This window comes from Enterobacter sp. CPE_E1241 (genome assembly GCF_045618265.1).
GTDB classification, from domain to species: Bacteria; Pseudomonadota; Gammaproteobacteria; order Enterobacterales; family Enterobacteriaceae; genus Enterobacter; species Enterobacter adelaidei.
Window position 1 is genome coordinate 3,934,433 of the sequence record NZ_JBIWYV010000001.1, and the last position, 55,978, is coordinate 3,990,410.

A 55,978-nucleotide genomic window follows, 5' to 3' on the forward strand; every position below is an offset into this window, starting at 1 on the left:
ATCAATACCCTTGTTGCCACCTTCAGAGAGTGAGTAAGGGGCGACCACTTTACCGCTGGCAGGCCAAATCCAGCAGCGCTGTCCAACCGGTGGCCATGACGATTGCGGCACCTGATAGGATGGCGTCACTTTGGCCGTTTTGCCTTTCGACGAGGATTTTTTACCAGAGGATGATCCACCGCTAACCTTCAACTGCTGACCCACCTCGATGGTGTATGGCGGAGAGAGATTATTTAACCGCGCCAGATCCTTCACGCTGGTTCCCGTTGCGCGCGAAATTCGATACAGGGTGTCACCGCGCTTAACGGTATAGACCGAACCGGAATAGCCACCCATATCCGAAGATTTGCTCCCTGAACAACCTGCCAGCAATAGCGTTAGCATCAGGTAAATAATGGCGGTGATGGGATTTCTCGTCAGGCTTCCTGCAAACAAAACAGATCCTCGGTCAGCGTGAATGGCGCTCTATGATAACAGTCCGGATAGATATGGGTCAGCCCTTTTCCGCTCTGTGGGATAAACCGTTCGTATAAGAATGCCGTATAATGCCCCGGCTGATGGTGCTGAACCACTCGGCATTTTGGCACTGGAGCATGAATGAGTATTCAAGAACACGTTATTTTGGTAAATGACCAGGGAATGGTGATTGGCACTCAGGAAAAGTACGCCGCTCACACCTCGCATACCCCGCTGCATCTGGCTTTCTCCACCTGGCTGTTTAATGCCAAAGGCGAATGTCTGGTGACCCGACGCGCGTTAAGCAAAAAAGCCTGGCCGGGTGTCTGGACTAACTCCGTGTGCGGACATCCGCAATCGGGTGAAGAGACGGAGCAGGCTATTATCCGACGCTGCCGCTATGAGGTAGGCGCCGAAATTACCGATATCATCCCTGTCGCATCAGATTTTCGCTACCGCGAAATCGACCCTTCCGGGATAGTAGAAAACGAAATTTGCCCGGTATTTGCTGCCCGCATCACCAATAAAGTGACGATAAACGAAGGTGAAGTGATGGAGTATCAGTGGGTTGAACTGGACACGTTATTCAGCGCGCTGGACGCGACGCCCTGGGCGTTTAGCCCGTGGATGGTCATGGAAGCGACGACCGCCCGCGAAAAACTCAAAGCCTTCGCGGCGCAATAAAAAAGCCCCTTTCGGGGCTTTTTTTACATCTTAACGCCTTATTTCACCGGGCGCATCGCCGGGAACAGGATTACGTCACGAATGGTGTGGCTGTTAGTGAACAGCATCACCATACGGTCGATACCAATACCCAGACCTGCAGTTGGTGGCAGGCCGTGCTCCAGCGCAGTCACATAGTCTTCGTCGTAGAACATCGCTTCGTCATCGCCTGCCGCTTTCGCGTCAACCTGATCCTGGAAGCGCTGAGCCTGATCTTCCGCATCGTTCAGCTCGCTAAAGCCGTTGCCGATTTCACGGCCACCGATGAAGAATTCGAAACGGTCAGTGATTTCCGGGTTCACGTCATTACGACGCGCCAGCGGAGAAACTTCTGCCGGGTATTCGGTGATGAAGGTCGGCTGAATCAGGTGCGCTTCGGCCACTTCTTCGAAGATCTCGGTCACGATACGGCCCAGACCCCAGCTCTTCTCAACCTTGATACCGATGCTTTCAGCGATCGCTTTCGCAGAGTCGAAGTTATCCAGATCGGCCATGTTGGTTTCCGGACGGTATTTCTTGATCGCTTCGCGCATAGTCAGTTTTTCAAACGGCTTACCGAAGTCGAACACTTCTTCACCGTAAGGGACCTGCGTGGTGCCCAGAATATCCTGTGCCAGGGTACGGAACAGCGATTCAGTCAGCTCGATCAGATCTTTGTAATCCGCATACGCCATATAGAGTTCCATCATGGTGAACTCTGGGTTATGACGAACGGAGATACCTTCGTTACGGAAGTTACGGTTGATTTCAAACACGCGGTCGAAACCACCCACCACCAGACGCTTCAGGTACAGTTCCGGCGCGATACGCAGGTACATGTCCAGGTCCAGGGCGTTGTGATGGGTGATGAACGGACGTGCAGACGCACCGCCAGGGATCACCTGCATCATTGGGGTTTCCACTTCCATAAAGTCGCGGTTAACCATGAACTGGCGGATACCGGCCATGATCCGGGAGCGAATTTTGAAGGTATTGCGGGATTCATCGTTAGAGATGAGATCCAGGTAACGCTGACGATAACGCGCTTCCTGATCCTGCAGGCCGTGGAATTTGTCCGGCAGCGGGCGCAGGGCTTTGGTCAGCAGACGCAGCTCGGTGCAGTGGATCGACAGTTCACCGGTCTTAGTTTTGAACAGTTTACCTTTCGCGCCCAGGATATCGCCCAGATCCCACTTCTTGAACTGCTCGTTGTAGATGCCTTCTGGCAGATCGTCACGGGAAACGTACAACTGAATACGGCCGCCAACGTCCTGCAAGGTCACGAAAGAGGCTTTACCCATGATACGACGGGTCATCATACGGCCTGCCACTGACACTTCTACGTTCAGAGCTTCCAGCTCTTCGTTCTCTTTACCGTCGAAATCAGCGTGCAGTTGGTCTGAGGTATGGTCACGACGAAAATCGTTCGGGAACGGCACGCCCTGCTCACGCAGTGCTGCCAGCTTCTCGCGGCGGGTTTTCAGTTCGTTGTTAAGATCGACTACCGCGTCAGCGCCCTGTGCTTGTTGTTCAGACATGTTGGTTCCTCATAACCCTGCTTTCAAACTTGCTTCGATAAATTGGTCCAGGCTGCCATCCAGCACCGCCTGCGTGTTGCGGGTTTCAACCCCGGTACGCAAGTCTTTGATGCGGGAGTCATCCAGGACATAAGAACGGATCTGGCTGCCCCAACCGATGTCAGACTTGTTATCTTCCATCGCCTGTTTCTCAGCATTTTTCTTTTGCATCTCCAGTTCATAAAGCTTCGCTTTCATCTGCTTCATGGCCTGGTCTTTGTTTTTATGCTGGGAACGGTCATTCTGGCATTGCGTTACCAGCCCGGTTGGAATGTGGGTGATACGCACCGCAGATTCTGTACGGTTAACGTGCTGACCACCCGCACCAGATGCGCGGTAAACGTCAATACGCAGGTCAGCCGGGTTAATTTCGATATCAATATCTTCGTCAACTTCCGGGTAAACGAATGCAGAACTAAAGGAGGTATGACGACGGCCACCGGAGTCGAACGGGCTCTTACGTACCAGGCGGTGAACGCCGGTTTCAGTACGCAACCAGCCGTAGGCGTAATCGCCAATGATTTTGATGGTCACGGATTTCAGACCCGCAACTTCACCTTCAGATTCTTCGATAATTTCGGTTTTGAAGCCGCGCGCTTCTGCCCAACGCAGATACATACGCGTCAGCATACTGGCCCAGTCCTGTGCTTCAGTACCGCCAGAACCTGCCTGAATATCGAGATAGCAGTCAGCGCTGTCATATTCACCGGAGAACATACGACGGAACTCAAGCTGCGCCAGCTTCTCTTCCAGAACGTCGAGTTCTGCCACGGCTTCGTTAAAGGTTTCTTCGTCGTCGGCTTCTACAGCCAGCTCCAGTAAACCGGAAACATCTTCCAGCCCCTGAGCCATTTGATCCAGCGTATCTACGATAGCTTCGAGAGAGGAACGCTCTTTACCCAGCGCCTGTGCGCGCTCAGGTTCGTTCCAGACGTCAGGCTGTTCCAGCTCGGCGTTTACTTCTTCAAGACGCTCTTTCTTGGCATCGTAGTCAAAGATACCCCCTAAGAACGTCAGAGCGCTCCGTGAGGTCCTGAATACGGTTTTTTACCGGATTAATTTCAAACATGGTCTGTTTTCTTTTATGGACTTGTCAAAATGCGGTGATAAGAGCGGGATTGTACCGAATCCACGCCCTTTTTTATAGAGATTACTGCCGCTAAATTGGCCAGATATTGTCGATGATGATCTGGAGGCTGCGGTTACCGCGAAACTCGTTGATGTCCAGTTTGTACGCCAGCTCAACCTCGCGCACGCCGTTGTCCGGCCATATCGCCGTGTCAACGTTGAAGGCAATACCATCCAGCAACGGACCACCGCCCACGGGTTCAACCATCACTTTCAGATGGCGTTCGCCGACAATACGCTGTTGCAACAGACGGAAACGGCCGTCAAACAACGGCTCCGGGAACATCTGCCCCCATGGACCGGCATCGCGGAGCATTTGTGCCACATCCATCGTCATCTCAGCGGGGGCAAGCTCGCCATCAGATACTACTTCCCCTTGCAACAGGGCCGGGTCGATCCAGTCGGTCACCAGCTCGCCAAACAGACGCTGGAACTCATCGAATTTCGCCTCTTCCAGCGACAAGCCTGCTGCCATCGCGTGGCCACCAAACTTGATCATGAGATTCGGGTAAAGCGTATCAAGACGCTCCAGCGCATCGCGCATGTGCAGGCCCTGAATCGAACGACCGGAGCCTTTCAGCGTGCCGTCCCCTGCCGGGGCAAACGCGATCACCGGACGGTGGAAACGCTCTTTAATGCGCGACGCCAGAATCCCGACCACCCCCTGATGCCACTCGGGGTGATACATCGCCAGACCGCCAGGCAGCGTATCGCTACTCCGTTCAAGTTTTTCGCACAAGGTCAGCGCTTCTGCCTGCATTCCCTGCTCAATCTCTTTACGGGTCTGGTTCAGAGCGTCCAGTTCATTGGCAAGAACGCGCGCTTCACCAATATTGTCGCAAAGCAGCAGAGCGACACCAACGGACATATCGTCCAGCCTTCCGGCTGCGTTCAAACGCGGTCCGATGGCAAAGCCCAAATCACTGGCCGCCAGTTTGAGCGGGTCACGGTTGGCAATCTCCAGCAAGGCCTTAATTCCCGGACGGCATTTGCCCGCCCGAATGCGGCTTAAACCCTGCCAGGTCAAAATACGATTATTGGCATCAAGCGGCACCACGTCCGCGACTGTTCCCAGCGCCACCAGGTCGAGATACTCGGCGAGATTGGGTACGGCAATCCCGCGGGAGTCGAACCAGCCTTTATCACGCAACAGCGTACGCAGCGCCAGCATCAGATAAAACGCCACCCCCACACCCGCCAGTGATTTCGACGGAAAATCGCAGTCGCGCAGGTTTGGGTTGATGATCGCTTCCGCCGCAGGGAGTGTGTCACCCGGCAGGTGGTGATCGGTGACCAGTACCGGGATCCCAAGCTTATGGGCATGATCGATGCCCGCATGGGAGGAGATCCCATTGTCCACGGTCATGATCATCTGTGCGCCGCGGGCATGAGCCTGATCGACTACTTCCGGGCTGAGGCCGTAGCCGTCTTCAAACCGGTTCGGCACCAGATAGGTCACGTTATCGCAGCCCAGCGCGCGCAGGCTGAGTACACTTAATGCAGTGCTGGTTGCTCCGTCTGCATCGAAATCCCCCACCACCACGATTCGCGTTCCTTCCAGAAACGCGTTGTAGAGCATTTCCACGGCTTTTTCGATGCCATTCAGCTGTTGCCAGGGCAGCATCCCTTTCACGCTCCGCTCAAGATCTTCAGCGGTACGCACGCCACGGCTGGCGTAGAGCCGTTTCAGCAGTGGTGGAAGATCGTCTGGCAAATCAATCTGCTCGGCCACCTCGCGGCGGCGCAATTTTATTGGGGCTTTCACGCGGATTATTTACCACCAAACTGTTTCTGGTGCGCGTCGAGGAACTCTTTCATCTCTTTTGGTCCCTGATAACCTGGAACAACATAGCCGTTGCTCAGGACAATCGCCGGCGTACCGCTCACGCCAAATTGCACGCCCAGTGCATAGTGGTTGGCAATGTCAATGTCGCAGGATGCAGGTGTAACAGCTTTACCGTTCATCGCATCATCAAACGCTTTGTTGCGGTCTTTTGCACACCAAATAGCTTTCATATCCTGCTCTGGCTGGCTCTGCACGCCTGCACGTGGGAAAGCCAGGTAACGCACGGTAATGCCCAGCGCGTTGTAGTCTTTCATCTCTTCATGCAGTTTGTGGCAGTAGCCACAGGTGATGTCAGTGAAGACGGTAATAACATGTTTTTCCTGCGCCGCTTTGTAGACAATCATCTCTTTTTCGAGCGCGTTCAGGTTTTTCATCAGCAGCTGGTTGGTGACGTTTACCGGCTGCGCGCCGCTCACATCGTACATTGGCCCCTGAATAATGTGTTTGCCGTCTTCGGTGACATACAGCACGCCGCTGCTCGTCAGCACCGTTTTCATGCCAGCAACCGGTGCTGGCTGAATATCGCTACCCGTGACGCCAAGCTTAGCCAGCGACTGTTTGATTGCGGCGTCATCCGCATGGGCGAAACCGGTAAATGAGGCTGCCAGCAGGGTGAACAGCGCAAAAGACTTTTTCATATTTGATCCTGTTACAATTCGTCGGCACTCACGCACGAGGGTGGTGCTGTTGGTGTAGCTGCCGCAGGCGTTCCGTCGCGACATGGGTATAAATTTGCGTCGTGGAAAGGTCGCTATGCCCCAGCAACATCTGCACCACGCGTAAATCAGCGCCGTGGTTTAACAGATGCGTCGCGAAAGCATGACGCAATACGTGCGGCGAAAGCTTTTCACTGTCGATACCCGCCAGTGTGGCGTAATGCTTGATGCGATGCCAGAACGTTTGCCGTGTCATCTGCTGCGCGCGCTGGCTCGGGAACAGAACATCGATAGAAGCACCATTGAGCAACCACGGACGGCCGTGCTCCAGGTACGTTTCCAGCCAGTAAACCGCCTCTTCTCCCAGCGGAACCAGCCTTTCCTTGTTTCCTTTACCGATTACACGAACCACACCCTGACGCAGGCTGATGTCGCTCATCGTCAGACCAACCAGTTCAGAAACGCGCAAGCCGGTAGCATACAATAGCTCAAGCATGGCTTTATCGCGTAACTCCAGCGGCAGGTCAACTGCGGGTGACTGTAATAATCTCTCAACTTGTGCTTCGCTAAGATCTTTCGGCAGCCGCTGCGGAAGTTTCGGGGATGCCAGCAGCGCGCTGGGATCGTCTTCGCGGATCTTCTCACGGTAGAGATGCTGGAACAGCCGACGCATGGCGCTGAGCAAGCGCGCAGAACTGGTCGCTTTATAGCCCCCAGCGATACGTTCCCCAAGCAGTGCCTGAAGGTCGTCACTTTGTGCGCTAGCAAGAGACAGCCCACGGTGTGCCAGCCACTCCACCAGCATGGTGAGATCGCGCCGGTACGCACTGAGCGTATTCTCAGCCAGGTTTTTCTCCAGCCACAGTGCGTCGAGAAACTGTTCGATCAGTGCGAGATCCTTTTCCACATCAGCCCCTTTGATTCTGCAGTCAGGCCATTATGCCTGATTGCTACAGGTTTCTGGTACACTACGCGCAAAGTCAAAGCAAGAATTGAGATAGTTACGCGATGAATATTGGTCTGTTCTATGGTTCCAGCACCTGCTACACCGAAATGGCGGCAGAGAAAATTCGCGACATCATTGGCCCGGAACTGGTGACGTTGCATAACCTGAAAGATGACGCACTCACACTGATGGAGCAGTACGACGTGTTGATCCTCGGTATCCCAACCTGGGATTTCGGTGAGATACAGGAAGACTGGGAAGCTATCTGGGACCAGCTTGATACGCTCAACCTCAGCGGCAAAATTATCGCCATGTACGGCATGGGTGATCAATTAGGTTACGGAGAATGGTTCCTGGATGCACTCGGCATGTTGCACGATAAACTGGTACCGAAAGGCGTTACGTTTATCGGCTACTGGCCAACCGAAGGGTATGAGTTCACCAGTAAAAAGCCGATTATTGCCGATGGCGAGCTGTTTGTTGGACTCGCGCTGGATGAAACCAACCAGTACGATCTCAGCGATGATCGCCTGCAAACCTGGTGCGAGCAGATTCTGGGCGAAATGGCAGAACAGTTTAGCTAACGCACTTTACTCCTGCGTCGACTGTTGCAATAACATCCGGCGCAGGTCTCGCCACTCTGAAGCATCCATACTGTCAGCCGCCAACCACAGATGCTGACAACGCCCACCGTCCACATTGCGTAACCGTAACATCATGCCGGAGTTGAGCATCCAGGGCATCCCGAGAATATCCCACTCTTTACCCTGCCAGCGCAGGCGGGAATCCATCAGGAGTTTAATTTCTCCCTGACGGGCATTAATGCGACGCTGGCTGCGTACGCTGTCAAAAACGACAAATGACAGTAACAGCAGCCACAGAGGCGTATAGCTCAACGGCCATGGCATCAGTAATACAATGGCCGCAACCAGGCCGTGGAGCAATAAAGACATCCACTGAGAACGCCACGAAACGCGAAGATCAGATTGCCACAGGACCACGTTCCCGATTCCGTGTTTGAATTAATTGCACCATCCGTTGCAACTCGGTGTCGGCGGGTTTGCCGTGGTTCATCAGCCAGTTGAATAAATCTGGATCGTCAGACTCAAGCAGGCGAACAAACAGACGCTTATCATCATCGCTTAAGCTGTCATACTCATATTCGAAGAAAGGCATGATGGAAATATCAAGTTCACGCATGCCGCGACGGCATGCCCAGTGAATACGGGCCTTGTTGTTAATATCCATGTTCTGTTTCCTGCATTACGTTTGGCACAGTCGGTACCCCGTTCAGTGTTCTTGATTTCGCTACGGGGACACCAGCTAGTGTAACGTGTTTTTGACCGTTTCTTTACTGGAATCTTGCGATCTACAAGCAGGCTTCCAGAATAAACCCCACGATGACAGCGGATTACACTATTTTGCGTGGCGTTACGCAGAACCGGTTTATGGCACAAATGGTCTGCTGAAAGCGCTTGCATTGCCAGCAGGCTCTTTTACCATTAGGCATTATCAAAGCGTTAAGCAATTCAGGATATCGTTATGGCATTTACACCATTTTCTCCTCGCCAGCCCGCCGCCTCTGCGCGTCTGCCGCTGACGCTTATTTCTCTTGATGACTGGGCGCTGGCAACACTCACCGGTGCCGATGCCGAAAAATACTTGCAGGGTCAGGTGACCGCCGATGTCAGCCAGATGACTGAACACCAGCACCTGCTGGCCGCACATTGCGACCCTAAAGGCAAAATGTGGAGCAACCTGCGTCTCTTCCGCCGTCAGGACGGCTTTGCCTTTATTGAGCGCCGTAGCCTGCAAGACGCCCAACTCAAAGAGCTGAAAAAGTACGCCGTCTTTTCCAAAGTCGCGATTGCCCCGGACGACGAACATATCCTGCTGGGTGTGGCGGGTTTTCAGGCGCGTGCCGCGCTGAAAAATCTGTTCAGCGAATTGCCCGATGCAGAAAAACAGGTAGTCAGCGAAGGTGCTACCTCTATCCTGTGGTTCGAACACCCGGAGGAGCGTTTCCTGTTAGTGACGGATGCCGCCACAGCAGAGCGCGTGACCGAGGCGCTACGCGGTGAGGCTCAGTTCAACAACAGTCAGCAGTGGTTGGCACTGAACATTGAAGCAGGTCTGCCGGTGATTGACGCAGCAAACAGCGCGCAGTTTATTCCTCAGGCAACCAACCTCCAGGCTCTGGGTGGTATCAGCTTTAAGAAAGGCTGTTACACCGGCCAGGAAATGGTGGCTCGTGCAAAATTCCGCGGGGCAAACAAACGTGCGCTGTGGACACTGGCAGGTCATGCCAGCCGTGTACCTGAAGCGGGTGAAGATTTAGAGCTGAAGATGGGTGATAACTGGCGCCGCACCGGCACCGTGTTAGCAGCCGTACAGCTGGAAGATGGCCGTCTTCTTGTTCAGGCCGTTATGAATAATGACATGGAAGCCAATAGCGTGTTTCGCGTGCGTGACGATGCCAATACATTGAGTATTGAGCCGCTACCGTATTCGCTGGAAGAGTAATTCTGTATCGCCCGGTGGCGCTGCTCTTACCGGGCCTACAGATCCCGTAGGTCGGGTAAGGCGCAGTCGCCACCCAACTAAAAACTACACCTGCCCGACGTACAAATAAATCGCCAGGAAATGACACACGCTACCGCCCAGTACAAAACCGTGCCAGATAGCGTGGTTGTAAGGGATACGCTTGCAAACGTAGAAAATCACGCCCAGCGAATAAACCACCCCGCCAACAGCCAGCAATGTTACCCCACCCGCAGCCAGTTTGATTGCCAACTGATAAACCACAATCAGCGACAGCCAGCCCATCGTCAGATAGGTCACCAGTGACAATATCTTAAACCGGTGGGCAATCGTCAGCTTAAACAGAATCCCCAGCAGTGCCAGGCTCCAGATAACAATCATCAGGCCGCGGGCGAGCGGTGAATCGAGCCCCACCAGCAGAAAAGGCGTATAGGTACCGGCAATAAGAAGATAGATGGCACAGTGGTCAAATTTCTTAAGCCACATCTTGGCCCGTTGATGCGGAATTGCGTGATACAGCGTAGAGGCCAGAAACAGCAGGATCATACTCCCGCCATACAGGCTATAGCTGGTAATGGCCATCGCGCTGGCATTGGTGTCTACCGCCTGCACCAGCAATAATACTAAACCGACAATCCCAAACACCAGGCCAATGCCGTGGCTGATGCTGTTGGCTATTTCCTCAGCCAGCGAATATCCCTGTGCGATTAATGGTCTGCTCGCCATACAAAACTCCGGGAAAACAAAAGATGATTATTCATCGCAAGACTATGCTAACTGAGAATGATTCCAGTGAACACCTGTTAGCTAAAATATTTTCATCATGATTTTTTGTATATAAAAATCATATACATAAATAATTTATTCACCTAACATTTGTTCACATAAAAATTTAATCATTATGAATCAATAGCATAAAATTGGATCCTGCAATCTGGCTGCATGTTATGATGGACGGATGAGGTCTGAATGAGAGTTTTGCCATTGTGACTATGTTCACCCACACCGCCATTGCCAGTCTCAATAATCTGGAGATGATGGTCTACAACTATGTCATTAAAAATCGTGACAAAGTCATGTACATGACCATCCGCGAGCTGGCGGACGCGGCTGGTGTCTCAACCACTACGATCCTGCGCTTTTGCCGCAAGCTCAACTGCGAAGGTTATTCTGAATTTCGCGTACGCTTCAAACTCTATCTGGAGCAAAACGAGCCCCAGCAGGCAAACTTCGGTACCAGCGAAATTATCAGCTTCTTTAAAAGCGTGAATAATGAAGAGTTCGATGCGTTATTAGATAACGCGGTAGATATTATTTTGTCTTCTGAGCGAATTATATTTGTCGGCGCGGGTACGTCAGGCTCTCTGGCAAAATATGGTGCACGTTTCTTTTCAAATATTGGTAAATTCAGCAACCATATCGACGATCCTTATTTCCCGGTCACCAATGATATGGCTAAAAATGCGCTGGCGATTGTGCTTTCTGTCTCCGGTGAGACTGAGGAGATCCTGCGTTTCGCCAGCCAGTTCAGCCTGCATCACTGCAAGGTGCTCTCCATTACCAGCCACGAACACTCGCGTCTGGCAAAACTGGCAGACTTTAATCTCTCATGGCATGTCCCCCAGACGCGTATTGGGGGCGTTTATGATATCACCACGCAAATTCCCGTTATCTATATTCTGGAATCTCTCGGCCGCAAACTGGCGAAGAAATTGACAGAATAAAACACCCTGTTTTTTTGATGTGACAAATCACATTTCACACAAATTGTTATATCGTGACATTTAATTTCACTTTGCTAGACTCGAAATCAATAAGCCATATATTGAGAATAGTAATGATGAAAAAATTGACCTTACCAAAAGATTTTTTATGGGGTGGCGCAGTTGCCGCTCACCAGGTTGAAGGCGGCTGGAACAAAGGCGGTAAAGGGCCAAGCATCTGCGACGTATTGACCGGTGGCGCACACGGCGTTCCGCGCGAAATCACCCGGGAAGTGGTGCCGGGTAAATACTACCCAAACCATGAAGCGATTGATTTCCACGGGCACTACAAAGAAGACATCAAGCTGTTTGCGGAAATGGGCTTCAAGTGCTTCCGTACCTCTATCGCCTGGACGCGCATCTTCCCGAAAGGGGATGAGACGCAGCCAAACGAAGAAGGGCTGAAGTTCTACGACGACATGTTCGACGAGCTGCTCAAATACAACATCGAGCCGGTCATCACCCTCTCCCACTTCGAAATGCCGCTGCATCTGGTTCAGGAGTATGGCAGCTGGACTAACCGTAAAGTGGTCGATTTCTTTGTGCGCTTCGCGGAAGTGGTATTTGAGCGCTACAAAAACAAGGTCAAATACTGGATGACCTTTAACGAAATCAACAACCAGCGCAACTGGCGCGCGCCGCTGTTCGGCTACTGCTGCTCTGGGGTGGTCTATACCGAGCACGACAACCCGGAAGAAACCATGTATCAGGTGTTGCACCACCAGTTCGTGGCCAGCGCTCTGGCGGTAAAAGCCGCCCGTCGTATTAACCCAGAGATGAAAGTCGGCTGCATGCTGGCGATGGTTGCACTCTATCCATTCTCCTGCAAACCAGAAGATGTGATGTTTGCTCAGGAATCCATGCGCGAGCGCTATGTCTTTACCGACGTCCAGCTGCGTGGTTACTACCCATCTTATGTGCTGAACGAGTGGGAACGCCGTGGTTTCTCCATCAAAATGGAAGCGGGTGACGAAGAGATCCTGCGTGAAGGAACCTGTGACTATTTAGGTTTCAGCTATTACATGACCAACGCCGTGAAAGCGGAAGGCGGCACCGGTGATGCCATTTCCGGCTTCGAGGGCAGCGTACCAAACCCACATGTGAAAGCGTCTGACTGGGGCTGGCAGATTGATCCGGTTGGCCTGCGTTATTCCCTGTGCGAGCTGTACGAGCGTTATCAGAAACCGCTGTTTATCGTAGAAAACGGTTTTGGCGCATACGACAAAGTAGAAGAAGACGGCAGCATCAACGACGACTATCGCATCGACTATTTGCGTGCTCACGTGGAAGAAATGATGAAGGCAGTCACGCACGATGGCGTGGATCTGATGGGGTATACCCCGTGGGGCTGCATCGACTGCGTGTCGTTCACCACCGGCCAGTACAGCAAGCGCTACGGCTTTATCTATGTGAACAAACACGACGACGGTACTGGCGACATGTCGCGTTCCCGTAAGAAAAGCTTCGAGTGGTATAAAGGCGTGATTGCCAGCAACGGCGAGGCGCTGTAATTTTTTCCGGGTGGCATGACGCTACCCGGCATTTATTTTCCGCCAGCCAGCTCTATAAAACTGCCCGTGACGTACGACGCCTTCTCGCTCAGCAGCCAGACAATCGCCTGCGCCACCTCTTCCGGCTGGCCGCCGCGCTGCATCGGCAGCAACGATTTCACGCGATCCACGCGCCCCGGTTCCCCGCCTGAGGCGTGGATATCGGTATAAATCAGTCCCGGTCGCACGCAGTTTACGCGAATGCCCTGCGCCGCTACCTCGAGCGCTAACCCGGTTGTCAGCGAATCAACCGCCCCCTTGGACGCGGCATAATCCACATATTCACCCGGCGCGCCCAGGCGCGACGCCGCGGAAGAGACATTCACGATCGCCCCACCCTTGCCGCCATGTTTGAAGGACATGCGCTTCACCGCTTCCCGGCAGCAGAGGAAGTAGCCCGTGACGTTGGTCGCCAGGACGCGGTTAATGCGCTCAGCGGAGAGATTCTCGATAGTGGATTGCTCAAACAGAATCCCCGCATTATTGACCAGCGCACAAAGCGGCTCACCGTCACGATCGAGGCTGTCGAACATCGCCATCACCTGAGCTTCATCGCTGATATCTGCGCGGACGGCAAAGGCTTTACCGCCCGCTTCAACGATCTGCCTGATGACGTCCGTCGCGGCTTTAATGTTGTGCTGATAATTCACCGCTACGGTATAGCCTTCGCGTGCCAGCTGCAGCGCGGTGGCTTTCCCGATGCCGCGGCTGGCGCCTGTTACAAGTGCAATGCTCATACGCTTCTCCCAATAAAAAAGCCGGGTGGCGGCTACGCCTTACCCGGCCTGGGTTACTACACCAACAATATTACTGGTATTCGCTCATCGGCACGCAGGAGCAGAACAGGTTGCGGTCGCCGTACACGTCATCAAGACGCTTCACGGTCGGCCAGTATTTGTTTGCCACACCTGCCGGGAAGACCGCCAGTTCGCGGGAATAACCGTGGTTCCACTCTGCCACCATCTCATGCTGGGTGTGCGGTGCGTTAACCAGCGGGTTATCTTCCAGCGTCCACTCGCCGTCCAGCACGCGATCGATCTCCATGCGGATCGCCAGCATCGCATCAATAAAGCGGTCCAGCTCGGCTTTGCTTTCGGACTCCGTTGGCTCCACCATCAGAGTACCCGCTACCGGGAACGACATGGTCGGGGCGTGGAATCCGTAGTCGATCAGACGCTTGGCGATATCCAGTTCGCTGATGCCGCTCTGCTCTTTCAGTGGACGAATATCCAGAATGCACTCGTGCGCCACGCGACCATCACGGCCGGTATAGAGCACCGGGAAAGCAGACTTCAGACGAGTAGCAATATAGTTGGCGTTCAGGATCGCCACCTGGCTTGCCTGCTTCAGCCCTTCTGCACCCATCATGCGGATGTACATCCAGCTGATTGGCAGAATAGAGGCGCTGCCAAACGGTGCCGCAGAGACCGCACCCTGACGGGTGAGCATCCCTTCGATTTGCACTACGCTGTGACCCGGAACAAACGGTGCCAGGTGTGCTTTCACGCCGATTGGCCCCATACCTGGGCCGCCACCGCCGTGTGGAATGCAGAAAGTTTTATGCAGGTTCAGGTGCGACACATCCGCGCCGATAAAGCCCGGAGAAGTAATACCGACCTGGGCGTTCATGTTCGCGCCGTCGAGGTAAACCTGGCCGCCAAACTGATGCACCACTTCGCACACTTCACGGATTGTCTCTTCGTACACGCCGTGAGTCGACGGGTAGGTCACCATGATGCAGGAGAGCTTGTCGCCAGCCTGTTCGGCTTTTGCACGCAGGTCGGCGAGGTCAATGTTACCGTTCTTATCGCAAGCCACCACCACCACTTCCATGCCCGCCATCTGGGCAGAGGCCGGGTTGGTACCGTGTGCGGAGCTTGGGATCAGGCAGATATCACGATGCCCTTCGTTACGGCTTTCGTGATAATGACGAATCGCCAGCAGACCGGCATATTCACCCTGCGCACCGGAGTTTGGCTGCATGCAGAGCGCGTCATACCCCGTCAACTTCACCAGCCAGTCGGAAAGCTGATTGATCATCAGGTGATAACCTTCCGCCTGCTCAGGTGGGCAGAACGGGTGCAGTTCAGAGAACTCAGGCCAGGTGATAGGGATCATCTCAGCAGCGGCGTTCAACTTCATGGTGCAAGAGCCCAGAGGGATCATCGCCTGATTCAGCGCCAGATCTTTGCGCTCCAGAGAGTGCATATAGCGCATCATCTCGGTTTCGCTGTGGTAGCGATTGAAGACCGGATGCGTCAGGATCGCATCATCACGCAGCATGCTTTGCTGGATAGAACGGCTGTCGAGGGCAACCTCTTTATCGAGCGTATCAATGTCCAGGCCGTGTGCATCACCCAGCAACACGTTAAACAGGTTCAGGATATCGTCGCGGGTGGTGCTTTCATCCAGCGTAATGCCGACCGCATTGTGAATGTCGCTGCGCAGGTTGATCTCCGCGGCATCCGCACGCGCCAGCACTGCCGCTTTGTCTGCCACTTCAACACACAGCGTGTCAAAGTAATGGGCATGACGCAGCTTGAGGCCTTTCTGTTGCAGGCCGCAGGCCAGAATATCCGCCAGGCGGTGAATACGGCTGGCAATACGTTTCAGGCCAACCGGACCGTGGAAGACCGCGTACAGGCTGGCGATGTTGGCCAGTAGAACCTGCGAGGTACAAATGTTGGAGTTCGCTTTCTCGCGGCGGATATGCTGCTCACGAGTCTGCATCGCCATGCGCAGCGCAGTGTTACCGGCAGCGTCTTTTGAGACCCCGATAATACGGCCCGGCATGGAGCGTTTGAATTCATCTTTTGCAGCGAAGAACGCCGCGTGTGGGCCACCGTAGCCCATCGGCACACCGAAGCGCTGTGCAGAGCCGAAGACAATATCCGCGCCCTGTTTGCCCGGCGCAGTCAGCAATACCAGCGCCATAAAATCAGCGGCGACGCTGACAACAACTTTGCGGGATTTCAGCTCGGCAATCAGTGCGCTGTAGTCGTGAACTTCACCGGTGGTGCCTACCTGCTGCAGCAGCACGCCGAAGACGTCCTGATGATCCAGCACTTTGTCTGCATCGTCGACAATCACGTCAAAACCGAAGGTTTCCGCACGGGTGCGAACAACGTCCAGGGTTTGCGGATGAACATCGGCGGCCACGAAGAAGCGGTTCGCATTTTTCAGCTTGCTTACGCGTTTGGCCATTGCCATGGCTTCTGCCGCGGCAGTCGCTTCGTCCAACAGAGACGCGGAAGCGATATCCAGGCCAGTCAGATCCAGCGTTACCTGCTGGAAATTCAGCAGCGCTTCCAGACGGCCCTGAGACACTTCTGGCTGATAAGGGGTATAAGCGGTGTACCAGCCTGGATTTTCCAGCATATTGCGCAGGATAACCGGCGGTAACTGCACGTTGGTGTAGCCCATGCCAATGTAAGACTTGTAGCGCTTGTTCAGGCCGGCAATGGCCTTCAGCTCCGCCAGTGCGGCGAACTCCGTAGTGGCTTCCCCCACCTGAGGCGGCGTGGCAAGCTGGATATCTTTTGGCACAATCTGGCCGATCAGTGCGTTTAATGAATCCGCGCCAACTGTCTTTAGCATCTCCTGCTGTTGCTGAGCATCCGGCCCAATGTGACGTTCAATGAAGGCGCCACGGTTTTCAAGCTGGCTTAAAGTCTGTGTCATGAGCGATGGTTCCTGAAACGTGCAGTGAATTTAAGTTCCCTCTCCCACAGGGAGAGGGTTAGGGTGAGGGGAAGATGAGCACCCTCACCCCTGCCCTCTCCCGAAGGGAGAGGGGGATTAACAATTACTCGTCTTCTAGCAGTGCTTCGTACGCGGTCGCATCCAGCAGTGCAGCAACTTCCGCTTCGTCGCAGGCTTTGATCTTAAAGATCCAGCCTTCGCCGTAAGGCTCGCTGTTGACCAACTCCGGGGAGTCGCTCAGCGCGTCGTTGACGGCAACGATTTCGCCGCTCACAGGGGCGTAGATGTCAGATGCCGCTTTTACGGACTCCGCCACAGCGCAGTCATCGCCTGCGCCTACGGTCGTGCCCACTTCTGGCAAATCAACAAACACCATGTCGCCCAGCAGCTCTTGTGCGTGCTCGGTGATCCCTACGGTGTAAGTGCCGTCCGCCTCTTTGCGCAGCCATTCGTGTTCTTTGCTGTATTTCAGTTCTGCTGGCACATTGCTCATTGAATTTCTCCTGATAAAAATGATTAGGCGACCGGCTTACCGGCGCGAACAAAAATCGGTTTGGTCACGTTGACCGGCATTTCACGGTTGCGGATTTGTACTACCGCCGTTTCGCCAATGCCTGCAGGCACGCGTGCCAGTGCAATACTGTAGCCCAGCGTTGGGGAGAAGGTACCGCTGGTGATCACGCCTTCACGCGGATTGCCATCAGCATCGGTAAAACGCACCGGCAGTTCACCACGCAGTACGCCTTTCTCGGTCATCACCAGACCCACCAGTTGTTCAGTGCCCTTCTCACGCTGAATTTCCAGCGCTTCACGGCCAATAAATTCACGGTCAGCAGGTTCCCATGCGATGGTCCAGCCCATATTGGCCGCCAGCGGAGAGACTCCTTCATCCATCTCCTGACCGTAGAGGTTCATACCCGCTTCCAGACGCAACGTATCACGTGCGCCCAGACCCGCTGGCTTCACACCGGCTTCCACCAGCGCACGCCAGAAATCTGCGGCTTTCTCATTTGGCATCGCAATTTCGTAACCCGCTTCACCGGTATAGCCAGTGGTAGCGATAAACAGATCGCCTGCCTGCACGCCGAAGAACGGCTTCATGCCTTCAGTCGCTTTACGCTGCTCGTCGCTGAACAGAGAAGCGGCTTTCGCCTGGGCGTTCGGACCCTGTAAGGCAATCAGCGACAGATCGTCACGAACGGTGATGTCGATGGCATAAGGTTCAGCATGTTGGGTAATCCAGGAGAGGTCTTTTTCGCGGGTAGCGGAGTTAACAACGAGGCGGAAGAAATCTTCTGTGAAGTAATAGACGATGAGGTCGTCAATCACGCCGCCGGAAGCATTTAGCATGCCGGTATAGAGCGCTTTACCCGGTGTCTTGAGTTTGGCGACGTCGTTTGCCAGCAGATAACGCAAAAACTCCCGGGTGCGGCTACCGCGCAGATCGACAATCGTCATGTGGGACACGTCGAACATACCGGCATCGGTGCGCACCGCGTGGTGCTCATCAATCTGCGAGCCGTAGTGCAGCGGCATCATCCAGCCATGGAAGTCCACCATGCGGGCGCCGCATAACACGTGTTGTTCGTACAAAGGAGTCTGTTGAGCCATCTTGTCCTCGTTGAAAAATTCACCGTGAAACCCGGTATCAGCCTCGTTTTCAGGGGCCGACGCAAACGTTCTCTTTTACCTGAACTTACCACCGAAACCGGCGATTAACCATAAGGTAAAATGGGTCATCACATTAGCTTATGACCAAAAAACGCTGAAAAGCCTACAGAGTTATTCACTGGAAAAATGCGATTAACCCCGCACAAAATTAACAATGATCTAACAGGATTTAGCACATGGTGATATTTCCTGCGGAAATATGGGCCAAATTTCCGTAACATAAAATCAGCCAGATTAGATTATCTAATGCGAAAAATGAGGTGAAATTAGAATATTTCAAACGAGGGAATTTCCCCGGCACAGAGGCCGGGAAAATAAAATGTGACGGGGTTCTAAATTAGCGTAGCCAGTCCGGTAGGTCGTTAAGCCCCATCGCCTGACGAAGAAGCTGAGGTTTAACGCCGGGAAGCGTATCAGCGAGCTTGAGGCCGATGTCGCGTAGCAGTTTTTTCGCCGGATTGGCACCGGCAAACAACTCACGGAAACCCTGCATGCCCGCCAGCATCATTGCCGCGCTGTGCTTGCGGCTACGCTCATAGCGACGCAGATACAGATGCTGACCAATGTCTTTCCCTTCACGATGCAGACGACGCAGTTCTTCAACCAGCTCTGCCGCATCCATAAAGCCAAGGTTAACGCCCTGCCCGGCCAGCGGATGAATTGTGTGTGCCGCATCCCCCACCAGCGCCAGACGGTGAGCCGCAAACTGACGCGCGTAGCGTCCGGTTAACGGAAACACCAGACGCTCGCTCTCAAGCGTGCATAACCCAAGACGGTTATCAAACGCCATACACAGTGCCTGGTTGAACGCATCTGGCGTGGCCTCCTGCATCAGCTGCGCTTTTTCTGGTACCAGGGACCAGACAATCGAGCACAGATGCGGATCGCTTAACGGCAGAAAGGCCAGAATGCCGTCATTGTGGAAGATCTGACGAGCGACACCGCCGTGCGGCTCTTCAGTGCGGATTGTCGCCACCAGAGCATGATGACGATAATCCCAGAACGTCAGCGGAATATCGGCTTTATTACGCAGCCAGGAGTTCGCACCATCAGCGCCAACGACCAGACGTGCAGTCAACATGTCGCCGCTTTGCAGGGTGATAAACGCCTCGTTTTCACCCCACGCGACCTGCTGGATTTGTGCAGGTGCCATCAGGGTAACATCGTTACATGACTGCGCTTTTTGCCACAGCGCATGATGGATAACGGCATTCTCGATGATGTGACCGAGATGGCTATAGCCCATACTTTCGTCATCAAAAGCGATATGACCAAAGCTGTCTTTATCCCATACTTCCATGCCGTGATAGCAACTGACACGCTGCGCCACGATATCTGACCAGACACCAAGGCGCGTCAGCAGCTTTTCGCTGGCCGCATTAATTGCCGAGACGCGGAGTTCCGGCGGCGCATCCTGTGCGACACGCTGGGGCTGCTTTTGCTCCAGCACGGCCACGCGCAGGCCGCTGCCCTGTAAACCACAGGCCAGCGCCAGTCCAACCATTCCGCCGCCAACGATGGCGACATCAACATTTTGCACGGTGATAACTCCTTAACGCGCGACCCAACCCAGGGTCCGCTGCGCCAGCACGTCACGTGCCGGAATGAATAATTCCATCGCCATCAGCCCGAGGTTACGGCCCGCAACCAGCGGTGCCCAGCGATTGGCAAAAAGATGAACCAGGCCATCAGTGACACCAATCGTCGCCTCTTTATCCGCCTGACGTCGCTTCTGGTAATGGCTTAGCACTGAGTACGCACCGCAATCTTTTTGCTCACCCCACGCTTGCGAAAGGGTTTCTGCAAGGCTCATGACATCACGTAACCCGAGGTTAAAGCCCTGACCCGCAATCGGATGCAGCGTCTGCGCGGCATTACCCACTAGCACGACACGATGCGAGATGGATTGAGACGCTGTCGTCAGCGACAACGGATATACCGTCCGCTTGCCTGCATGGGTGATACGCCCCAGCCGCCAGCCAAAGGCTTTTTGCAACTCAGTGCAAAAACGTTCGTCGGACCAGGACTGAATCTCTTCAGACTTACTCTGGGGATGGCACCACACCAGCGAGCAGCGTCCGTTCGACATCGGCAGCATCGCCAGCGGACCATGCTGTGTAAAACGTTCAAACGCCCTGCCGCTGTGCGCTCCGGCCGTGGAGACATTCGCGATGACCGCCACCTGCCCATAAGCCTGCTGACGCCACTCGATACCACACTGGGTGCCGAGCGCAGATCGAGAACCATCTGCGGCAACCAGAAGCTGGCCTTCAAGGACGGTGCCATTTTCCAGCGTCACGCTAACCGACGCCTCACTACGACTCACGCTGGCCACACGCGCCGGACAATGCAGCGTGACGCCTGGTGCATCCTGGAGCTGACGGAACAGACGTAATCCGACGTCGTGCAGCTCAACGACCTGCCCCAGGGCATCAATACGATAATCCTGCGCATCCAGCGTGACAAAACCCGCATGACCGCGATCGCTAACATGAACGGTGTTGATCGCCGTCGCACAGTCGGCAATCGACTGCCAGATACCAATTCGTGACAGTTGCTGACATGTCCCCTGCGCCAGCGCAATGGCGCGGGCATCAAAACCGGGGTGGTCTGAAGCCTCTGGAGCAACGGCTTCCACCAGATGCACCGGGAGTTTCCCCTGTGTCATGTGCGAAATAGCGAGTGCCAGCGTGGCCCCCGTCATTCCGCCGCCAACAATAATCACGCTCATTTGTGTGCCGCTGCCATCAGCGCCTCGATATCGTCAGCATTTTTGACCACGCTGGCCGTCAGGTTCTCGTTGCCGCTTTCGGTAATGACGATATCGTCTTCAATGCGGATGCCAATCCCGCGGTACTCTTCAGGCACATCGGCATCAGGTGCGATATACAGCCCAGGCTCTACGGTTAATACCATGCCCGGCTCTAGCACGCGCGAACGCTCTGCGCCATACGCCCCCACATCATGCACATCCAGCCCCAACCAGTGGCTCAGGCCGTGCATAAAATACGGTCGATGTGCATTTTCAGCAATCAGAGTGTCTACGTCCCCTTTCAGAATACCGAGCTTAACCAGGCCGGTAATCATGATGCGCACCACTTCGCCGGTCACTTCCTGAATGGACGTACCCGGACGATACAGTCTGAGCGCCGCCTCAAGGGATTCGAGAACAATGTCGTAAATCGCGCGCTGTGCCGGTGAGAATTTACCGTTCACCGGGAAGGTACGGGTGATGTCCCCCGCGTAGCCCTGATATTCGCAACCGGCGTCAATCAGTACCAGATCGCCGTCGCGCAGCGCGCTTTCGTTTTCGGTATAGTGCAGAATGCAGCCATTCTCCCCGCCACCGACAATGGTGTTGTAAGAGGGATAACGCGCGCCGTGGCGGTTAAATTCGTGGTGAATTTCGCCTTCCAGCTGGAATTCGAACATTCCGGGACGGCATTTCTCCATCGCGCGGGTGTGCGCCAGCGCGCTGATTTCGCCCGCGCGGCGCATCACGTTCAGCTCCTCTTCGGACTTGAACAGGCGCATCTCATGCACGACCGGACGCCAGTCTGTGAGCGTTGCGGGGGCGGACAGGTTCTGCCGCGAGCCTTTGCGCAGCTTATCCAGGGCGGTAAAGACAATTTCATCGGCATACGCATATTCGCCCTGGGCGTGGTAAAGCACATCCAGGCCATTCAGCAACTGATAGAGCTGCTGATTGATTTCGCTAAACGCCAGCGCACGGTCAACGCCCAGCTTCGCCGGCGCGGCCTCCTGGCCTAAGCGGCGGCCAAACCAGATTTCGGCCGTCAGATCGCGTACGCGGTTGAAAATCACGCTGTGGTTGTGGGTGTCATTGCTTTTAATCAGCACCAGTACCGCTTCCGGCTCGTTAAAGCCGGTGAAATACCAGAAATCGCTGCTCTGGCGATAGGGATATTCGCTGTCGGCACTGCGCGTCACTTCGGGCGCGGCAAAAATCAGCGCAGCGCTTCCCGGCTGCATTTTGGCGAGCAGCGCCTGGCGGCGGCGCGAATACTCTTGATTCGAGATAACCATGACACCCTCCTGTGCGTTATTTTTCTTAATGTAAGGTTGGTTTGCGGACTTCCGGCGCGGTCGGCTGTGAGCGCGTAAAGTTGTCGTGGCACAGCAACGCCGCCACGCGCACATACTCGATGATCTCTTCGAGAGACATTTCCAGCTCTTCCTGGTCTTCGTCTTCATCGTAACCAAGCTGGGCGATGTTACGCAGATCGTCGATCGCCTCACCGGCTTCGCCGGTCACTTTATCGAGTTTAGGCTGTGTCACACCCAGCCCCAGCAGATAGTGGTTTACCCAACCTGCCAGCGCATCAGCGCGATCAAACACGCTTACGTCATCGCCCTCAGGCAGATAAAGCTGAAAAAGGAAGCCATCGTCTTCCAGTGAATCACTGATGGCGGCATGCATTTTACGCAGCGCTTCCGCCAGCTCGTGACCAAACGCCAGCCCTTCGTTCGTGAGGTCGTGGATCAGCGGCTGCCATGAGCTGTCGCTGTTTCCGCCGCACAGCATGCCACTGATCAAACCGTGCATTTCGGCAGGGGTTAAACCCACTCCCTGCTGGTTCAGTAACTGGTTTAAATCGTTGTAACCAGGCATTTCGTTCTGTATAGACATGAGCATTCGTCATCAAAGGGGGGAAGTTTCATGATATGCTACCACTTTGGACCCTGGTGATACCAGAAAAGGGCTTGTATCTTCACATCAGGGTAGCTATAGTGTCGCCCCTTCGCGGCCCCCGGGGCAGTAAGCGAAGGCAGCGCAGTCAATCAGCAGGAAGGTGGCATGTCTGCACAACCCGTCGATCTCCAGATTTTTGGCCGTTCACTGCGAGTGAATTGTCCACCTGAACAAAGGGATGCCCTGAATCAGGCTGCGGACGATTTGAATCAGCGGTTGCAAGATCTAAAAGAACGCACTAGAGTCACAAATACTGAGCAGCTGGTTTTCATCGCCGCGTTGAACATCAGCTATGAACTGACTCAGGAAAAAGCGAAGACCCGCGACTACGCGGCAAGTATGGAGCAGCGCATTAAAATGCTCCAGCAGACCATAGAACAGGCATTGCTTGATCAAGGTCGCAATCCCGAAAGACCGGGACCAAAGTTTGAATAACACTTCTCAGTTGACTATGGTAGAGTAACTGTGAAGACAAAATTTCTCTGAGATGTTCGCAAGCGGGCCAGTCCCCTGAGCCGATATTTCATACCACAAGAATGTGGCGCTCCATGGTTGGTGAGCATGCTCGGTCCGTCCGAGAAGCCTTAAAACTATGACGACACATTCACCTTGAACCAAGGGTTCAAGGGTTACAGCCTGCGGCGGCATCTCGGAGATTCCCTCTCTTTTCTTCTACCGACTACCATGACTCAATTCCCTGAAGTTTCTGCTTCACGCCAGGACATTCGTCAGTTAATTCGTCAACGCCGTCGTGCGTTAACCTCCGATCAGCAAGCGCATTTTGCCCAGCAGGCTGCCGCGCGCATGATGGCGTATCCGCCTGTTGTGATGGCGCATACCGTCGCCTTGTTTCTCTCATTTGATGGCGAGCTGGATACCCAACCTCTCATTGAGCAACTCTGGCGAGCCGGGAAGAAGGTTTACCTGCCAGTGCTGCATCCGTTTAGCGAAGGTAATCTACTGTTTCTTCACTACCACCCGCACAGCGAGCTGGTCGTGAATCGTCTGAAAATCACTGAGCCAAAACTGGATGTTCGTGACGTGCTGCCGCTGTCACAGCTGGATGTGCTGATTACGCCTCTGGTGGCGTTTGATGAACAGGGCCAGCGTTTAGGGATGGGCGGCGGCTTTTACGACCGGACGCTGCAAAACTGGCAGCAGTATGGGCTACAGCCGGTGGGTTACGCGCATGATTGTCAGGGCGTTGAGGCATTGCCGGTGGAAAAATGGGATGTGCCGCTGCCGGCGGTGGTGACGCCCAGTAAAACCTGGACCTGGTAGAATAAAGCCGGGTGGCGCAGCCGCCACCCGACACAACACAATCAGTACAGCAGACGCGCGCGAATCGTCCCCGGAAGCGCCTTCATGCTCTGCAGTGCTTTCTCGGCAACATCGTCATCCGCTTCAATATCAATCACCACATAACCCATCTGAGAATTCGTCTGCAGATACTGCGCGGCGATGTTGACGCTCTGCTCGGCAAAGATCTGGTTAATGGCGGTCAGCACACCCGGACGGTTTTCGTGAATGTGCAGCAAGCGACGACCACCGTGCAGCGGCAGAGACACTTCCGGGAAGTTCACCGCAGAGAGCGTAGAACCGTTGTCAGAATATTTGCTCAGTTTACCCGCCACTTCCAGACCGATGTTCTCCTGCGCTTCCTGGGTCGAGCCGCCAATGTGTGGCGTCAGGATCACGTTATCGAACTCGCACAGCGGAGAATTAAACGGATCGCTGTTGGTCGCAGGCTCCGTCGGGAAGACGTCGATGGCCGCACCCGCCAGATGCTTACGCTTCAGCGCATCCGCCAGTGCCGGGATATCGACAACCGTGCCGCGCGCGGCGTTGATCAGCAGTGAGCCCGGCTTCATCAGCGCCAGCTCTTCCGCGCCCATCATGTTTTTGGTGGAGGCATTTTCCGGCACGTGGAGGCTCACCACGTCGCTCATGTTCAGCAGATCAGACAGGTGCTGAACCTGCGTCGCGTTACCCAGAGGCAGCTTGCTTTCAATATCGTAAAAATAGACATGCATCCCGAGAGATTCAGCCAGAATCCCCAGTTGAGTACCAATGTGACCATAACCAATGATACCCAGTTTTTTACCACGGGCTTCATATGACCCCGCTGCCAGTTTATTCCAGACTCCGCGGTGTGCTTTGGCGTTAGCTTCAGGGATACCGCGTAGCAGCAGCAACAACTCGCCAATCACTAACTCCGCCACGGAACGGGTGTTGGAGAACGGGGCGTTGAACACTGGAATACCGCGTTTGGCGGCTGCATTCAGATCGACCTGATTGGTGCCGATACAGAAACAGCCAATGGCAACCAGTTTTTCCGCCGCAGCAATTACATCTTCAGTCAGGTGGGTACGGGATCGCAGACCAATGAAGTGGGCATCACGGATGGCCGCTTTCAGCTCTTCGGTGTCCAGCGCGCCTTTGTGAAATTCGATGTTGGTGTAACCCGCTGCACGAAGGCTATCAAGCGCTTTCTGATGCACGCCTTCTACCAGCAGGAATTTAATCTTGTCTTTCTCCAGTGATACCTTTGCCATTTACCCGACCCTGTATTTTATCTGAACTGATGTTGTGCTGGATTTAAATCCGCTATAGCCAACATATCAAAAAAAACTATTGCAGCAATATGAACGTTTGCGTCGGCACTCTGAAGAAAAGTCATACAGGGTAAAATGACAGAGGAAAATGCTACAGAAATTTGCGAATGCGGCAGGATCGGCAAAAGAGGCGTAAAAACGTGACACAAGTCACCGAATTTAGCTTTTCAAAAATTTTTTAGCGGGGGGAGGACTCCCCCCATCAGATCATTTTACGATGGTTTTCACGCCGTCAGCGGTACCGATCAGCGCCACATCCGCGCCACGGTTGGCGAATAGCCCTACGGTCACTACGCCTGGAATGCCGTTGATGGCATTTTCCAGCGCGATAGCATCAAGGATTTCCAGACCGTGAACGTCGAGGATCACGTTACCGTTATCAGTGACTACGCCCTGACGATATTCCGGACGACCGCCCAGCTTCACCAGTTGACGGGCAACCGCGCTACGGGCCATCGGGATCACTTCCACCGGCAGCGGGAAATTACCCAGGATATCGACCTGCTTGGAGGCGTCCGCGATGCAGATGAACTTGTCCGCAACGGAGGCGATGATTTTTTCACGCGTCAGCGCTGCACCACCGCCTTTGATCATCTGCATATGGCCGTTAATCTCATCTGCGCCATCAACGTAAATCCCCAGACGGTCAACTTCGTTGAGATCGAAAACGGTAATGCCGAGGCTTTTCAGCTTTTCCGTGGAAGCATCGGAGCTGGAAACCGCGCCCTCGATTTGCCCCTTCATCGTGCCCAGCGCATCGATAAAGTGCGCCGCGGTTGATCCCGTACCGACACCGACAATGGTACCCGGCTGTACATACTGGAGAGCGGCCCATCCTACTGCTTTTTTCAGTTCATCCTGCGTCATGATCGTTTTGCCTGTGGTGTGAAAACTTAGGCCGCATTATAGAACACGTGAGGTGGAATTCGTCTGTCACAAAGGGAAAATTGTGTCATAGTGCAGAATAAGCCAAATTAAGGAGTCAGCCAGAACGATGAAACGTCCGGACTACAGAACACTACAGGCACTTGATGCAGTTATTCGTGAACGAGGTTTTGAGCGCGCGGCGCAAAAGCTTTGCATCACGCAGTCCGCCGTATCACAGCGTATCAAACAGCTTGAAAACATGTTCGGCCAGCCGCTGCTGGTACGTACCGTGCCGCCACGTCCAACCGAGCAAGGGCAAAAGCTTCTCGCCCTGCTGCGTCAGGTTGAACTACTGGAAGATGAATGGCTGGGTGACGAACAAACGGGCTCTACGCCACTGCTGCTCTCTCTGGCGGTCAACGCCGACAGTCTGGCAACCTGGCTGCTGCCGGCCCTGGCACCGGTATTAGCAGATTCCCCTATCCGCCTGAATTTGCAGGTTGAAGATGAAACCCGTACCCAGGAGCGCCTGCGTCGTGGTGAAGTGGTTGGTGCGGTCAGTATTCAGCCTCAGGCGCTGCCGAGCTGTCTTGTCGATCAGTTAGGCGCTCTGGATTACCTGTTTGTCGGTTCAAAAGCCTTTGCCGAGCGCTACTTCCCTAATGGTGTAACCCGCGCCGCACTGCTCAAAGCGCCAGCAGTCGCGTTCGACCATCTGGACGATATGCATCAGGCGTTCCTGCAGCAAAACTTTGACCTGCCGCCGGGCAGCGTACCGTGCCATATCGTCAACTCATCCGAAGCGTTTGTGCAGCTTGCGCGACAAGGCACCACCTGTTGCATGATCCCGCATCTGCAGATTGAGAAAGAGTTGAAAAGCGGAGAGCTGATTGACCTAACGCCGGGGCTGTATCAGCGCCGGATGCTCTACTGGCACCGTTTTGCGCCGGAAAGCCGCATGATGCGCAACGTGACCGATGCGCTACTGGCTTACGGGCACAAGGTGTTGAGACAGGATTAAAAAATAAGCCGGGTGGCGGCTTCGCCTTACCCGGCCTGCAGATTACTGAGCTGTTTTCTGCTGTGCTGCAACAGGCTCCAGCTGGAACACCACATCGACCTGATCGTCGAACTGGATCGTCGGCTGCTCGTAAGTTTCCTGAGCAGATACTGGCGCCGCATCGGCTTTCATCATCCGCACCATCGGGCTTGGCTGATAGTTAGAGACGTGGTAACGCACGCTGTAAACCGGGCCGAGCTTGCTGTTAAAGCCAGCGGCCAGCTGTTGCGCCTGATGCATCGCATCATCAATCGCCGCTTTACGCGCTTCGTCTTTGTATTTCTCCGGTTGCGCAACGCCCAGCGACACAGAGCGAATTTCGTTCAGCCCCGCCTTCAGCGCGCCATCCAATAATGCATTCAGCTTGTCCAGTTGACGCACCGTCACTTCGACAGTACGCACAGCACGGTAGCCTTTCAGAATGCTTTTGCCGTTCTGGTAGTCGTAATCGGGTTGAGTACGCAGGTTAGCGGAGTTGATATCTTTTTTACCTACACCGTTCTGCTCAAGAAAAGAGAGATATTGCGCAACACGATCGTCAGCCTGCTTCTTGGCAGATGCCGCATCTTTCGCAGCCACATTGACTTCAATCGCCAGGGTTGCAACATCCGGTACCGCATCCACACTTGCAGTGCCTGAAGTGACGATGTGCGGACCATCTGGCAGTTCACTTGCCTGCACCGACACCGCACCTAAACTCACTAATGCCGCCAGGGCCATCACTTTAAACTTCACTGTCATTCCTCCATGTTGCGAAGAGTGCCCCAACAACAGGGCGCATGCCAGCAAGCTTAGCGGGTCTTGTTCAGTTGTCCATAAGACAATGGCTTAGTTGAACAATTCCTGGACATGGTGAATGCCCTCTTTTGCCAACTGGAAGGCGATAAACCACATCACGAGACCCACCAGCGTGTTGATGATCCGCTGCGCTTTAGCAGTGCGAAGACGAGGGGCCAGCCAAGCCGCAAGTATGGCGAGACCGAAGAACCAGAGGAAAGAGGCGCTGACCGTGCCAAGCGCAAACCAGCGCTTCGGCTCAACATCCAGCTGTCCGCCCAGGCTCCCCAGCACCACAAAAGTATCGAGATAAACGTGCGGGTTAAGCCAGGTGACCGCCAGCATGGTGACGATGATCTTCCAGCGTCCCTGCTTCATAACTTCAGCGCTTGCCAGCTCAAGGTTGCTGCTCATGGCCGTTTTCAGTGCACCAAAACCGTACCACAGCAGGAACGCCACGCCGCCCCAGGTAACCAATGCAAGAAGCCACGGCGACTGCATCAGCAATGCACTACCGCCAAAAATCCCGGCGCAGATCAGCAGCAAATCGCTTACCGCGCACAGCAGGGCAATCATCAGATGATACTGGCGGCGAATGCCCTGGTTCATCACGAACGCATTTTGCGGGCCAAGCGGAAGGATCATGGCCGCACCTAAGGCAAGCCCTTGAAAGTAATAGGATAACATGACGAAACTCTCACAGTGTTGTTCTGGAAGCAGACTATACTGCGCGAATCACATTAGAGGAAATTGATAATATTAATTGGGGATTAGTCGTGCTTATAAAAATAATGCCCGGTGGTGCTAGCGCTTACCGGGCCTGGTGGTGAAGTTATTCTGCTTCTTTGACTTTTTTGACGTTTACGTCCATCTGCGGGTACGGGAAGCTGATGCCGTTAGCATCGAACTCACGTTTGATACGCTCCAGAACATCCCAGTAAACGTTTTGCAGATCGCTGCTTTTGCTCCAGATACGTACCACGAAGTTAATCGAAGAAGCACCCAGTTCGTTCAGGCGTACGGTCTGCTCTTTGTCTTTCAGAATGCGATCGTCTGAAGCAATGATATTGCTAATCAGCGACTTCACCTGATCGATATCGGAATCATATGCCACGCTGATGATCAGCTCATTTCGGCGCACAGGTTCGCGGGAAAAGTTGATGATGTTGCCTGCAATAATTTTCCCGTTTGGCACAACAACAATACGACCATCAACGGTACGCAGGGTGGTAGAGAAAATCTGTACCTGCAGTACCGTTCCGGCAATCCCACCAAGATCCACGTACTCACCAGAACGGAATGGGCGGAAGGTGACCAGCAGTACGCCGGCGGCCAGATTCGAGAGCGAGCCCTGCAATGCAAGGCCAATAGCCAGACCTGCTGCACCAAGCACGGCGATTACCGATGCGGTCTGTACGCCGACGCGTCCCAGCGCCGCAATCAGCGTAAAGGCGATAATGCCGTAGCGCACCAGTGCAGAGAGGAAATCTGCAACCGTGGCATCAATGTTTCGGGCGCGCATCACGCGGTTGACGGTGTTTGATACGATACGTGCCACGATCATCCCGACGATGAGGATGGCAATAGCCGCTACGATGTTTACGGCGTAGCTCAGCAGCAACTCCTGGTTACGCACCAGCCAGGTACCGGCGTTATTGATGCTGTCTACGACATCGAGTTGTTCCATTTATTCTTCCTTTTGTTAAACCAAAACACAAAAATCCATCCCCCATGGAGACAGGCAGGTCAGTAAAGGGTAAACAAAAAGCACCGGTTTTGCCAAACAGATCACAAAAACCTGTATAGCAGGTTCTTGAAAAAGCATAAAAAAAGGCCCGCATTTGCGGGCCTTCAGATGCTGTTAGCAGCTCAAATTACAGAACGTCAACCGCGTTCAGTTCTTTGAAAGCCTGCTCCAGACGGGTCACCATGGAAGTCTGCGCTGCGCGCAGCCATACGCGTGGATCGTAGTATTTCTTGTTCGGCTGGTCTTCGCCTTTCGGGTTGCCCAGCTGGCCCTGCAGGTAAGCTTCGTTAGTTTTGTAGTACTGCAGAATACCGTCCCAGGTAGCCCACTGGGTATCGGTATCAATGTTCATTTTCACTACACCGTAGCTTACGGAATCTTTGATTTCCTGAGCAGAAGAACCGGAACCGCCGTGGAAGACGAAGTTCAGGCTGTTGTGCGGCAGGTTGTGTTTCTTAGACACATATTCCTGAGAATCACGCAGGATAGTTGGGGTCAGAACCACGTTACCTGGTTTGTAAACGCCGTGCACGTTACCGAAGGACGCTGCAATGGTGAAGCGTGGGCTGATTTTGCTCAGCTCGGTGTAAGCGTAATCAACGTCTTCTGGCTGGGTGTACAGTGCAGAAGCGTCCATGTGGCTGTTGTCCACGCCGTCTTCTTCACCACCGGTGCAACCCAGTTCGATTTCCAGGGTCATGTCCATTTTGGCCATGCGCGCCAGGTATTTGGAGCAAATTTCGATGTTTTCGTGCAGTGACTCTTCAGACAGGTCGATCATATGAGAAGAGAACAGTGGCTTACCGGTAGCAGCGAAGTGTTTTTCACCCGCGTCCAGCAGACCGTCGATCCACGGCAGCAGTTTCTTCGCGCAGTGGTCAGTGTGCAGGATAACTGGAACACCGTAGTGTTCAGCCATCTGGTGTACGTGGTGCGCACCAGAGATAGCACCCAGGATTGCAGCACCCTGAGGAACGTCAGTTTTCACGCCTTTACCAGCGATGAACGCAGCACCGCCGTTAGAGAACTGAACGATAACCGGTGCTTTAACTTTTGCAGCGGCTTCCAGTACGGCGTTGATGGAGTCGGTACCTACGCAGTTAACTGCTGGCAGAGCGAAGTTGTTTTCTTTAGCTACCTGGAACACTTTCTGTACGTCATCACCAGTGATAACGCCAGGTTTTACGAAATCAAAAATTTTAGACATGTTGCTTAGTCCTGTATCTTCGGCCGTTAGAAAAGGTGCGAGCTCTTAAAAGCGCGCTGAAAATTGGGCAGGTTTCCCTGCCCTTGAATGGCTTACTTCTTAGCGCGCTCTTCGAGCATTGCTACTGCTGGCAGTACTTTGCCTTCCACGAATTCGAGGAATGCACCGCCACCAGTGGAGATGTAGGAGATCTTGTCAGCGATACCGAACAGGTCGATTGCCGCCAGGGTGTCACCACCACCTGCGATAGAAAACGCTTCGCTGTCTGCAATAGCGTTAGCAACGATTTCAGTCCCTTTGCGGAAGTTCGGGAATTCGAACACGCCAACAGGACCATTCCACAGGATAGTTTTTGCGTTTTTCAGGATTTCAGCCAGTTTCTGTGCAGAAACGTCGCCCAGGTCCAGAATTTGCTCTTCGTCTTTGATGTCGTTTACAGACTTCAGGGTCGCCGTTGCAGTTTCAGAGAACTCAGTAGCAACACGAACATCTGTTGGAACTGGAATATCACAGGTGCTCAGCAGGCGTTTAGCTTCGTCAACCAGGTCTGCTTCGTACAGGGATTTACCCACGTTGTGACCTTGAGCAGCAACGAAGGTGTTCGCGATACCACCGCCAACGATCAGCTGGTCAGCAATTTTAGACAGGGAGTCCAGAACGGTCAGCTTGGTAGAAACTTTAGAACCACCAACGATAGCAACCATTGGACGAGCTGGTTCTTTCAGTGCTTTACCCAGCGCTTCCAGTTCGTCAGCCAGCAGAGGACCTGCACAGGCTACGTCTGCAAATTTACCGATACCGTGGGTAGAAGCCTGCGCACGGTGAGCAGTACCGAAAGCATCCATTACGAATACGTCGCACAGTGCAGCGTATTTTTTGGACAGTGTTTCGTCGTCTTTCTTCTCGCCTTTGTTGAAGCGAACGTTTTCCAGAACAACCAGCTCACCGGCAGCAACTTCAACGCCGTCCAGGTAATCTTTCACCAGGCGAACCGGGTTGGACAGTTTGTCTTTCAGGTAATTAACAACTGGCAGCAGAGAGAACTCTTCGTTGTACTCGCCTTCGGTTGGACGACCCAGGTGGGAGGTTACCATCACTTTAGCGCCCTGCTTCAGAGCCAGTTCGATGGTTGGCAGAGATGCACGGATACGCGCGTCGCTGGTCACTTTACCCTCTTTAACCGGTACGTTCAGATCAGCACGGATGAAAACGCGTTTACCAGCCAGATCCAGATCGGTCATCTTAATTACAGACATGGTGAATCCTCTCGTTGATTCTTAAAGTTTTGCAGACGCACGATGCGTCTTACCTGAAACCTTGAGCGGCCATTGCTAACGTAGTGTCGAGCATTCGGTTAGCAAAGCCCCATTCGTTATCACACCAGACCAGCGTCTTGATAAGGTGTGCGCCACTGACGCGCGTTTGAGTGCCATCAACGATGGCGCTGTGCGGGTCGTGGTTAAAATCTACTGAGACCAACGGCAATTCCGTATAGTCAACTATACCATGAAATGCACCCTGTGCCGCTTTTTGCAGCAACATGTTGACTTCACAGGCTTTTACCGGTTTTTTCACCGTCACACTAAGATCAATTGCAGTGACGTTTATCGTCGGAACGCGCACGGCAATCGCTTCAAAACGGTCATTAAACTGCGGGAAAATACGTGTGATCCCTGCAGCCAGTTTTGTGTCCACCGGAATGATTGACTGGCTCGCCGCGCGAGTGCGTCGTAAATCCGGATGGTAGGCGTCGATCACCTGCTGGTCGTGCATGGCGGAGTGAATCGTGGTCACCGTACCGGATTCAATGCCATATGCATCGTCTAACAGTTTAATGACCGGAATAATGCAGTTAGTGGTACAGGAGGCGTTGGAGACAATGCGATGTTCAGCTTGCAGCTCATGCTGGTTGACGCCAAACACGACGGTCGCGTCGAGATCGTTGCTGCCGGGATGAGAGAACAGGACTTTTTTCGCACCTGCTGCCAGATGGGCTTCGCCATGTCCGCGGTTGCCATACACGCCGGTACAGTCAAGCACCACATCCACACCCAATTCACGCCAGGGTAGCCCGGTAATGCTGTTCTCATGCAGCACACGAATAGCGTCATCACCGACAAAAAGCTGATCTCTTTCCTGGCGCACATCCCAGGCAAAGCGTCCGTGGCTGGTGTCATATTTCAACAAATGCGCCATGCCCGTAGCATCCGCCAGTTCATTGATTGCCACCACGGTTATTTCCGCCCGACGTCCGGATTCATACAAAGCACGAACCACATTACGTCCGATGCGACCGAAGCCATTAATCGCTACGCGTACGGTCATAGATCTCCTGCAAAGCTATCCCTGGGTTTGAGGTGGCTGAAAGAGTAATCCAGCTACGCCCGAAGGGGAATCCTTGCTGTCACAAACTGCGATTGATTGGTCAATTGTCGAACATTTAATCGACTGAAACGCTTCAGCAAGAATAAGCGAATCGGGGAATAAAAGGAATGTCTGTCCAGATGAATAAGCGAGCTATATGACTTGCGTCACATTTTAGGTGGAATAATGACAACAAAAAAGCCGGGTGGCGCGCTAGCGCTTACCCGGCCTACTTTCGAGCCATTTGTAAGCCCGGTTAGCGTAGCGCCACCGGGCAAAACGGCGATTACAGCAGTTCTTTCGCTTTCGCTACAACGTTCTCAACGGTGAAGCCGAACTCTTCGAACAGCAGCTCTGCCGGTGCAGACTCACCGAAGGTGGTCATACCGACGATTGCGCCATTCAGGCCCACATATTTGAACCAGTAGTCAGCAATACCCGCTTCCACCGCCACACGAGCAGTAACCGCTTTAGGCAGTACGGACTCGCGGTATGCAGCATCCTGCTTGTCGAACGCATCGGTAGACGGCATGGAGACCACACGCGCTTTAACGCCTTCGGCAGACAGTTTGTCCCATGCCGCAACAGCCAGCTCAACTTCAGAACCGGTAGCGATGAAGATCAGTTCAGGCTGACCTGCACAATCTTTCAGCACATAACCACCGCGAGCGATATTCGCCAGCTGCTCTGGAGTACGATCCTGCTGTGCCAGGTTCTGGCGGGAGAGGATCAGTGCGGTTGGGCCATCCTGACGCTCAACACCGTATTTCCACGCCACTGCGGATTCAACCTGGTCACATGGACGCCATGTGCTCATGTTCGGAGTCACACGCAGAGAAGCCACCTGCTCTACCGGCTGGTGAGTTGGACCATCTTCGCCCAGACCGATGGAGTCGTGGGTATAGACCATCACCTGACGCTGTTTCATCAGCGCAGCCATACGTACGGCGTTACGTGCGTACTCTACGAACATCAGGAAGGTAGAGGTATACGGCAGGAAACCACCGTGCAGGGAGATACCGTTAGCAATTGCCGTCATACCGAATTCACGTACACCATAATGGATGTAGTTACCGGCAGTATCTTCATTGATCGCTTTAGAACCGGACCACAGGGTCAGGTTAGAAGGCGCCAGGTCAGCAGAACCGCCCAGGAATTCAGGCAACAGTGGGCCAAATGCTTCAATCGCATTTTGAGACGCTTTACGGCTGGCGATTTTAGATGGGTTCGCCTGCAGCTTAGCGATGAACTCGTTCGCTTTCGCATCGAAGTCAGACGGCATATCGCCTTTCATGCGACGGGTGAACTCAGCAGCTTCCTGTGGGAAGGCTTTAGCATACGCCACGAACTTCTCGTTCCATGCGGCTTCTTTCGCCTGACCTGCTTCTTTGGCATCCCACTGAGCATAAATGTCAGATGGGATTTCGAATGCCGGGTGTTTCCAGCCCAGCGCTTCGCGCGTCAGTGCAATTTCCGCGTCGCCCAGTGGCGCACCGTGGGAATCGTGGGTACCGGCTTTGTTCGGTGAACCGAAGCCGATAATGGTTTTGCACATCAGCAGGGATGGTTTGTCAGTGACAGCGCGCGCTTCTTCTACTGCACGTTTAATCGAGTCAGCATCGTGGCCATCAACACCACGCACAACGTGCCAGCCATAGGCTTCAAAACGTTTAGCGGTGTCATCGGTGAACCAGCCCTCAACGTGACCGTCAATGGAGATACCATTGTCGTCGTAGAACGCAACCAGTTTGCCCAGTTTCAGGGTACCCGCCAGGGAGCACACTTCGTGAGAAATGCCTTCCATCATGCAGCCATCACCCATGAACGCGTAGGTGAAGTGGTCTACGATGTCGTGGCCAGGACGGTTGAACTGCGCCGCCAGGGTCTTCTCAGCAATCGCCATACCCACAGCGTTCGCAATACCCTGGCCCAGTGGACCGGTCGTGGTTTCAACACCAGCGGTGTAACCCACTTCCGGGTGACCTGGAGTTTTGGAGTGCAGCTGACGGAAGTTTTTCAGCTCTTCAATTGGCAGATCGTAGCCAGTGAGGTGCAGCAGGCTATAGATCAGCATAGAGCCGTGGCCGTTGGACAGCACGAAACGGTCGCGGTCAGCCCATGCCGGGTTCTGCGGGTTGTGGTTCAGGAAATCACGCCACAGGACTTCGGCGATATCAGCCATACCCATAGGGGCCCCTGGGTGGCCGGATTTGGCTTTCTGTACTGCGTCCATGCTCAGCGCACGAATAGCATTAGCAAGCTCTTTACGTGAGGACATTTTAACTCCAGATCGGACTGTTAAAGGCCATGCCCTTGACGACAGCGCGTTTTGGGCTACGCCGGAAAAAAGTGCCAACAATGTAACCCAAGCGGCATGCCATGTACATGGAGCATTCTTTTGCAGCTTAAGAAATCTCTGGATCATGCTCGCATGTTGCGCAATCTGCTCGCCCGGCCCCGTAGATATTCCTTATACTTAGCCCGACCCCGGCTTCGTTGCCGGTGTACTTTTCGGATTTTATTCAGATTAACGAGTACGGAAGCAACCTCATGAAAATGCGTGCAATAGTGCTGGCCCTGGGAACAACGCTCCTGCTGAGCGGCTGTCAGAATATGGATTCTAACGGCCTGATGACCTCAGGCGCAGAAGCTTTTCAGGCTTATTCCCTGAGCGACGCGCAGGTAAAAGCGCTGAGCGACCAGGCCTGTAAAGATATGGACGGAAAAGCCACACTTGCCCCAGCTAACAGTACCTACACGCAGCGTCTGAATAAGATTGCTTCCGCGCTGGGCGATAACATCAATGGCCAGCCGGTAAACTACAAGGTTTACATGGCCAAAGACGTGAACGCTTTCGCGATGGCGAACGGTTGTATACGCGTCTATAGCGGGCTGATGGATATGATGACCGACAACGAAGTTGAAGCGGTGATCGGCCATGAAATGGGCCACGTTGCACTCGGTCACGTGAAGAAAGGGATGCAGGTTGCCTTAGGCACCAACGCCATTCGCGCAGCGGCGGCTTCAGCGGGCGGTATTGTTGGTAGCCTGTCGCAGTCTCAGCTTGGCGATGTCGGAGAAAAGCTGGTTAATTCTCAGTTCTCCCAGCGTCAGGAGTCCGAAGCGGATGACTACTCCTACGATCTGTTGCGCAAACGTGGCATTAATCCATCAGGTTTAGCCACCAGCTTCGAAAAACTGGCCAAACTGGAAGCAGGACGTCAAAGCTCAATGTTTGATGATCACCCAGCCTCAGAAGAGCGCGCGCAGCATATTCGCGACCGTATGGCCGCAGACGGAATTAAATAATTTCAGAAGGAGGCTGTTGTGCCTCCTTTTCAAAAGCACAAAAAAGCCCTCACCAGTTGGTGAGGGCTTTTACTTAACCGCTAAACTTACTCGCCTTTTTTCGCCGCCTGGATGTAAAGCATTTCCAGTGCCAGCGTCGCCGCAGCCAGAGCAGTAATTTCGGACTGATCGTAAGCCGGAGCCACTTCCACCACGTCCATCCCGACGATGTTCAGATCTTTCAGACCACGAACCAGTTTGATGGCACGGTCAGAGGTCAGGCCGCCGATCACCGGGGTACCGGTACCTGGTGCAAACGCCGGATCCAGGCAATCGATATCGAAGGTCAGGTAGACCGGCATGTCGCCCACAATCTGCTTCACCTGCGCGATGATGTCATCAACACCGCGATCGTTTACCTGGCAGGCGTCCAGCACGGTAAAGCCGTTATCTTTATCGAACTCAGTACGAATACCGATCTGCACGGAGTGGTTTGGATCGATAAGGCCTTCGTTTGGCGCGGTGAAGAACATGGTGCCGTGGTCAAACTCGCAGCCGTTCGCATAAGTGTCGGTATGTGCATCAAAGTGCACCAGCGCCATTTTACCGAAGTGTTTTGCGTGCGCACGCAGCAGCGGCAGGGTCACGAAGTGGTCGCCGCCGAAGGAGAGCATGCGCTTACCGGCAGCCAGCAGCTTCTCGGCGTGCGCCTGCAGCTTTTCGCTCATCTCACGCGCGTCGCCGAAGGCGTACACCAGGTCACCGCAGTCCACCACGTTCAGGCGCTCGCGCATGTCGAAGTTCCACGGGAAGCGGTTGTGCTCCCAGGCCAGGTTAGTCGATACCTGACGGATCGCCGCCGGGCCATGACGGCCACCGGCACGACCCGAGGTTGCCATATCAAATGGCACGCCAGTGATAACCCAGTCGGCATCGCTGTCGTACGGCTGGAAGTTCATCGGAAGGCGTAAAAAACCAAACGCGTTAGATACCAGAGAGTTATCGTACTGATGACCTAAAGTGCTCATGTCCTGACCTCTTTTAAAGTCGATTCATTAAAAACAGATGAAAAAAAATCCCCTCCGCGTCGTTAAACCCGACGAGGAAGGGATTGATTCGTAAATAGCATATTGGGGTGAATTATCGCCGCTAATTCATACGGGTTCAAGAGAGTATAGGGCATTGTGCGGTCTGATGCCCTCACCCCGCCCCTCTCCCATAGGGAAAGGGAGATTTACCTTACTCGTCTTCCAGGTAGGTGTACCCGTACAGACCCGCTTCAAACTCTTCCAGGAACTGCTGCTGCAATGTTTCGTCAAGACCGGTATTTTTCACCTGGTCGCGGAACTGGGTGAGCAACGTTTTCGGATCCAGCTGAACGTATTCCAGCATGTCCGCCACTGTATCCCCTTCGTCAGACAGCTCCACTTCCACGCTGCCATCCGGGAAGACAAACACATCAACCGCTTCGGTATCACCGAACAGGTTGTGCATGTTACCGAGGATCTCCTGGTATGCCCCGACCATGAAGAAGCCCAGCATTGGCGGGTTCTCAGGGTCGTATTCCGGCATTGGCATGGTGGTCGCAATACCATCGCCATCCACGTAGTGGTCGATAGCGCCGTCGGAATCACAGGTGATGTCCAGCAGCACCGCACGACGTTCCGGAGCATGGTTCAACCCTTCCAGCGGCAGAACCGGGAACAACTGATCGATACCCCATGCATCCGGCATCGACTGGAACAGGGAGAAGTTGACGTAAATCTTGTCCGCCATACGTTCCTGCAGCTCGTCGATAATCGGACGGTGTGCGCGGTTGCTCGGGTCGAGCTGTTTCTGCACTTCATGACACATGTTCAGATAGAGCTGTTCGGCCCACGCGCGCTCCTGCAGGCTAAAGTTACCTGAAGAGTAGCCAACGTGAATATCGTGCAGATCCATCTGGCTGTCGTGCAGCCACTCGCGCAGGGAACGGCGCGTGCCCGGTTCGTGCATCTCCTGCCAGGTTTCCCACATATTTTGCAGGGAACGAGGCGCATCATCCTGCGGCGGCGTGGCTTCGGAAATTTCGCTACGCTCTACGCCGATAATGTTGGACACCAGCACCGTATGGTGCGCGGTTACTGCGCGGCCGGATTCAGTGATCACCGTCGGATGCGGCAAACCGTGTTCTTCACACGCATCGCCAATCGCCCAGATGATGTTGTTAGCATATTCGTTCAGGCCGTAGTTCACAGAGCAGTCAGACTGAGAACGCGTGCCTTCATAGTCCACGCCCAGGCCGCCGCCCACGTCGAAGCACTGAATATTCACGCCAAGCTTGTGCAGCTCAACGTAGAAACGCGCCGACTCACGTACGCCTGTCGCGATGTCGCGAATGTTGGCCATCTGCGAACCGAGGTGGAAGTGCAGCAGCTGAATGCTGTCCAGACGACCGCGCTCGCGCAGGATCTCCACCAGTTGCAGTACCTGGTTCGCCGCCAGGCCGAACTTGGATTTTTCGCCACCGGAGGACTGCCATTTACCAGACCCCTGAGAGGCCAGACGCGCACGCACACCGAGGCGTGGGATCACGTTCAGACGCTCGGCTTCTTCCAGCACAATAGCGATTTCGGTCATCTTCTCGATAACCAGATAGACCTTATGACCCATCTTTTCGCCAATCAGCGCCAGACGAATATATTCACGGTCTTTATAGCCGTTACAGACGATAACTGAACGGGTCATGCCCGCATGCGCCAGCACGGCCATCAGTTCTGCTTTTGAACCAGCTTCCAGGCCCAGCGGTTCGCCGGAGTGGATTAGCGATTCAATCACGCGGCGGTGCTGGTTCACCTTGATCGGGTAAACCAGGAAATAGTCGCCTTTATAACCGTAGGATTCACGCGCACGTTTGAACGCGGCGTTAATCGAACGCAGGCGGTGTTGCAGGATCTGCGGGAAGCAGAACAGTGCAGGCAAACGCTGGCCCTGTGCTTCGCGGGCTTTCACCAGTTTGGCGAGATCCACGCGCGCTTCAGGAACGTCAGGGTCCGGGCAAACGCTGATGTGGCCCAGTTCGTTGACGTCGTAGTAGTTATTGCCCCACCAGGCAATATTGTAAGTGCGCAGCATCTTGCTGGCTTCCTGGGAGCTCATCGCAACCTCCTGCATAGAACGTAGTACACCCTGTTCGCCCGCTGACGAAGGCGAAAAAGAAGACATGTCGTCAGACATAGCGAACCTCAACTCTTTGTATTAAGTGTAAAACAGTTGACTACTATCGCAGCGTTATACGGCGATAACAACCCATAAACGGCTCCGTTTCCCAGCAGAGTATGCTGAAATCCAGACCGTGCGACCGGTTTCTTATTCATATCATTGTAAAACACGTATCCGAACTCTGTATGACAAGGTTCGGCGAAACCACGAGAAAACTCTTGTATTAACAAGAGCGCCCTTGTTCAGTTTTCACAAAGCGTGACCGGCCCTGGAATCCTGAGAAGCGCCGAGATGGGTATAACATCGGCAGGTTTGCAGACTAGAAATGCGGGTTGCGGGAATCAAATGCGCGCCAGAACGGCTGCGCTGAATTAGCGGAAAACGATGGTTCATTATCTCGTATCACCTCCACGGCCGCCTCTGCTGAAACGGACCACAAGCCAAAGCTAAAAGTTCACTGCTTAACCCGGCTGGAAGTGGCGACACGATGAGTTCATCGAGCGCTTTTTTGTATGAGCCGCGCGCCGCGTTTTATACCGAGAACAGGGGTAAAAAGCAAAAGATAAATGTGCGTGTTGCCAGGGCCGTCAGGAATTATTGCCAGACGTAATTTCAACTGAGTGAGAGGTTAGTCAAAAAAAACTGGAAATCGGGTGAAGAAGTGACCTAAAATAGACGTCCAGATGTTAATCCATCTATACTGATTAACACTCATACTGCCAGTGTCAAAAACCTGCAGGCCTTGGTAGAATTATCTCCTTTGGCTAATCCACACAGCAGCTTGAGCTAACCAAATTCCTCTTAGGTGAAATAAAACATGGCAAAACACCTGTTTACGTCCGAGTCCGTATCAGAAGGACATCCTGATAAAATTGCTGACCAAATCTCCGATGCAGTGCTGGACGCGATCCTGACCCAGGATCCTAAAGCGCGCGTAGCGTGTGAAACCTATGTCAAAACCGGCATGGTTCTGGTTGGCGGTGAGATCACCACCAGCGCATGGGTTGATATCGAAGAGATCACCCGTAACACGGTGCGTGAGATCGGCTATGTGCATTCTGATATGGGCTTTGATGCCAACTCCTGCGCGGTACTGAGCGCAATTGGTAAACAGTCCCCAGACATCAACCAGGGCGTTGATCGTGCCGATCCACTGGAACAAGGCGCGGGCGACCAGGGCCTGATGTTCGGCTATGCAACCAACGAAACCGACGTGCTGATGCCAGCACCTGTGACCTACGCACACCGTCTGGTGCAGCGTCAGGCTGAAGTGCGTAAAAACGGCACCCTGCCGTGGCTGCGCCCGGATGCAAAAAGCCAGGTGACCTTCCAGTATGACGACGGCAAAATCGTCGGGATTGACGCGGTGGTTCTGTCTACCCAGCATTCCGAAGATATCGATCAGAAATCCCTGCAAGAAGCAGTGATGGAAGAGATCATCAAGCCGGTTCTGCCGACCGAATGGCTGAGCTCTGCAACCAAATTCTTCATCAACCCAACCGGACGCTTTGTTATCGGCGGCCCAATGGGTGACTGCGGTCTGACCGGTCGTAAAATCATCGTTGATACCTACGGCGGCATGGCGCGTCACGGTGGCGGTGCGTTCTCTGGTAAAGATCCATCAAAAGTTGACCGCTCTGCGGCGTATGCTGCACGTTATGTTGCGAAAAACATCGTTGCTGCAGGTCTGGCCGATCGTTGTGAGATTCAGGTGTCCTACGCTATTGGCGTCGCTGAACCAACCTCCATCATGGTTGAAACCTTCGGTACTGAGAAAGTCCCTTCAGAACAGCTGACGCTGCTGGTGCGCGAGTTCTTCGACCTGCGTCCATACGGTCTGATCCAGATGCTGGATCTGCTGCACCCTATCTACAAAGAAACCGCTGCATACGGTCACTTTGGTCGTGAACATTTCCCATGGGAAAAAACCGACAAAGCCGCTCTGCTGCGTGAAGCTGCCGGTCTGAAATAATCGACTGACAGTTGTTGTTTAAAAGGCCAGCCTTCGTGCTGGCCTTTTGCATTTTAGAGATAATGGAATCGATTACACCACACTGGATATACCCCGATTTCAGAAAAATCTCTTTGCATGATCGCCTTTCTTCTGCTGTTACATCTCATTTCAGTTAAGTCTGAAATGTCGTCTTTCGCGATGCACCTCACCCAATTTACCTCTATATTTTCAAAGCGTTAATTTTATTGACGGTCACAAGTTAGTGTAACCGATTACACCATTGTGATTTGTCTCACATATTTTTGCGGGTCGCTCACCTACCCTTAATATCAATAAAACTGATAACCCAACTGGAGGGCATAATGCCTGACAATAAAAAACAGGGGCGTACGTCCAACAAGGCGATGACTTTCTTCGTCTGCTTCCTCGCAGCCCTGGCAGGATTACTCTTTGGCCTGGATATCGGCGTGATTGCCGGCGCGCTCCCCTTCATCACCGATGAGTTTCAAATAAGTGCCCACACTCAGGAATGGGTGGTGAGCTCCATGATGTTCGGTGCAGCGGTTGGTGCGGTTGGCAGCGGCTGGCTCTCGTTCAAACTGGGCCGTAAAAAAAGCCTGATGATCGGCGCTATTCTGTTTGTGGCCGGTTCACTGTTCTCGGCGGCGGCACCAAACGTAGAGGTCCTGCTGGTCTCCCGCGTGTTGCTGGGCCTCGCCGTGGGCGTTGCCTCTTATACCGCCCCGCTTTACCTGTCAGAAATCGCCCCTGAGAAAATCCGTGGCAGTATGATTTCCATGTACCAGCTGATGATCACCATCGGTATTTTGGGGGCCTACCTTTCCGATACCGCGTTCAGCTACAGTGGCGCATGGCGCTGGATGCTCGGCGTGATCATCATCCCGGCAATTCTGTTGCTGATTGGTGTTTTCTTCCTGCCGGACAGCCCGCGCTGGTTTGCCGCCAAACGCCGCTTCGTTGATGCAGAACGCGTGCTGCTGCGCCTGCGTGATACCAGCGCAGAAGCGAAAAACGAGCTGGAAGAGATCCGCGAAAGCCTGAAGGTGAAACAGTCCGGCTGGGCGCTGTTTAAAGAGAACAGTAACTTCCGTCGCGCCGTATTCCTGGGCGTGTTATTGCAAGTGATGCAGCAGTTCACCGGGATGAACGTCATCATGTACTACGCGCCAAAAATCTTTGAACTGGCGGGTTACACCAACACCACCGAGCAGATGTGGGGTACCGTCATCGTGGGTCTGACCAACGTGCTGGCGACCTTTATCGCCATCGGCCTGGTTGATCGCTGGGGACGTAAGCCAACGCTGACGCTGGGCTTCCTGGTGATGGCGGCCGGTATGGGCGTCCTCGGTACAATGATGCATGTGGGTATTCACTCACCAACAGCCCAGTACTTCGCGGTAGGCATGCTGCTGATGTTTATCGTCGGGTTTGCGATGAGTGCCGGCCCGCTGATCTGGGTGCTGTGCTCCGAAATTCAGCCGCTGAAAGGGCGTGATTTTGGTATCACCTGCTCAACTGCGACCAACTGGGTGGCAAACATGATTGTCGGCGCAACCTTCCTGACAATGCTCAACAGTCTGGGGAATGCCAACACATTCTGGATTTACTCTGGTCTGAACCTGTTCTTTATTGTTCTGACTATCTGGCTGGTTCCAGAAACTAAACACGTTTCACTGGAACATATAGAACGTAACCTGATGAAAGGTCGTCCGCTGCGCGAAATCGGCGCCCACGACTAATCCCCTCACGGGGAGGTGCCCCTTGCACCTCCCCGCTTCGCGTTTTATGCTCTGCCCCTATGAAAGCACCCCGTCTCCCCATTGCCATCCAGCAAGCCGTTATGCGCAGCCTGCGGGAAAAACTCGCCCAGGCGAACCTGAAGCTCGGCCGCAATTATCCTGAACCCAAACTCGTCTACCAGCAGCGTGGAACCGCAGCGGGCACAGCGTGGCTGGAGTCTTACGAGATCCGCCTTAACCCGGTGTTAATGATGGAAAACCAGCAGGCGTTTATCGAGGAAGTGGTTCCGCACGAGCTGGCCCATCTTCTGGTGTGGAAACACTTTGGCCGCGTCGCGCCCCACGGAAAAGAGTGGAAATGGATGATGGAAGCCGTGCTCGGTGTTCCGGCTCGCAGAACCCATCAGTTCGAGCTGGAATCAGTACGCCGCAATACCTTCCCTTACCGCTGCCAGTGTCAGCAGCATCAGCTCACCGTTCGCCGTCACAATCGCGTGGTGCGCGGCGAGGCAACCTACCGCTGCGTCAAATGCGGCGAGCCGCTGATCGCGGAATAATCAGCTGAACTTTCAGGAACTTTCCTGATCTGACTGATTGCATACAGGAACAACATTCGTTACGTTGCGGGCTCGTTTTGACACGGAGTGTAAGATGTCCCGTAATTTCTCTCTCGCGGTCGCTTTTCTGGCGACGGCATTCTCAGGCCATGTGCTGGCCGATGGTATCAACAGTTTCTCTCAGGCTAAAGCGGCCGGTGTAAAGGTCAACGCTGACGTGCCAGGCGATTTCTACTGCGGCTGTAAAATTAACTGGCAGGGTAAAAAAGGGGTCGTTGACCTGGAGTCCTGCGGCTATAAAGTGCGTAAAAACGAGAATCGCGCCAGCCGCATCGAATGGGAACATGTTGTGCCAGCATGGCAGTTTGGCCACCAGCGTCAGTGCTGGCAGGATGGCGGACGTAAAAACTGCGCCAGCGACCCGGTTTATCGCCAGATGGAAAGCGATATGCATAACCTGCAACCCGCCGTGGGTGAAGTGAACGGTGACCGCGGCAACTTTATGTACAGCCAGTGGAACGGTGGCGAAGGCCAGTACGGACAGTGCGGTATGAAGGTTGATTTTAAAGAGAAAGTCGCCGAGCCACCTGCCCGGGCGCGCGGTAGTATCGCCCGCACCTACTTCTATATGCGTGACCGTTACGACCTCAACCTTTCGCGCCAGCAAACCCAGCTGTTCAATGCATGGGACAAGCAATACCCGGTGACGGAGTGGGAATGCCAGCGTGATGAGCGTATCGCTAAAGTTCAGGGGAATCATAACCCTTATGTCCAGCGGGCTTGCCAGGCGCAAAAGAGCTAACCTACACTAGCGGCAATTCGCTTACATCGCATGACTAATGGAATTTCTGACTATGCGCATCCCTCGCATCTACCACCCTGAACTGATTACCGCAGGCCGCGAAATCGCCCTGTCTGATGAAGCCGCCAACCACGTTGGCCGCGTGCTGCGCATGGGTGCTGGCCAGGCCATACAGCTATTTGACGGCTCTAATCAGGTTTTCGACGCCGAAATCACACGCGCGGATAAGAAAAGTGTCCACGTAAATGTGCTGCGTGGCGAAGTGGATGACCGTGAATCGCCGCTGCATATTCATTTAGGCCAGGTAATGTCGCGCGGTGAAAAGATGGAATTTACCATCCAGAAATCGATTGAACTGGGTGTAAGCCTCATTACGCCACTTTTTTCTGAGCGCTGTGGCGTTAAACTGGATGCGGAACGTCTGAACAAAAAGATCCAGCAGTGGCAGAAAATCGCTATTGCGGCCTGTGAACAGAGTGGCCGCAACCGTATTCCGGAGATCCGCCCGGCGATGGATCTGGAGGACTGGTGTGCAGAAGAGGACAGTGGGCTGAAGCTCAATCTTCATCCGCGCGCCAGCGCCAGCATCAATACGCTGCCGCTGCCCGTTGAGCGCGTACGCCTGTTGATTGGCCCGGAAGGTGGCCTGTCGGCCGACGAAATTGCGATGACGGCACGTTACCAGTTTACTGATATTCTGTTGGGACCTCGCGTTCTGCGCACTGAGACAACGGCACTCACGGCCATTACCGCGCTACAGGTACGGTTTGGCGATCTGGGTTGAAGCATTAACGGAGAAGAACATGATCAAGCTCGGCATCGTGATGGACCCCATCGCAAACATCAATATCAAGAAAGATTCCAGCTTCGCAATGCTGCTGGAAGCGCAGCGTCGTGGCTATGAACTCCACTACATGGAGATGAACGATCTTTACCTGATCAACGGTGAAGCTCGCGCGCGCACCCGCATCGTTAACGTCGAGCAGAACTACGACAAATGGTATGAATTCGGCACCGAGCAGGATATTGCGCTTGCCGATCTGAACGTCATCCTGATGCGTAAAGATCCACCGTTCGACACCGAATACATCTACTGTACCTACATCCTTGAGCGTGCCGAAGAGAAAGGCACTCTGATCGTCAACAAACCGCAGAGCCTGCGCGACTGTAACGAGAAGCTCTACACCGCCTGGTTTTCTGACCTGACGCCGGAAACCCTGGTGACCCGCAGCAAGGCGCAGCTGAAGGAATTCTGGCAGAAGCACGGCGATATCATCATGAAACCGCTGGATGGGATGGGTGGTGCGTCAATCTTCCGCGTGAAAGAAAGCGACCCGAATATTGGCGTGATTGCCGAAACGCTGACCGAACTCGGCACCCGTTACTGCATGGCCCAGAACTACCTTCCGGCCATTAAAGATGGGGATAAACGTGTTCTGGTCGTGGATGGCGAACCGGTTCCTTACTGCCTTGCACGTATCCCACAGGGTGGAGAAACCCGTGGCAACCTGGCGGCAGGTGGCCGCGGCGAGCCGCGTCCGTTGACAGAAAGCGACTGGGAAATTGCCCGCCGTGTCGGCCCGACGCTTAAAGCCAAAGGTCTGATTTTTGTGGGTCTGGATATCATTGGCGACCGCCTGACCGAAGTGAACGTTACCAGCCCGACCTGCATTCGTGAAATCGAAGCAGAATTCCCGATTTCGATTACCGGAATGCTGATGGACGCGATCGAGAAACGTATCCAGAAATAACTTACTAATACTATTAGTGACAGCCCCACAGTTTGTCCGCATACTGGGTGCTGTCGCTTTTTAAACCAGGAAACAGTACCTCTGACAATGAATTTACAGCATCACTTTCTTATTGCCATGCCTGCTCTCCAGGATCCGATTTTTCGCCGCGCCGTGGTTTATATTTGCGAATACAACGAAGACGGTGCGATGGGTATCATCATCAACAAACCGCTGGAAAACCTCCAGGTTGAGGGGATTCTGGAAAAGCTGAAAATTTCGGCTGAAGCGCGCCTGCCGGAAATCCGGCTTGATAAACCGGTGATGCTGGGCGGACCGCTTGCAGAAGATCGTGGTTTTATCCTGCACACGCCGCCTGAGTTCTCTTCCAGTATTCGAATCTCTGATAATACCGTCATCACAACCTCACGCGACGTGCTCGAAACGCTGGGAACTGCAGAGCAGCCTTCTGAAGTACTGGTGGCGCTGGGCTACTCGTCATGGGAAAAAGGCCAGCTTGAGCAAGAGCTTCTCGATAACGCCTGGCTTACGGCACCTGCGGACATGAATATCCTGTTTAAAACCCCTATCGCCGATCGCTGGCGTGAGGCGGCGAAACTGATTGGCATTGATATTCTGACCATGCCTGGCGTAGCGGGGCACGCCTGATGAGCGGAACACTTCTGGCCTTCGATTTTGGTACGAAAAGCATCGGTGTCGCCGTGGGTCAGCGCATCACGGGTACTGCCCGTCCGCTAACGGCTCTGAAGGCCAACGACGGCACGCCTGACTGGAATCTGATTGAGCGTCTGCTCAAAGAGTGGCAGCCGGATGATGTTATCGTTGGACTGCCGCTGAATATGGATGGTACAGAGCAGCCACTGACCGCCAGAGCGCGGAAGTTTGCCAATAAAATCCATGGCCGCTTTGGCGTCTCCGTGAAGCTTCACGACGAGCGTCTTAGCACTGTCGAAGCGCGTGCGGGTCTGTTTGAGCACGGGGGTTTCCGGGCGCTCAACAAAGGCAGCGTAGACTCTGCTTCTGCCGTCATCATTCTCGAAAGCTATTTCGAACAGGGCTACTGAGCACAGGGAGCCTGAAGTCGCCCCTGTACCCGCCTCTCTGCCAGGCTCTGGTCAAAGTTCTGCATCCCCGTTTGTTGACCGGTTTGAATGATGCCGGGCAGTTGCCATGTTTTTCCTTCACGAATGAGATTCGCCGCGGCAGCGGTATTCACCAGTAGCTCATACAGCGCCACGCGACCGCCCTGTAGATCGGGGAGTAGCTTTTGCGCCAGCACCGCCCGCAGGCTGCCGGCCAGTTGATTACGCACCGGATCTTTCTCCTGAGCCGGGAACGTATCGACCAGCCGTTCAATCGCCTGGGATGCACCGCGCGTATGCAATGTTGCCAGCACCAGATGCCCGGTTTCAGCCGCCGTCAGCGCCAGGCGGATCGTTTCGCTGTCGCGCAGTTCCCCCAGCAGAATAATGTCAGGATCCTCGCGTAATGCGCTACGTAGCGCCTCGGCGAATGACGGACTGTGTTGGCCAATCTCTCGCTGCTGTATCAGGCAGCGTTCACTCTGGTACATAAACTCCACCGGATCTTCGAGCGTCAGGATATGGCCGTCAGTATTGCGGTTGAGAAAATCGACCATCGCCGCCAGCGTGGTGGATTTGCCGCTGCCGGTCGCCCCCGTGACCAGAATCAATCCGTTGTCGTTCGTTAGCAGTTCCGGCACAGCCCGTGGTACTCCCAGCGAAGAGAGTTGCGGACAGCTTCGCGGCAACAGCCGTAGCGTCACAGAGACCCCCTTCATCTGTTTAAAGGCACTGCCGCGCAAACGCTGGCCTCCTGCAATGGTTACGGCAAAATCCACCTGCCCGTTTGCCCACCAGGCTCCTTGCTGCTCTTCGTTGAGCCATGCTTTTAGCAATGACTCGACATCAGGGGGCGGAAACGGTGCCGGTTCAAGACGGCCTAATCTGCGCCATCGGGGTGGTGAATCACTGCACAGGTGTAGATCGGAGACGTTATGCTTTACACTAAGGGCCACAATTTCTTCCACATCCATAGACTACTCCTCGGAAAATGAACGACATTGCGCATAACCTGGCACAGGTCCGGGACAAAATCTCAGCTGCAGCAACACGTTGCGGCCGTGCTTCAGAAGAAATTACGTTACTTGCAGTCAGCAAAACTAAGCCTGCGAACGCCATCGCAGAAGCAATTGATGCTGGCCAGCGGGCGTTTGGCGAAAACTATGTGCAGGAAGGCGTGGATAAAATTCGCGACTTCCAGGAACAGGGGGTTGCGGATCTGCAATGGCACTTTATTGGGCCACTGCAGTCGAACAAAAGCCGACTGGTCGCGGAACACTTCGACTGGTGTCATACCATTGACCGTCTGCGCATCGCTACCCGCCTGAACGAGCAGCGTCCGGCTGAAATGCCCGCTCTTAATGTGCTGATTCAGGTCAACATCAGTGACGAAAACAGCAAGTCCGGCATTACTCTGGACGAACTGGATGCGCTGGCGGCTGAAGTCGCCGCATTGCCGCGTTTAACCCTGCGTGGGCTGATGGCAATACCGGCGCCTGAGTCAAGTTATGAAAGGCAGTTTGCCGTGGCACAGCAAATGGCTGTAGCATTTGAGGCGCTTAAATCGCGCTATCAAACGGTAGACACGCTTTCTCTGGGCATGTCGGATGATATGGAAGCCGCCATCGCGGCAGGCAGCACTATGGTGCGCATCGGTACGGCAATTTTCGGTGCGCGCGACTACTCAAAATAATAAGGAAACCTGAGGAACGCCATGAAGACGTTGACTTTCCTGCTCTCAACGGTCATTGAGCTGTATACGATGGCGCTTTTGCTGCGCGTCTGGATGCAGTGGGCCCGTGTTGATTTTTACAACCCATTCTCGCAGTTTGTCGTGAAAATCACGCAGCCTGTTGTCGGACCGCTGCGTCGTATTATCCCGGCAATGGGTCCCATCGACAGCGCTTCTGTGCTGGTGGCGTTTATTCTGAGCATTATCAAAGCGATTGTGCTGTTTATGGTCATCACCTTCCAGCCGATTATCTGGATTGCAGCGGTATTGATTCTGATTAAAACCGTCGGTCTGCTGATCTTCTGGGTGCTGCTGGTCATGGCAATCATGAGCTGGGTGAGCCAGGGTCGTAGCCCGGTGGAGTACGCGCTGATGCAACTGGCCGAACCTCTGCTGCGCCCGATCCGTAACCTGCTTCCGTCTATGGGCGGCATCGATTTTTCCCCAATGATCCTGGTTCTGCTGCTCTACGTGATCAACATGGGCATCGCAGAGTTGTTACAGTCCACGGGCGATATGCTGCTGCCGGGGCTGTGGATGGCGCTATGAGCGCAGTAAGCACCTGCGCTGACGGGCTGGTTTTGCGGCTGTATATTCAGCCGAAAGCCAGCCGCGACAGTATTATTGGACTGCATGGCGACGAGTTAAAAGTCGCCATCACTGCCCCACCCGTTGACGGCCAGGCGAACGCGCATTTGACCAAATATCTGGCAAAACAGTTTCGCGTGGCGAAAAGCCAGGTCATCATCGAAAAAGGCGAACTTGGGCGGCATAAACAGGTAAAAATCCTCAATCCGCAATCTATCCCGACGGAAGTCGCGGCTCTGACAGAACAGGACTAAACCATGCAGAAAGTTGTTCTCGCGACCGGTAATGCCGGTAAAGTACGCGAGCTGGCCTCGCTATTAAATGATTTTGGGCTGGATGTGGTTGCCCAGACCGAACTCGGTGTCGACTCAGCCGAAGAGACAGGCCTGACGTTTATCGAAAACGCGATCCTGAAAGCGCGCCATGCCTCGCAGATAACGGGCCTGCCCGCAATTGCCGATGATTCCGGTCTTGCCGTGGATTTTCTCGGTGGCGCACCGGGGATCTACTCCGCGCGCTATTCTGGCGTAGATGCAACCGACCAGCAGAATCTGGAAAAGCTGCTTGTTGCACTGAAAGATGTGCCTGCCGAACAGCGTACCGCGCAGTTCCACTGTGTGCTGGTGTATATGCGTCATGCGGAAGACCCAACCCCCATCGTCTGCCACGGTAGCTGGCCGGGTGTGATTACCCGTGAAGCAGCAGGCAATGGCGGCTTTGGTTATGACCCGATTTTCTTTGTCCCGTCTGAGGGTAAAACCGCGGCGGAACTGACCCGTGAAGAGAAAAGCGCGATATCCCACCGTGGACGCGCACTGAAACTGTTACTGGAAGCGTTACGTAATGGCTAATTTGCCACCTCTGAGTCTTTATATTCACATCCCGTGGTGCGTGCAGAAATGTCCGTACTGCGATTTCAATTCGCACGCGCTGAAAGGTGAAGTGCCACACGATGACTACGTTGCACATCTGCTGGCCGACCTGGATACCGATGTACCTTACGCACAGGGACGTGAAGTTAAGACCATTTTTATTGGTGGCGGTACGCCGAGCCTGCTGTCAGGCCCGGCAATGCAAACGCTGCTGGACGGCGTGCGTGTGCGCCTGAACCTGGCAGCTGATGCTGAAATCACGATGGAAGCCAACCCCGGCACTGTTGAGGCTGACCGTTTTGTCGATTATCAACGTGCGGGCGTTAACCGTATCTCCATCGGCGTGCAGAGCTTTAGCGAACCGAAGTTAAAACGTCTGGGGCGCATTCACGGCCCGGAAGAGGCGAAGCGTGCGGCAAAGCTGGCGACAGGCCTGGGCCTGCGCAGCTTTAACCTTGATTTGATGCACGGCCTGCCGGACCAGTCGCTGGACGAGGCGCTGGACGATTTACGCCAGGCGATTGAGCTGAACCCACCGCACCTGTCGTGGTACCAGCTCACCATTGAGCCGAACACGCTGTTTGGTTCCCGCCCGCCGGTACTGCCGGATGACGACGCGCTGTGGGATATCTTCGAGCAGGGCCATCAGCTTCTGACCGCTGCGGGCTACCAGCAGTATGAAACGTCCGCGTACGCGAAGCCGGGCTACCAGTGTCAGCACAACCTGAACTACTGGCGCTTTGGCGACTATCTGGGGATTGGCTGCGGCGCGCACGGCAAGGTGACTTTCCCGGACGGACGCATTCTGCGCACGGCCAAGACTCGCCACCCGCGTGGGTATATGGAAGGCCGCTACCTGGAGCGTCAGCACGACGTCGAGGCGGCGGATAAGCCGTTTGAGTTCTTTATGAACCGCTTCCGTCTGCTGGAAGCCGCGCCGCGTAAAGAGTTCGAACTCTACACCGGCCTGCCGGAAGCGGTGATTCGTCCGCAGATTGACGAAGCGCTGACGCAGGGGTATCTGACCGAGTGTGATGAATACTGGCAAATCACCGAGCACGGCAAACTGTTCTTAAACTCTCTTCTTGAGCTGTTCCTCGCTGAAGATCCCTGAAGGCTGATTCAGGATTTTGCATCCCGTTCTGCCAGCTGAGGGAAAGGCTGGCAAAGTGTGGGGATGGAAAAATCAAAACAACTTCGTAAACAAATGACGCCCGAAGAATTACGCCTCTGGTATTTGCTTCGAGGTCGTCGTTTCTTTGGGTATAAGTTTCGCCGCCAGATGCCGATTGGCGCGTATATCGTCGATTTTGCCTGCTTTAAGGCGAAACTGATTATTGAGCTGGATGGGGGGCAACATCAGGACGAAGAGGCCTACGATCAGCTGCGGACTGCGTATTTGAAAACTAACGGTTGGGAGGTTGTGCGGTTCTGGAATAATGAATTTCGCGTTAACGAAGAAGAAGTGTTAAATATCATTCTTCAACGACTGCAATGCCTGATGCCCTCACCCTAACCCTCTCCCCAGGGGAGAGGGAACTCTTACTCCCTCTCCCCTGGGGAGAGGGCCGGGGTGAGGGGCCCAGCGCGCAGAGATCTTACTTCAACGTCCCCACCAGCGCCTTTCTGCTGTCTTCCAGCGACACCACGCGTTTACACACGTCTTTGCCGAACTGCTGGAAATCATCTTCCTGGTTCTTCCACTCGTTCTGAATTGAGGTCTGCAGACCGCCCAGACTGCCCAGCACGCCCTGAAGCGGGTTACCGCCGCCCTTCAGCACCGCTTTAGCACCCATCTCGTTGATACTGTCCTGCAGAATGCCGCCCATCGCCTGGTTCACCAGTTGCTGCCCGTCAGCACGGACCTGATCAATCGCTTTGTAGTGGAACGTCAGGCCGTCGGTGCGATGCTCAATAATACGGTTCATCTGCTCTTTCAGCTGTTTATCGAGCTTTGTCAGGCGGGAGCGCATATTACTGCTCTCACCCACTTCTTTGGTAATGATCTTATCCAGCGCAACGCGGCTTTTCTCAACGCGTGTCAGAGCGCCCTGGTCAATCCACGGTAGCGCGGTACGCAAATCGGACTGGTAATCTTTCGCCTGCTCACGCTGCGCGGCAGTCAGGTTGTACACCTTGCCATTAAACGTCACGTTACCATCCGGCGTAATCACCAGATCGCCATTTTCGCCTTTGACCTGCACGGTTTGCGGGCTTAACACCACGTCATCACGCGGGGTGACGCTACATTTGTAATCCGCATGGGCGGTGAATCCGGTTGCCATCAAAGCAACAGCCAGCAACGTTTTGCGCATCTTAAACACTCCCTCAGACAAAATGGGCCAGCTAATGCTGGCCCTTGACTTCTTTATTAGTCCCACCAAACGTCGAAAAGTTCGCTGACGCGGACATCTTCCAGTTTGTGGTCCTCAAGCCATTTGCGTACCAGAGCCTGATGTTCTTCGGTGCATTTACCCACTTCCTGGGTGCAGATCAGACCTTCCCATGCCAGGTAGCCGCTACCGTCGAAGGCCAGTTTGTTAGGTTCGATCACGTCATTGATAAACGCATCTACGTCCTGATCGATCTGTTCTACACTGGTGCCTTCCGGGAAACGCCACGCAACGGAGAAACCCACTTCCTGGAATTCTTCGATGTGCATTTTTTTACGCAGACGACGGCTACGATTCTTTGCCATTATTTCACCCTCTCGAACATTAAGTCCCATACACCGTGGCCAAGACGATGGCCACGCTGTTCAAATTTCGTTACCGGACGCGAATCCGGACGCGGTACATAGTCATTGCTTTCAGACTGGTTTTTATACCCGTCCAGCGAAGACACTACTTCCAGCATATGTTCCGCATAAGGTTCCCAGTCGGTCGCCATGTGGAAGACACCGCCCAGTTTTAACTTACTTTTCAGCAGCTCCGCAAACGGAGCCTGAACGATACGGCGTTTATTATGACGTGCTTTGTGCCATGGGTCAGGGAAAAAGAGCTGAACCATGTTCAAAGAATTGTCAGGAATCATTTTGTGCAGCACTTCCACCGCGTCGTGACACATCACGCGCAGGTTCTCAACGCCCTCTTCATGAGCCGTTGCCAGGCATGCACCTACGCCAGGCGAGTGTACTTCAATGCCGAGGAAGTTCTGCTCAGGGCGGGCTTTGGCCATGGCCACCAGCGAGGTCCCCATACCAAAACCAATCTCAAGCGTCACAGGCGCTTCGCGGCCAAACAGCTCGGCAAAATCGACAGGCTGTTCTGTGAACTCAACGCCCATCACCGGCCAGTAGTTGTCCAGCGCATGTTGCTGCCCTTTAGTCAGGCGACCCTGACGGCGGACAAAGCTGCGAATACGGCGCAGCGGGCGACCGTTTTCATCAAATTCCGGTGAAATGACGTCGTTTTTCATAAAAGAGTTGTCTGCTTGTGAGAATGTTCGGGAAACGGGCATTATCCAAAGTTAAGGCTTCTATGCAAGCATGGGAAAGATCCGGTTTACAGCAGATTGACGCTGTGCTGCAATCTGCGTCCCTGATTATGCGAATCGATGACCATGCAAGCCTCTCAATTTTCAGCCCAGGTGCTGGACTGGTACGACAAATACGGGCGTAAAACCCTGCCCTGGCAAATTGAAAAAACGCCTTACAAAGTATGGCTCTCCGAGGTGATGTTGCAACAAACGCAGGTCGCCACGGTGATTCCTTATTTTGAGCGTTTTATGGCGCGTTTCCCGACGGTGACCGATCTGGCCAATGCGCCGCTGGACGAAGTGCTACACCTGTGGACGGGGCTTGGCTATTACGCCCGCGCACGCAACCTTCACAAGGCCGCACAGCAGGTCGCGACGCGCCACAACGGACAATTTCCGGAAACTTTCGACGAGGTGGCAGATTTGCCTGGCGTCGGACGATCAACCGCAGGTGCCATTCTCTCGTTGTCACTCGGCAAACATTTCCCGATCCTCGACGGTAACGTAAAACGCGTACTGGCACGCTGCTATGCCGTCGATGGCTGGCCAGGGAAGAAGGACGTTGAAAAACGGCTCTGGGAGATCAGTGAAGACGTGACCCCAGCCAAAGGCGTTGAGCGTTTTAACCAGGCGATGATGGATCTCGGCGCAATGGTCTGCACGCGCTCGAAACCGAAATGCGAACTCTGCCCGGTCAATAATCTCTGCGTGGCGTATGCCAACCATTCATGGGCGCAGTATCCGGGCAAGAAACCTAAGCAGACGCTGCCGGAGCGCACGGGCTATATGTTGTTGATGCAACACGGCGACGAAGTCTTCCTCGCCCAGCGTCCACCGAGCGGTTTGTGGGGTGGTCTGTACTGTTTCCCACAGTTTGAAGATGAAGATTTGCTGCGCGAATGGCTTAAAAAGCGCGGGATTGCTGCCGATAATCTGACGCAACTGACCGCGTTTCGCCACACCTTTAGCCATTTCCATCTGGATATTGTTCCGATGTGGCTTCCCGTGTCCTCATTCACCTCATG

At 54.1% G+C, this 55,978-nt stretch carries 57 protein-coding genes and 1 other RNA gene (2 of these 58 cut by a window edge); 25 read left to right on the top strand and 33 right to left on the bottom strand.

The genetic code is table 11. The annotated features are described in order from the left end of the window. A protein-coding gene (gene actS / locus ACJ9Y9_RS19235) for an amidase activator ActS (RefSeq protein ID WP_028016944.1) crosses the window boundary here: on the bottom strand, positions 1–435 show its 5' portion. Its footprint begins 309 nt before the window's first position; only the first 435 of its 744 coding nucleotides appear in the window; its start codon is at positions 433–435; the stop codon falls past the left edge of the window. Between the two features lie 162 nt (positions 436–597). Here actS and idi point away from each other — a divergent pair, with 162 nt between their 5' ends. Further along, positions 598–1,140: an isopentenyl-diphosphate Delta-isomerase gene (gene idi / locus ACJ9Y9_RS19240; RefSeq protein WP_028016945.1), complete on the top strand. Its 543-nt coding sequence runs from the start codon at positions 598–600 to the stop codon at positions 1,138–1,140. Positions 1,141–1,178: 38 nt separating this feature from the next. Here the strand turns inward: idi and lysS are convergent, their stop codons facing one another. The 5 genes from lysS to xerD all read right to left on the bottom strand — a co-directional run bounded on the left by lysS (position 1,179) and on the right by xerD (position 7,272). After that, positions 1,179–2,696, bottom strand: a complete 1,518-nt coding sequence (lysS, locus tag ACJ9Y9_RS19245; RefSeq protein ID WP_028016946.1) for a lysine--tRNA ligase — start codon at positions 2,694–2,696, stop codon at positions 1,179–1,181. Positions 2,697–2,705: 9 nt separating this feature from the next. Beyond that, positions 2,706–3,804 (bottom strand): peptide chain release factor 2 gene (gene prfB / locus ACJ9Y9_RS19250; protein ID WP_096151315.1). Its coding sequence is split into 2 segments (ribosomal slippage): positions 2,706–3,728 and positions 3,730–3,804, totalling 1,098 coding nucleotides; the frame shifts between segments, so codons are not numbered across the junction. Positions 3,805–3,894: 90 nt separating this feature from the next. After that, a complete protein-coding gene (gene recJ / locus ACJ9Y9_RS19255) occupies positions 3,895–5,628 on the bottom strand; it encodes a single-stranded-DNA-specific exonuclease RecJ (RefSeq protein WP_028016947.1) in 1,734 nt (577 codons plus the stop codon). Positions 5,629–5,633: 5 nt separating this feature from the next. After that, positions 5,634–6,347: a bifunctional protein-disulfide isomerase/oxidoreductase DsbC gene (gene dsbC / locus ACJ9Y9_RS19260; protein ID WP_028016948.1), complete on the bottom strand. Its 714-nt coding sequence runs from the start codon at positions 6,345–6,347 to the stop codon at positions 5,634–5,636. Positions 6,348–6,375: 28 nt separating this feature from the next. Continuing rightward, positions 6,376–7,272 carry a site-specific tyrosine recombinase XerD gene (xerD, locus tag ACJ9Y9_RS19265; RefSeq protein WP_028016949.1) on the bottom strand — a complete coding sequence of 299 codons (897 nt, stop codon included), beginning with the start codon at positions 7,270–7,272 and terminating at the stop codon, positions 6,376–6,378. A gap of 101 nt (positions 7,273–7,373) precedes the next feature. Here xerD and fldB point away from each other — a divergent pair, with 101 nt between their 5' ends. Further along, positions 7,374–7,895: a flavodoxin FldB gene (gene fldB, locus ACJ9Y9_RS19270; protein ID WP_028016950.1), complete on the top strand. Its 522-nt coding sequence runs from the start codon at positions 7,374–7,376 to the stop codon at positions 7,893–7,895. A 6-nt stretch (positions 7,896–7,901) separates the two neighbouring features. Here fldB and ACJ9Y9_RS19275 read toward each other — a convergent pair whose 3' ends face one another. Both ACJ9Y9_RS19275 and sdhE read right to left on the bottom strand, forming a co-directional pair. Continuing rightward, positions 7,902–8,312, bottom strand: coding sequence for a protein YgfX (locus ACJ9Y9_RS19275; RefSeq protein WP_028016951.1), 411 nt, complete (start codon positions 8,310–8,312; stop codon positions 7,902–7,904). Beyond that, complete coding sequence (gene sdhE, locus ACJ9Y9_RS19280; RefSeq protein ID WP_010435322.1) at positions 8,293–8,559, bottom strand: FAD assembly factor SdhE; 267 nt, start codon at positions 8,557–8,559, stop codon at positions 8,293–8,295. The genes ACJ9Y9_RS19275 and sdhE overlap by 20 nt, the downstream gene beginning before the upstream one ends. A 294-nt stretch (positions 8,560–8,853) precedes the next feature. On the opposite strand from sdhE, the gene ygfZ reads away from it, so the two are divergent. Further along, complete coding sequence (gene ygfZ / locus ACJ9Y9_RS19285) at positions 8,854–9,834, top strand: tRNA-modifying protein YgfZ (protein WP_028016952.1); 981 nt, start codon at positions 8,854–8,856, stop codon at positions 9,832–9,834. Between the two features lie 84 nt (positions 9,835–9,918). Here ygfZ and ACJ9Y9_RS19290 read toward each other — a convergent pair whose 3' ends face one another. Next, positions 9,919–10,578 carry a hemolysin III family protein gene (locus ACJ9Y9_RS19290; RefSeq protein ID WP_028016953.1) on the bottom strand — a complete coding sequence of 220 codons (660 nt, stop codon included), beginning with the start codon at positions 10,576–10,578 and terminating at the stop codon, positions 9,919–9,921. Between the two features lie 266 nt (positions 10,579–10,844). On the opposite strand from ACJ9Y9_RS19290, the gene ACJ9Y9_RS19295 reads away from it, so the two are divergent. Together ACJ9Y9_RS19295 and bglA are read left to right on the top strand one after the other, a co-directional pair. Then, complete coding sequence (locus tag ACJ9Y9_RS19295) at positions 10,845–11,576, top strand: MurR/RpiR family transcriptional regulator (RefSeq protein WP_028016954.1); 732 nt, start codon at positions 10,845–10,847, stop codon at positions 11,574–11,576. 116 nt (positions 11,577–11,692) lie between these two features. Beyond that, a complete protein-coding gene (gene bglA, locus ACJ9Y9_RS19300) occupies positions 11,693–13,126 on the top strand; it encodes a 6-phospho-beta-glucosidase BglA (RefSeq protein WP_028016955.1) in 1,434 nt (477 codons plus the stop codon). A 32-nt stretch (positions 13,127–13,158) separates the two neighbouring features. On the opposite strand, the gene ACJ9Y9_RS19305 is transcribed toward bglA, so the two are convergent. From ACJ9Y9_RS19305 to ACJ9Y9_RS19340, 8 genes are all read right to left on the bottom strand, one after another. Next, positions 13,159–13,902, bottom strand: coding sequence for an SDR family oxidoreductase (locus tag ACJ9Y9_RS19305; RefSeq protein ID WP_028016956.1), 744 nt, complete (start codon positions 13,900–13,902; stop codon positions 13,159–13,161). A 70-nt stretch (positions 13,903–13,972) separates the two neighbouring features. Then, complete coding sequence (gene gcvP / locus ACJ9Y9_RS19310) at positions 13,973–16,846, bottom strand: aminomethyl-transferring glycine dehydrogenase (RefSeq protein ID WP_028016957.1); 2,874 nt, start codon at positions 16,844–16,846, stop codon at positions 13,973–13,975. 124 nt (positions 16,847–16,970) lie between these two features. Then, positions 16,971–17,360, bottom strand: a complete 390-nt coding sequence (gene gcvH, locus ACJ9Y9_RS19315; RefSeq protein WP_028016958.1) for a glycine cleavage system protein GcvH — start codon at positions 17,358–17,360, stop codon at positions 16,971–16,973. Between the two features lie 23 nt (positions 17,361–17,383). Next, positions 17,384–18,478 (bottom strand): glycine cleavage system aminomethyltransferase GcvT, encoded by a 1,095-nt coding sequence (gcvT, locus tag ACJ9Y9_RS19320; RefSeq protein ID WP_028016959.1) that lies wholly within the window; start codon positions 18,476–18,478, stop codon positions 17,384–17,386. A 397-nt stretch (positions 18,479–18,875) separates the two neighbouring features. Next, the gene (gene ubiI, locus ACJ9Y9_RS19325; protein WP_028016960.1) at positions 18,876–20,078 is read right to left on the bottom strand and encodes an FAD-dependent 2-octaprenylphenol hydroxylase; all 1,203 of its coding nucleotides are present in this window, start codon (positions 20,076–20,078) and stop codon (positions 18,876–18,878) included. A 12-nt stretch (positions 20,079–20,090) separates the two neighbouring features. Continuing rightward, positions 20,091–21,269 (bottom strand): 2-octaprenyl-6-methoxyphenyl hydroxylase, encoded by a 1,179-nt coding sequence (gene ubiH / locus ACJ9Y9_RS19330; RefSeq protein ID WP_028016961.1) that lies wholly within the window; start codon positions 21,267–21,269, stop codon positions 20,091–20,093. Beyond that, a complete protein-coding gene (gene pepP, locus ACJ9Y9_RS19335) occupies positions 21,266–22,579 on the bottom strand; it encodes a Xaa-Pro aminopeptidase (RefSeq protein WP_028016962.1) in 1,314 nt (437 codons plus the stop codon). Before pepP ends, ubiH begins: the two co-directional genes overlap by 4 nt. Positions 22,580–22,610: 31 nt before the next feature. Then, complete coding sequence (locus tag ACJ9Y9_RS19340; RefSeq protein WP_028016963.1) at positions 22,611–23,189, bottom strand: YecA family protein; 579 nt, start codon at positions 23,187–23,189, stop codon at positions 22,611–22,613. 168 nt (positions 23,190–23,357) lie between these two features. On the opposite strand from ACJ9Y9_RS19340, the gene zapA reads away from it, so the two are divergent. The 3 genes from zapA (at position 23,358) to ACJ9Y9_RS19355 (ending at position 24,533) form a co-directional block, all read left to right on the top strand. Next, on the top strand, positions 23,358–23,687 hold the full coding sequence (zapA, locus tag ACJ9Y9_RS19345; RefSeq protein WP_006811891.1) for a cell division protein ZapA: 330 nt from the start codon (positions 23,358–23,360) through the stop codon (positions 23,685–23,687). 41 nt (positions 23,688–23,728) lie between these two features. After that, a non-coding RNA gene (gene ssrS, locus ACJ9Y9_RS19350) (6S RNA) lies at positions 23,729–23,912 on the top strand. 24 nt (positions 23,913–23,936) lie between these two features. Then, positions 23,937–24,533, top strand: coding sequence for a 5-formyltetrahydrofolate cyclo-ligase (locus ACJ9Y9_RS19355; RefSeq protein WP_028016964.1), 597 nt, complete (start codon positions 23,937–23,939; stop codon positions 24,531–24,533). 41 nt (positions 24,534–24,574) lie between these two features. Here the strand turns inward: ACJ9Y9_RS19355 and serA are convergent, their stop codons facing one another. Both serA and rpiA read right to left on the bottom strand, forming a co-directional pair. Continuing rightward, positions 24,575–25,807, bottom strand: a complete 1,233-nt coding sequence (gene serA, locus ACJ9Y9_RS19360) for a phosphoglycerate dehydrogenase (protein ID WP_028016965.1) — start codon at positions 25,805–25,807, stop codon at positions 24,575–24,577. Positions 25,808–26,074: 267 nt separating this feature from the next. Further along, the gene (gene rpiA, locus ACJ9Y9_RS19365) at positions 26,075–26,734 is read right to left on the bottom strand and encodes a ribose-5-phosphate isomerase RpiA (RefSeq protein ID WP_003860091.1); all 660 of its coding nucleotides are present in this window, start codon (positions 26,732–26,734) and stop codon (positions 26,075–26,077) included. Between the two features lie 127 nt (positions 26,735–26,861). Here rpiA and argP point away from each other — a divergent pair, with 127 nt between their 5' ends. After that, positions 26,862–27,755, top strand: a complete 894-nt coding sequence (gene argP, locus ACJ9Y9_RS19370; protein WP_008499727.1) for a DNA-binding transcriptional regulator ArgP — start codon at positions 26,862–26,864, stop codon at positions 27,753–27,755. 42 nt (positions 27,756–27,797) lie between these two features. On the opposite strand, the gene ACJ9Y9_RS19375 is transcribed toward argP, so the two are convergent. From ACJ9Y9_RS19375 to tkt, 7 genes are all read right to left on the bottom strand, one after another. After that, positions 27,798–28,529: an oxidative stress defense protein gene (locus tag ACJ9Y9_RS19375; RefSeq protein ID WP_028016967.1), complete on the bottom strand. Its 732-nt coding sequence runs from the start codon at positions 28,527–28,529 to the stop codon at positions 27,798–27,800. Between the two features lie 93 nt (positions 28,530–28,622). Beyond that, a complete protein-coding gene (gene argO / locus ACJ9Y9_RS19380) occupies positions 28,623–29,258 on the bottom strand; it encodes an arginine exporter ArgO (protein ID WP_021242063.1) in 636 nt (211 codons plus the stop codon). 145 nt (positions 29,259–29,403) lie between these two features. Then, a complete protein-coding gene (locus ACJ9Y9_RS19385) occupies positions 29,404–30,258 on the bottom strand; it encodes a small-conductance mechanosensitive channel MscS (RefSeq protein WP_028016968.1) in 855 nt (284 codons plus the stop codon). A gap of 187 nt (positions 30,259–30,445) precedes the next feature. Further along, on the bottom strand, positions 30,446–31,525 hold the full coding sequence (gene fbaA / locus ACJ9Y9_RS19390; protein ID WP_028016969.1) for a class II fructose-bisphosphate aldolase: 1,080 nt from the start codon (positions 31,523–31,525) through the stop codon (positions 30,446–30,448). A gap of 92 nt (positions 31,526–31,617) precedes the next feature. Continuing rightward, complete coding sequence (gene pgk / locus ACJ9Y9_RS19395) at positions 31,618–32,781, bottom strand: phosphoglycerate kinase (protein WP_028016970.1); 1,164 nt, start codon at positions 32,779–32,781, stop codon at positions 31,618–31,620. Between the two features lie 49 nt (positions 32,782–32,830). Continuing rightward, complete coding sequence (gene epd / locus ACJ9Y9_RS19400; RefSeq protein ID WP_028016971.1) at positions 32,831–33,850, bottom strand: erythrose-4-phosphate dehydrogenase; 1,020 nt, start codon at positions 33,848–33,850, stop codon at positions 32,831–32,833. Positions 33,851–34,175: 325 nt separating this feature from the next. Then, a complete protein-coding gene (tkt, locus tag ACJ9Y9_RS19405; protein ID WP_028016972.1) occupies positions 34,176–36,167 on the bottom strand; it encodes a transketolase in 1,992 nt (663 codons plus the stop codon). Positions 36,168–36,439: 272 nt separating this feature from the next. Here tkt and ACJ9Y9_RS19410 point away from each other — a divergent pair, with 272 nt between their 5' ends. Beyond that, positions 36,440–37,198, top strand: a complete 759-nt coding sequence (locus ACJ9Y9_RS19410; protein WP_021242066.1) for a M48 family metallopeptidase — start codon at positions 36,440–36,442, stop codon at positions 37,196–37,198. A gap of 86 nt (positions 37,199–37,284) precedes the next feature. Here the strand turns inward: ACJ9Y9_RS19410 and speB are convergent, their stop codons facing one another. The 3 genes from speB to yqgB form a co-directional block, all read right to left on the bottom strand. Continuing rightward, positions 37,285–38,205: an agmatinase gene (gene speB / locus ACJ9Y9_RS19415; RefSeq protein ID WP_025757725.1), complete on the bottom strand. Its 921-nt coding sequence runs from the start codon at positions 38,203–38,205 to the stop codon at positions 37,285–37,287. A gap of 211 nt (positions 38,206–38,416) precedes the next feature. Then, on the bottom strand, positions 38,417–40,393 hold the full coding sequence (speA, locus tag ACJ9Y9_RS19420; RefSeq protein WP_028016973.1) for a biosynthetic arginine decarboxylase: 1,977 nt from the start codon (positions 40,391–40,393) through the stop codon (positions 38,417–38,419). A gap of 8 nt (positions 40,394–40,401) precedes the next feature. After that, complete coding sequence (yqgB, locus tag ACJ9Y9_RS19425; protein WP_127312443.1) at positions 40,402–40,533, bottom strand: acid stress response protein YqgB; 132 nt, start codon at positions 40,531–40,533, stop codon at positions 40,402–40,404. A 662-nt stretch (positions 40,534–41,195) separates the two neighbouring features. On the opposite strand from yqgB, the gene metK reads away from it, so the two are divergent. The 8 genes from metK (at position 41,196) to ruvX (ending at position 48,266) form a co-directional block, all read left to right on the top strand. Next, complete coding sequence (gene metK, locus ACJ9Y9_RS19430) at positions 41,196–42,350, top strand: methionine adenosyltransferase (protein ID WP_028016974.1); 1,155 nt, start codon at positions 41,196–41,198, stop codon at positions 42,348–42,350. A gap of 344 nt (positions 42,351–42,694) precedes the next feature. Then, complete coding sequence (gene galP, locus ACJ9Y9_RS19435) at positions 42,695–44,092, top strand: galactose/proton symporter (protein WP_028018377.1); 1,398 nt, start codon at positions 42,695–42,697, stop codon at positions 44,090–44,092. A 59-nt stretch (positions 44,093–44,151) separates the two neighbouring features. Further along, positions 44,152–44,649, top strand: coding sequence for a SprT family zinc-dependent metalloprotease (locus tag ACJ9Y9_RS19440; protein ID WP_028014364.1), 498 nt, complete (start codon positions 44,152–44,154; stop codon positions 44,647–44,649). Positions 44,650–44,743: 94 nt separating this feature from the next. After that, entirely contained in the window at positions 44,744–45,451 is a 708-nt protein-coding gene (gene endA / locus ACJ9Y9_RS19445; RefSeq protein WP_028018378.1) for a deoxyribonuclease I, read from the top strand. A gap of 52 nt (positions 45,452–45,503) precedes the next feature. Beyond that, a complete protein-coding gene (gene rsmE, locus ACJ9Y9_RS19450; protein ID WP_028018379.1) occupies positions 45,504–46,235 on the top strand; it encodes a 16S rRNA (uracil(1498)-N(3))-methyltransferase in 732 nt (243 codons plus the stop codon). A gap of 19 nt (positions 46,236–46,254) precedes the next feature. Then, on the top strand, positions 46,255–47,202 hold the full coding sequence (gshB, locus tag ACJ9Y9_RS19455) for a glutathione synthase (protein WP_028018380.1): 948 nt from the start codon (positions 46,255–46,257) through the stop codon (positions 47,200–47,202). 87 nt (positions 47,203–47,289) lie between these two features. Continuing rightward, positions 47,290–47,850 carry a YqgE/AlgH family protein gene (locus tag ACJ9Y9_RS19460; protein WP_028018381.1) on the top strand — a complete coding sequence of 187 codons (561 nt, stop codon included), beginning with the start codon at positions 47,290–47,292 and terminating at the stop codon, positions 47,848–47,850. Next, positions 47,850–48,266: a Holliday junction resolvase RuvX gene (gene ruvX / locus ACJ9Y9_RS19465; protein ID WP_006811925.1), complete on the top strand. Its 417-nt coding sequence runs from the start codon at positions 47,850–47,852 to the stop codon at positions 48,264–48,266. The genes ACJ9Y9_RS19460 and ruvX overlap by 1 nt, the downstream gene beginning before the upstream one ends. Here the strand turns inward: ruvX and ACJ9Y9_RS19470 are convergent. Beyond that, the gene (locus tag ACJ9Y9_RS19470) at positions 48,260–49,258 is read right to left on the bottom strand and encodes a type IV pilus twitching motility protein PilT (RefSeq protein ID WP_028018382.1); all 999 of its coding nucleotides are present in this window, start codon (positions 49,256–49,258) and stop codon (positions 48,260–48,262) included. The two genes, ruvX and ACJ9Y9_RS19470, sit on opposite strands and share 7 nt — an antisense overlap. Before the next feature lie 17 nt (positions 49,259–49,275). Between ACJ9Y9_RS19470 and ACJ9Y9_RS19475 the strand changes: the two genes are divergently transcribed. From ACJ9Y9_RS19475 to ACJ9Y9_RS19500, 6 genes are all read left to right on the top strand, one after another. After that, the gene (locus tag ACJ9Y9_RS19475; RefSeq protein ID WP_028018383.1) at positions 49,276–49,977 is read left to right on the top strand and encodes a YggS family pyridoxal phosphate-dependent enzyme; all 702 of its coding nucleotides are present in this window, start codon (positions 49,276–49,278) and stop codon (positions 49,975–49,977) included. A gap of 21 nt (positions 49,978–49,998) precedes the next feature. Then, the gene (locus tag ACJ9Y9_RS19480) at positions 49,999–50,565 is read left to right on the top strand and encodes a YggT family protein (protein WP_028018384.1); all 567 of its coding nucleotides are present in this window, start codon (positions 49,999–50,001) and stop codon (positions 50,563–50,565) included. After that, on the top strand, positions 50,562–50,858 hold the full coding sequence (gene yggU / locus ACJ9Y9_RS19485) for a DUF167 family protein YggU (protein ID WP_028018385.1): 297 nt from the start codon (positions 50,562–50,564) through the stop codon (positions 50,856–50,858). The genes ACJ9Y9_RS19480 and yggU overlap by 4 nt, the downstream gene beginning before the upstream one ends. 3 nt (positions 50,859–50,861) lie before the next feature. Continuing rightward, positions 50,862–51,455 (top strand): XTP/dITP diphosphatase, encoded by a 594-nt coding sequence (locus ACJ9Y9_RS19490; protein WP_028018386.1) that lies wholly within the window; start codon positions 50,862–50,864, stop codon positions 51,453–51,455. Further along, the gene (hemW, locus tag ACJ9Y9_RS19495) at positions 51,448–52,590 is read left to right on the top strand and encodes a radical SAM family heme chaperone HemW (protein ID WP_028018387.1); all 1,143 of its coding nucleotides are present in this window, start codon (positions 51,448–51,450) and stop codon (positions 52,588–52,590) included. Before ACJ9Y9_RS19490 ends, hemW begins: the two co-directional genes overlap by 8 nt. 63 nt (positions 52,591–52,653) lie before the next feature. After that, positions 52,654–52,992 carry an endonuclease domain-containing protein gene (locus ACJ9Y9_RS19500; RefSeq protein WP_028018388.1) on the top strand — a complete coding sequence of 113 codons (339 nt, stop codon included), beginning with the start codon at positions 52,654–52,656 and terminating at the stop codon, positions 52,990–52,992. Positions 52,993–53,074: 82 nt separating this feature from the next. Here the strand turns inward: ACJ9Y9_RS19500 and ACJ9Y9_RS19505 are convergent, their stop codons facing one another. Genes ACJ9Y9_RS19505 through trmB form a run of 3 tightly spaced genes read right to left on the bottom strand, consistent with a single transcriptional unit; the run spans position 53,075 to position 54,893 of the window. After that, the gene (locus ACJ9Y9_RS19505; protein ID WP_028018389.1) at positions 53,075–53,791 is read right to left on the bottom strand and encodes a DUF2884 domain-containing protein; all 717 of its coding nucleotides are present in this window, start codon (positions 53,789–53,791) and stop codon (positions 53,075–53,077) included. 56 nt (positions 53,792–53,847) lie between these two features. Further along, positions 53,848–54,174: a YggL family protein gene (locus ACJ9Y9_RS19510; protein WP_014885198.1), complete on the bottom strand. Its 327-nt coding sequence runs from the start codon at positions 54,172–54,174 to the stop codon at positions 53,848–53,850. After that, positions 54,174–54,893, bottom strand: coding sequence for a tRNA (guanosine(46)-N7)-methyltransferase TrmB (trmB, locus tag ACJ9Y9_RS19515; RefSeq protein ID WP_028018390.1), 720 nt, complete (start codon positions 54,891–54,893; stop codon positions 54,174–54,176). Before trmB ends, ACJ9Y9_RS19510 begins: the two co-directional genes overlap by 1 nt. Before the next feature lie 144 nt (positions 54,894–55,037). On the opposite strand from trmB, the gene mutY reads away from it, so the two are divergent. Next, on the top strand, positions 55,038–55,978 hold the 5' portion of the coding sequence (mutY, locus tag ACJ9Y9_RS19520; RefSeq protein ID WP_176691075.1) for an A/G-specific adenine glycosylase. Its footprint extends 112 nt past the window's final position; 941 of the gene's 1,053 nt are visible here — the first part of the coding sequence; the start codon lies at positions 55,038–55,040; its stop codon lies off the right edge, out of view.

Excerpts from the sequence above, each read along its gene's own strand:
- idi (WP_028016945.1), top strand. The coding sequence starts at position 598 with ATGAGTATTCAAGAACACGTTATTTTGGTAAATGACCAGGGAATGGTG.
- lysS (WP_028016946.1), bottom strand. The coding sequence starts at position 2,696 with ATGTCTGAACAACAAGCACAGGGCGCTGACGCGGTAGTCGATCTTAAC.
- dsbC (WP_028016948.1), bottom strand. The coding sequence starts at position 6,347 with ATGAAAAAGTCTTTTGCGCTGTTCACCCTGCTGGCAGCCTCATTTACC.
- fldB (WP_028016950.1), top strand. The coding sequence starts at position 7,374 with ATGAATATTGGTCTGTTCTATGGTTCCAGCACCTGCTACACCGAAATG.
- sdhE (WP_010435322.1), bottom strand. The coding sequence starts at position 8,559 with ATGGATATTAACAACAAGGCCCGTATTCACTGGGCATGCCGTCGCGGC.
- ygfZ (WP_028016952.1), top strand. The coding sequence starts at position 8,854 with ATGGCATTTACACCATTTTCTCCTCGCCAGCCCGCCGCCTCTGCGCGT.
- ACJ9Y9_RS19290 (WP_028016953.1), bottom strand. The coding sequence starts at position 10,578 with ATGGCGAGCAGACCATTAATCGCACAGGGATATTCGCTGGCTGAGGAA.
- ACJ9Y9_RS19295 (WP_028016954.1), top strand. The coding sequence starts at position 10,845 with ATGTTCACCCACACCGCCATTGCCAGTCTCAATAATCTGGAGATGATG.
- bglA (WP_028016955.1), top strand. The coding sequence starts at position 11,693 with ATGAAAAAATTGACCTTACCAAAAGATTTTTTATGGGGTGGCGCAGTT.
- ACJ9Y9_RS19305 (WP_028016956.1), bottom strand. The coding sequence starts at position 13,902 with ATGAGCATTGCACTTGTAACAGGCGCCAGCCGCGGCATCGGGAAAGCC.
- gcvP (WP_028016957.1), bottom strand. The coding sequence starts at position 16,846 with ATGACACAGACTTTAAGCCAGCTTGAAAACCGTGGCGCCTTCATTGAA.
- gcvH (WP_028016958.1), bottom strand. The coding sequence starts at position 17,360 with ATGAGCAATGTGCCAGCAGAACTGAAATACAGCAAAGAACACGAATGG.
- gcvT (WP_028016959.1), bottom strand. The coding sequence starts at position 18,478 with ATGGCTCAACAGACTCCTTTGTACGAACAACACGTGTTATGCGGCGCC.
- ubiH (WP_028016961.1), bottom strand. The coding sequence starts at position 21,269 with ATGAGCGTGATTATTGTTGGCGGCGGAATGACGGGGGCCACGCTGGCA.
- ACJ9Y9_RS19340 (WP_028016963.1), bottom strand. The coding sequence starts at position 23,189 with ATGTCTATACAGAACGAAATGCCTGGTTACAACGATTTAAACCAGTTA.
- zapA (WP_006811891.1), top strand. The coding sequence starts at position 23,358 with ATGTCTGCACAACCCGTCGATCTCCAGATTTTTGGCCGTTCACTGCGA.
- ACJ9Y9_RS19355 (WP_028016964.1), top strand. The coding sequence starts at position 23,937 with ATGACTCAATTCCCTGAAGTTTCTGCTTCACGCCAGGACATTCGTCAG.
- serA (WP_028016965.1), bottom strand. The coding sequence starts at position 25,807 with ATGGCAAAGGTATCACTGGAGAAAGACAAGATTAAATTCCTGCTGGTA.
- rpiA (WP_003860091.1), bottom strand. The coding sequence starts at position 26,734 with ATGACGCAGGATGAACTGAAAAAAGCAGTAGGATGGGCCGCTCTCCAG.
- argP (WP_008499727.1), top strand. The coding sequence starts at position 26,862 with ATGAAACGTCCGGACTACAGAACACTACAGGCACTTGATGCAGTTATT.
- argO (WP_021242063.1), bottom strand. The coding sequence starts at position 29,258 with ATGTTATCCTATTACTTTCAAGGGCTTGCCTTAGGTGCGGCCATGATC.
- ACJ9Y9_RS19385 (WP_028016968.1), bottom strand. The coding sequence starts at position 30,258 with ATGGAACAACTCGATGTCGTAGACAGCATCAATAACGCCGGTACCTGG.
- fbaA (WP_028016969.1), bottom strand. The coding sequence starts at position 31,525 with ATGTCTAAAATTTTTGATTTCGTAAAACCTGGCGTTATCACTGGTGAT.
- pgk (WP_028016970.1), bottom strand. The coding sequence starts at position 32,781 with ATGTCTGTAATTAAGATGACCGATCTGGATCTGGCTGGTAAACGCGTT.
- epd (WP_028016971.1), bottom strand. The coding sequence starts at position 33,850 with ATGACCGTACGCGTAGCGATTAATGGCTTCGGTCGCATCGGACGTAAT.
- tkt (WP_028016972.1), bottom strand. The coding sequence starts at position 36,167 with ATGTCCTCACGTAAAGAGCTTGCTAATGCTATTCGTGCGCTGAGCATG.
- ACJ9Y9_RS19410 (WP_021242066.1), top strand. The coding sequence starts at position 36,440 with ATGAAAATGCGTGCAATAGTGCTGGCCCTGGGAACAACGCTCCTGCTG.
- speB (WP_025757725.1), bottom strand. The coding sequence starts at position 38,205 with ATGAGCACTTTAGGTCATCAGTACGATAACTCTCTGGTATCTAACGCG.
- speA (WP_028016973.1), bottom strand. The coding sequence starts at position 40,393 with ATGTCTGACGACATGTCTTCTTTTTCGCCTTCGTCAGCGGGCGAACAG.
- yqgB (WP_127312443.1), bottom strand. The coding sequence starts at position 40,533 with ATGAATAAGAAACCGGTCGCACGGTCTGGATTTCAGCATACTCTGCTG.
- metK (WP_028016974.1), top strand. The coding sequence starts at position 41,196 with ATGGCAAAACACCTGTTTACGTCCGAGTCCGTATCAGAAGGACATCCT.
- galP (WP_028018377.1), top strand. The coding sequence starts at position 42,695 with ATGCCTGACAATAAAAAACAGGGGCGTACGTCCAACAAGGCGATGACT.
- ACJ9Y9_RS19440 (WP_028014364.1), top strand. The coding sequence starts at position 44,152 with ATGAAAGCACCCCGTCTCCCCATTGCCATCCAGCAAGCCGTTATGCGC.
- endA (WP_028018378.1), top strand. The coding sequence starts at position 44,744 with ATGTCCCGTAATTTCTCTCTCGCGGTCGCTTTTCTGGCGACGGCATTC.
- rsmE (WP_028018379.1), top strand. The coding sequence starts at position 45,504 with ATGCGCATCCCTCGCATCTACCACCCTGAACTGATTACCGCAGGCCGC.
- gshB (WP_028018380.1), top strand. The coding sequence starts at position 46,255 with ATGATCAAGCTCGGCATCGTGATGGACCCCATCGCAAACATCAATATC.
- ACJ9Y9_RS19460 (WP_028018381.1), top strand. The coding sequence starts at position 47,290 with ATGAATTTACAGCATCACTTTCTTATTGCCATGCCTGCTCTCCAGGAT.
- ruvX (WP_006811925.1), top strand. The coding sequence starts at position 47,850 with ATGAGCGGAACACTTCTGGCCTTCGATTTTGGTACGAAAAGCATCGGT.
- ACJ9Y9_RS19470 (WP_028018382.1), bottom strand. The coding sequence starts at position 49,258 with ATGGATGTGGAAGAAATTGTGGCCCTTAGTGTAAAGCATAACGTCTCC.
- ACJ9Y9_RS19475 (WP_028018383.1), top strand. The coding sequence starts at position 49,276 with ATGAACGACATTGCGCATAACCTGGCACAGGTCCGGGACAAAATCTCA.
- ACJ9Y9_RS19480 (WP_028018384.1), top strand. The coding sequence starts at position 49,999 with ATGAAGACGTTGACTTTCCTGCTCTCAACGGTCATTGAGCTGTATACG.
- yggU (WP_028018385.1), top strand. The coding sequence starts at position 50,562 with ATGAGCGCAGTAAGCACCTGCGCTGACGGGCTGGTTTTGCGGCTGTAT.
- ACJ9Y9_RS19490 (WP_028018386.1), top strand. The coding sequence starts at position 50,862 with ATGCAGAAAGTTGTTCTCGCGACCGGTAATGCCGGTAAAGTACGCGAG.
- hemW (WP_028018387.1), top strand. The coding sequence starts at position 51,448 with ATGGCTAATTTGCCACCTCTGAGTCTTTATATTCACATCCCGTGGTGC.
- ACJ9Y9_RS19500 (WP_028018388.1), top strand. The coding sequence starts at position 52,654 with ATGGAAAAATCAAAACAACTTCGTAAACAAATGACGCCCGAAGAATTA.
- ACJ9Y9_RS19505 (WP_028018389.1), bottom strand. The coding sequence starts at position 53,791 with ATGCGCAAAACGTTGCTGGCTGTTGCTTTGATGGCAACCGGATTCACC.
- ACJ9Y9_RS19510 (WP_014885198.1), bottom strand. The coding sequence starts at position 54,174 with ATGGCAAAGAATCGTAGCCGTCGTCTGCGTAAAAAAATGCACATCGAA.
- trmB (WP_028018390.1), bottom strand. The coding sequence starts at position 54,893 with ATGAAAAACGACGTCATTTCACCGGAATTTGATGAAAACGGTCGCCCG.